We start from the raw sequence: 54,954 nt of genomic DNA, 5'->3' as shown, positions 1-54,954 counted from the left end.
CAGCGTTGCGCGCCGTTGAAGGCCGCCTCGTTGAAGGATTTGTCGAACTTGCCGCCCAGATCGAAGATCAGCGCCGGATCGGCCAGCGCGGCCCCTGCGGTCAGCGCAAGGGCCGCGGCAGTGCCGGCAAGGGTCTTGGTGAAGGTCATGGAGCTCTCCCGGTTGTCGTTTCGCGCGGCCGGCTCTTTGCCTGTCCGGTCGCGGCAGGTCCGGCTCAATCTAGGGCCGAAGGGTGCAACAGGGTCAACAGGATTCTGCAAGGCGGTGAGGGGGCTTCCGCAGCGGGCTGCCCATGCCGCAGCGTCAGACCAGCGGGCGGCTCATGACGATGGCGTCGAGCGGTCGGCCCGCGGGCGTGCGGTAGTAGCCGCGCCGGCGCCCGGCCTCGCCAAAGCCCGCCGCCGCGTAAAGCCCAAGGGCAGGGGCATTGTCGGCGGCCACTTCGAGAAAGGCCCTCTCGGCTCCGCGCGCGCGGGCAGACCCAAGGAACGCTTCCACCAGCTGCCGGCCAAGGCCGCAGCGCCGCGCGCCGGGATCCACGGCCAGCGTCAGGATCTCGGCCTCGCCCGCGATGGCGCGCCCGAGCAGGAAGGCCCGAGGCTCCAGCCCCTGCACCGCCTCGGCGGTCGAGCCGGGCTGCGGCAGGGCCAGCAGAAAGACGGAAGGCTCCCCCAGCAGCGCCCGGAAATCGCCGGCCGACCAGGGCCGTGGCGTCACGAACACCCGGCCGTGAAGCGCCGCAAGCGCCGTGGGCCCGGCCGGCCCCGTCACGGCCGGCTCGCTCACAGGATCACCGGCGGCGGATCGGCCGCGGGGGCCGCATCCGCCCCGCGCAGATAGAACGGAGCCGGGCGCGGTTGCGGCTCCCCCAGCCGTGCGAGCGCCACGTGGCCGATGGCCTCGGCCAGCGGGTAGAGCGGGGCCACCACATCCGCAAAGGCCGCACTGCCCACCTGCCGGCGCGCCGCCACCTGCAGCCCGCCGCGCGAGACCAGCCGGGCCGGCGCCTCCCCATCCTTCAGATAGACCTCGTCCCGCCGGGCATCCTCGATCACCGCCACCGGCCCGGGCAGCCCCAGCGCCAGCGCCTCGAAGCGCGAAACCCCAAGCGCGGGCCGCCCGAGCGCCAAGGCAAGCCCCCGCGCCGCGGCGACCGCGATCCGCACGCCGGTGAAGTTGCCCGGCCCCGTGCCCACCGCCAGCGCGTCCAGATCCGCCCAGCCGATCCCGCCCTCGGCCAGCAACTCCGCAAGCAGCGGCATCAGCCGCTCGGCCTGGCCCTTCTCCATCGGCTCGACCCGCCCCGCCACCAGACGATCCCCCGAAAGCAACGCGGCCGCGCAATGCGCGGCCGACGTGTCGAAGGCCAGGATCCTTGGCTCAGGCCGCAACCGGGCGCACCTCGAGCACTTCGGGGATGTAGTGCCGCAGCAGGTTCTCGATCCCCATCTTCAGCGTCAGCGTCGAAGAGGGGCAGCCCGCGCAGGCGCCCTGCATGTGCAGATAGACAATGCCGCGGTCAAAGCCGTGGAAGGTGATGTCTCCGCCGTCCTGCGCCACGGCCGGGCGCACGCGCGTGTCCAGTAACTCCTTGATCTGGCGCACGATCTCCTCGTCCGGCCCGTCATGGCTCGCATGACCCGAGGCCGCCTGCTCGCCCTCGAGCACCGGCGCCCCCGACTGGTAGTGCTCCATGATGGCGCCAAGGATCGACGGCTTCACATGGTCCCAGACGACCGCGTCCTCCTTGGTCACGGCGATGAAATCCGTGCCGAAGAAGACCGACGCCACACCGCCGGCGCCAAAGATCCGACGCGCGAGCGGTGACGCCGCCGCCGCCTCGGCGCTTGCAAAATCCGCGGTGCCCGCCTCCAGCACCATCTGGCCGGGCAGGAACTTCAGCGTCGCCGGGTTCGGCGTGGATTCAGTCTGGATGAACATGGGGCAGCCTCCGCGATCAGGCCCCGATATGCGCTTCCCGACCTCCCGAGTCAAGAATGGCGCCCGCGAAGCGCACGGATCACCCCCCGATCCCGAACCCGCGCCCCCTTCATTCTCGCCCAAATATCCCGGGGGTCCGGGGGCAGAGCCCCCGGCCTTCGGCCCCGGCACGACCGCCAAGGGCTCAGGTGATCGCCTCCAGCCGCTCCTTCGACATCTCTCCGGGCACAATGGTGATCGGGATCGGCAGGTTGCCCGAGTTCCGGCTCATCTGCGTGACCAGCGGGCCGGGCCCCGCCTTCTCGGTCGAGGCGCCCAGCACGAGCACTCCGATCGCCGGATCCTCCTTCACCTGCGCGAGGATCTCCTGCACCGGATCGCCTTCGCGGATCACAAGCTCGGGATCGATCCCCTGCCGGTCGCGCATCCATTTGGCGAAGACCTCGAAATGCGCCTCGATCCGCTCGCGGGCCTCGGTGCGCATCAGGTCGGCGACACCCATCCAGTGCTGGTATTCCTCGGGCGGGATGATCGACAGGATCTGCACCCCCGCACCCGTGTGGGCGGCGCGCAGCGCGGCGAACCGCATCGCGTTCAGGCATTCGCGGCTGTCGTCCAGAACGACCAGAAACTTGCGCATCATACCCTCCCTGACCGCCGGATCATGGCGAAGCCCGCCCGAGGAGGCAAGCCTCAGCCGGCCGAACGGGCCCAGTCCCAGTAGAGCTGCCGGGCCAGCCGCGTCACCGGGCCCACCTGATAGGCGGTCCCGTCGAACTCCGTCACCGGCGTCACCTTGGCGAAGTTGCCCGACAGGAACACCTCGTCCGCCCCGTGGAAATTCTCGAAGGTCAGCACCGTCTCGACCACATCCAACCCATCCCCGCGGAGGTTCGCGATGTGACGCGCGCGGGTGATGCCGGACAGGAAGGTGCCGTTGGCCACCGGGGTGAAGACCACGCCATCCTTCACCATGAAGACGTTCGCCGTCGCCGTCTCGGCCACGTTGCCCATCGCATCGGCCACCAGCGCGTTGCCGTAGCCCTTCGACCGCGCCTCGACCAGCATCCGCGCATTGTTGGGGTAAAGGCAACCCGCCTTGGCGTTGCAGACATTGTCCTCGAGCACCGGCCGGCGAAAGCGCGTGCGGGTGAGGGTGGTCGTGGCCTCGGGTGCGGGCATCGGCACTTCCTCGAGGCAGAGGGCGAAGCCGGTCGAGCCCGGCTTCGGCGCCACGCCCAGGTCGGACCCGTCGAGCGCCCAGTACATCGGCCGGATATAGACAGCCTGATCCCGCCCGTAGGCCCTGAGCCCGTCGCGCGCGATCGCCACCATCTCGTCGGTGGCCACGGTCGGCGTGATCATCAACGCCTCGGCCGAGCGATTCACGCGGGCGCAATGGGCCTCGAGGTCCGGCGCCACCCCATCGAAGAACCGCGCCCCGTCGAACACCGAAGAGCCCTGCCAGATCCCGTGATCAGCCGCACGCATGACCGGCACGTCGCCCTCGTGCCAGCGGCCTTCAAAGAAGGTGCGGATGTTCTTGCCGAATGCCATTCTGGTCTCCTGCCTCTTGCGGCCGCCACTTAATCACCGGGCGCGGGCCGGGTCCAGACGGCTCCCGGCCCGCCCGCTCGCGCCCCGGTCGGCGGATTTCCCCAGCGGAAACGAAACGTGAGTTGCCCGGAGAAACGGCTGGCACCACCTTGACGGCAAGGCGCGGCCAGAAGCGGCGGCCTGCAACAAAAACACAACGAGCAGGACCATTTCCATGCAGAAGCTCAACCTTCGAAGGCGGGGGATCCTGTCGGCCGCGGCGGCGGCCGTCGCCGGGATCGCGCTGGCCGGCGGAGCCCGCGAGGCGCAGGCCGTGCCACAGGAGCCGGTCCGCTGGCGCGATCATTTCCCATCCCTCGCGCGCGGGGCGATTCTGGCCGATCTGCGGCAGCGCGCCGTCCTCTTCTGGTCCGAGGATGGAACTGTTCACCGACGTTTTTCTGCAGCCGTGCCGGCGGCGCGCGATCTGTCGCGCGTGGGGCTGACACGGATCATCCGCAAGGTCGAGGGCCCGACCTGGCGCCCGACGCCCGCCATGCGCGAGCGCGATCCGGCCCTGCCGGCGAGCCTGCCGCCGGGGCCGGGCAATCCGTTCGGGACCCACGCGCTCTGTCTCGAATGGGACCATTTCCGCATCCACGGCGTCTCCGATCCCGCTTTGGTTGGCCGCAAGGTCGCGCATGGCTGCATCGGGCTGCACGATGCCGACATCGCCGAGCTTTTCGGTCTGGCGCGGGTGGGCACGCAGGTCCGGCTGATCTGAGATCCCCGGCGCGCGCGGCCGGTCGGGCGGATCACTGGGCCGGCACGCGCCAGCGCCGGTGGATCCAGAACCACTGGTCGAGGTGATCGCGCACCACCGCCTCAAGCGAGTCGTTCAGCGCCTGTGTCATCTCGGCCGGCGTGCCCCGCGCGATCGGTTCGCCCACGCGGATGTCGAAGTCGAGGCCGTTCTCGGCGCGGATCGCATAGACCGGCACCAGCGGCGCGTCATACTTCAGGGCCAGCTCGGCCGCCGAAAGGGCCGTCTTGGCCGGATGGCCGAAGAAGCGCAGCACCTCGCCGTCGCGCATGTGCACATCGATCAGCAGCCCGAGCATCCCCCCGCCCTTCAGGTGGCGCAGCATGCCCGCGAACCCCGCCTTGCCGCGCGGGAAGACCGGGCCACCGATTGCGGCCATGGCCTGAACGTAATGCTCGTTGAAATAGCGGTTGTTCATCGGCCTGTAGAGGCCCCCGATGCGGAACCCGCGGGCCCGGAGGGCCGCCCGGCTTGCGTCGTAATTGCCGAAATGCCCGGTCACGATGACAACCGGCCGCCCTTCGGCATGGGCGGCCTCGAGCGTGGCCAGCCCCGGACCCGTGACAGGATTGCGCGCCGCGCGCGCGACGAAGGCCGGGCCCGAGTAGGATTCGATCACCGCCCGCCCGACATTGTCCGGCACCTTCCGCATGAGGCGCCGCACCTCGGCCGGCGGCAGGTCGGGCAGAACGCGGGCGAGATTGTCCCTCACCCGCCGGTCCCAGCCCGCAACGGGGGCGATCAGGCGCGACATGACCCATCCGCAGAGCGGAACCCGCCACTCGTAAGGCAGCAGGAGCAGCGCACCGATCAGGGTGCGCAACAGGCGATCTTGCGCCCAGGCGGCGGGTCCGGTTCGTCTGGAAGCCATCATCTCCGCGGCCAGCGCCGCACTTGTGGGACAGGGCAGACATAGAGACGCCCGCCCGGAACCTCAAGCCGAGGGGCCGGAGCCCCTGCACGAGGCCCGGCTCGTGCGGAGGCGGCTCGCCGCGCCGCTTGCGCGGAGGAGCTGCCTTTTCCCCTGCGTCGGCTCCGGGGACAGCTGCGCCGCGGACGGCGGATGGCGAGGCGGCAAGGGGCCTTCCTAGTCGGCCTCACCCTCCACCACGAGCACCAGCTCGCCTGCGGCTTCGAGCTGCCGGATGCCCGCGACGACCGAGTTCAGAGCCTCTTCCGCCTCCTTGTCCTTGACCCTGCCGCGCGCCGTGGCATCTTCGCGCAGCGCCTGCGCGAGACGCTGCGACATGTTGGTCAGGAGAAATTCCACCCCCTCCGACAGTTCGGGCCGTGTCGAGGCGGCGGCCACCACGGTCACCAGCCGCCCCTGATCCACGACGCGCGCCACCTTGGGCACGTCGCGCGCAAGAAGCCGCCGCGGCACATGTTCAAAGGTGAAGATCGCCTTGCGCACCTGCTCGGCGAAGGCCGCGTCGGTCTCGTCGAGCCCTTTCAGCACGTCGTCGCGGGTCATCGCGGCCGAGACGTTGAGGATCGCGCCCACCCGTTCGACGGGCGTCGCCGCAAAGGCGCGCGCAGGTTCGCCGTCGAGCTGCGTCAGAAGCGAGATCCCGATCCGGCGGACGGTCTCGGGCTCGACCGAGCCCGTCATCGAGACGGCATAGGCCACGCGCCGCGCCTTGTCGCCCGGCAGCTTGCCGAGAAGGTCCGCGGCCTTCGGCACCGGCAGCTTGGACAGCATCACCGCGGCCACTTCGACGCTTTCCTCTTCCAGCACCTTGAGCAGCGATTCGGCGGGCATCGTGACCAGACGTTCCCACGGATCGCCCTTCGCGCCCGCCTGGCGCCGCAGGCGGGTGGCCGCCGTCGGGCTGATATGGCCGTCCATCACGGCCAGCGCCCCCTCAAGCCCGCCGGGGAACGAAAGGCCCACGGCCTCAAGCTCGCCCACGAATTCCTCGACCACGGCGGTCATGGTCGCGCGGTCGATCGTGCGCATCCGGGCCATCTGCTCGGCGAGGCCTTCCTGCATGTCCTCGGGCAGGGCGGTCAGCGGCAGGGGCGCGCCCTCCGCCAGCAGAAGCCGCACGATGATGGCCGCCTTTTCGCGGCGGGAGAGGGGGCGTGGTTCCCCCTCGTCCCTCTCGATGGGAACCGCCCGCTGAACCGGGCGTATCCGTGCCAAAGCCTGTGACATGCTGCCCCGAATCGCTGTCTCTACCGGGGCAGCTTGGCCGGCGGGCGGTTAATGCCGCCTTAGCCGGTGACGGTCGTGCAGGCCTTGGCCACCGGATCATAGACCTGCCCGTCGCCACAGACGGAAACGGTGGTCTGGTGCTTCATCGGGCAGTCCGCCAGAGCGAGCGCGGGTGCGGCGATGAGGGCGAGGGTTGCGAGGGTCAGCTTCGTCATTCAGTCCTCCTGTCAGGGGTGGGATGGCAAAGGCCGCGTCAATCGCACCCGCGGAGGCTAACATGATTCGCCCCGCGGCCAGAGACCGCGGGGCGTCACGCACGCGTGAAGGGCAGAGGTCCGCGCTCAGGCGCCGAAGACGCGGGCGAAGATCGTGTCGACGTGCTTGAGATGGTAGCCGAGGTCGAACTTCTCCTCGATCTCGGCCGGGCTCAGCGCGGCGGTCACCTCGGGATCGGCCAGCAGCTCCTCCTTGAAATCCTTGCCTTCTTCCCAGACCTTCATCGCGTTGCGCTGGACGAGGCGATAGCTGTCCTCACGCGAGACACCCGCCTGCGTCAGCGCCAGCAGCACGCGCTGGCTCATCACGAGGCCGCGGAACTTGTTCATGTTCTTCAGCATGTTGTCGGGATAAACCACGAGCTTTTCCACCACGCCCGCCAGCCGGTGAAGCGCGAAATCGAGCGTGATCGTGGCGTCGGGGCCGATGGCACGCTCCACCGAGGAATGCGAGATGTCGCGTTCGTGCCAGAGCGCCACATTCTCCATCGCCGGGATGACGGCCATCCGCACCAGCCGCGCAAGGCCGGTCAGGTTCTCGGTCAGCACCGGGTTGCGCTTGTGCGGCATCGCCGACGAGCCCTTCTGGCCGGGGGAGAAGAACTCTTCCGCTTCCAGCACCTCGGTGCGCTGCATGTGCCGGATCTCGATCGCGACGTTTTCGATCGACGAGGCGATGACCCCCAGCGTGGCGAAGAACATGGCGTGCCGGTCGCGCGGGATCACCTGGGTCGAGATCGGCTCGGGGAGGAGGCCCAGCTTCTCGCAGACATGCTCCTCGACGCGGGGGTCGATGTTGGCGAAGGTGCCGACGGCGCCCGAGATCGCGCCGGTGGCGACCTCGGCGCGGGCATTGACGAGGCGCGTGCGGTTCCTCGCCATCTCGGCGTAGAAGCGCGCGAAGGTCAGGCCCATCGTCGTCGGCTCGGCATGAATGCCGTGGCTGCGCCCGATGCGGACCGTGTCCTTATGCTCGTAGGCACGGGTCTTCAGCGCCGCCAGCACCCGGTCGAGGCCGGCCAGCAGCAGGTCGGCCGCGCGCACCAGCTGGATGTTCAGCGTGGTGTCGAGCACGTCCGACGAGGTCATGCCCTGATGGACGAAGCGCGCCTCGTCGGCGCCCACGATCTCGGCGAGGTGGGTCAGGAAGGCGATGACGTCATGCTTGGTTACCGCCTCGATCTCGTCGATGCGGGCGACGTCGAAGGTCGCCTCAGCGGCCTTCCAGACGGCTTCGGCATTGGCCTTCGGGATGACGCCGAGGGCGGCCTGCGCGTCGCAGGCGTGGGCCTCGATCTCGAACCAGATGCGGAACTTCGTCTCGGGCGACCAGATGGCCACCATGTCGGGGCGGGAATAGCGCGGGATCATCGGGGCCTCTCCTTCTACCGGCGCGGTCGCCTTAGCGCCGGGCGCCGGTGCTGGCAAGGCTTGCGCAGGCGCGGCTGCGGTCGCAGGCCGGCCGTGCGGGGCCGGTCGGCGGTGTCAGAGCGGCTCGGCGTCGCGGTAGAGTTCCCACTCCTCGAGCGTGCGGCCGTCGGGCAGGTGGCAATAGCCCGTGCTGCCCGCACCCTCGGCGCGGATCTCGAGCCGGCCCCCCTGGCGGGCGCAATAGACCGAGGCGGGATTGGCCATGCCGGGCCGGTGGAGATCGGCTGTCGCGGCGACGGGGGCAGGGTCGGGGCTTCCTCCGCAGGCGGGCAGGGCGAGAAGCAGCAGGATCGGAGCGCGGGAACGAAGCATGGGGCTGGCCTTCGGCGGAACGGATCAAGCGGGCGCGCAGCTGGGCGGGCGAGAGGCGATCTTCGCCTGCCAGCGCCGCCACCGCAAGGCCGCACGAGGGCGCCGGGGAACGAGGAGGCGGGGCGCCGCCTCCTCGGGGGTCACTCGGCGGGCACCGGCTCGGCCGGTTTCGCCGCCGGCTGGGTCGCCTCGTGCAACTCGCGCAGCAGTCGGCTCTGCTCTTCGGCCTTGGGTTTGGACAGATCCGCAAGCAGAAGATAGGCCACCGGCGTGAGATAGAGCGTGGCGATGGTGGCAAGGCCCAGCCCGCCCACGATGATCCAGCCCAGAACCTCGCGCGCCTCGGCCCCTGCGCCGAAGGCCAGCACCAGCGGCAGGCCGCCCAGCACGGTGGCGATCATGGTCATCATTACGGGGCGCAGCCGGATCGCGCAGGCATCCTCGATCGCCTGTCGTACGGAATATCCCTCGTCGCGCAGCTGGTTTGCGAACTCGACGATCAGGATGCCGTTCTTGGCCATGATCCCCACCAGCAGCACCAGACCGATCTGGCTGTAGACGTTGAGGCTGCCCCCCGTGGCCACCAGCGCAAAGACCGCGCAGGCGAGGCCCAGGGGCACGGTGGCCATGACGATGAAGGCCGAGACGAAGCTCTCGAACTGGGCCGCCAGCACCAGAAGGACGATGACGATGGCGAAGCCGAAGGTCGCCGTCAGCCCTGAAGAGGTCTCGCCCAGCGTGGCGGCCTCGGCCAGAGGCTCGATCCGGCTGTCGCCCGGCAGGATGTCGGCCGCCAGACGCTCGACCTCGTCCAGCGCCTCGCCCAGCGCCATGGCGGGCGTCAGGCTTGCCGTCACGGGCACCGCGCGCAGCTGCCCCTCGCGCGAAAGCTCGGGCGCCACCGCGCGTTCGGTCAGCGTCACGAAGCTCGAGATCGGAACCATCTGCCCGTCGCCGGCCTGCACGAAGATCCGCTCGAGATCGCCCGGATCGTTCACCGGCTCGGCCGTCGAGAGCATCTGGATGTCGTAGCTCGAATCGTCGAGAAACACCGTCCCCACCGTCCGGCCATCGAGCACGGCCTGCAGCGCGTCGCCAAGGCCGGTGATCTCGATGCCGAGATCGGAGGCGCGGGTGCGGTCCACCTCGATGTAGAGCTGCGGCTGGGTCGTCTCGTAGCCGAGGCGGACCTGACCGAAGGCGGGATTCTCCTCCATCCGCTCTACCAGTTGCTGCGCGCTCTCCGCCAGACGGGCGTAGCTGTCGCCCACCACCGCGAAGCTGAGGCCCTGGCCCGCGCCGCGAACCCCCAGCGAGTTCGGCTGGATTGCAAAGGCGCGGATGCCCACGATGTCGCGCAGCCCCCGGTTCAGCTCTTCCGCGATCTCCTGCTGGCTGCGCTCGCGGGCATCCCACGGCGCAAGCGAGATCACCATGAATCCGCGGTTGTCGCGGCTGCCCGCACCCGCGATGGCAAAGACATTGACGACCTCGCCGCGGTCACGCAGCGGCCCGATCAGATCCTCGATCTCGCGCATCTTGCGGTCGGTGTAGTCCAGCGCCACGCCCTGCGGGGCCTGAACCGACATGAGGATCACCGAACGGTCCTCGGGCGGGGTCAGCTCCTGCTTGAGCGTGCCGAAGAGGAAGGTCGCGGTCAGCGCAAAACCCGCCGCGATCGCCAGGACGACGAAGGGCGCGTCGAGTGCCCAGTGCAGCGTCCGCCGGTAGAAGGCGGCCAGCGTCCGGCCGAGCCAGACGACCGGGCCGCGAGCCTCGCTCCCGTCGCCCGCGCGCAGGAAGCGGCTGGCCAGGACCGGGCAGAGGCTGAGGGCGGTGATCGACGACAGCAGGACCGAAATGGCCAGTGTGAAGCCGAACTCGCGGAAGAGCCCGCCGGTCTGGCCCGGCAGGAAGGAGAGCGGAATGAAGACGGCGGCCAGCGTCGTCGTCGTGGCGATGACGGCGAAGAACACCTGCTGCGTGCCGAGCACGGCCGCCGCCCGCGCGCCGATCCCCTGCGAGCGCCAGCGCACGATGTTCTCGAGCACCACGATCGCATCGTCCACCACCATGCCCGTGGCCAGCACCAGCGCAAGGAGCGTGAGGATGTTGATGGAAAAGCCCGCCAGCCAGATGGCCGCCAGCGTGCCCACCAGCGCCACCGGAATGGCCAGCGTCGGGATCAGCGTGGCGCGCATGTCGCGCAGGAAGAGATAGATGATCGCCACCACGATCAGCACCGAGATGCCGAGCGCGATCTCGACCTCGTGGATCGCGCCGTTGATGAAGGTGGCGTCGTCCGAGGTCACGAAGATGCGGACGTCGTCGGGCAGGTCGTCCTGCAGGCCGGCCACGATCTCGCGCACCGCCTTCGAGATCTCGAGCGTGTTGCTCTGGGCCTGCCGGATGATGCCGAGGCCCACCCCGTTTTGCCCGTTGGCGCGCAGGTAGGAGACCCCGGGCTCGGGGCCGATCTCGACCGAGGCCACATCGCCGAGCCGCACGTTCGGCGCGATCTCGAGCGCCTCGAAGGCCGCGGGCGTCGAGACGGTCGCGGTCGTGCGCACCACGAGGCTCTGCCGGTCCGAGGTGAGCGAGCCGGCCGGCGCGTCATAGGCCACATTGGCGAGCGCCGTCCGCAGGCTGGCCAGCGTCAGCCCGCGCGAGGCCAGCTGCATCAGGTCGATGTCCACGCGGAAGATTGGCGCGCGGTCGCCGTAGATCTGCAGGTCGGCCACGCCCGGCGCGGCCAGAAGGCGGCTTTCGATCTGATCCTCGACCAGCTGGGACAGCTCCTGCGCCGAGCGGCGCGGCGAGGTCACGGCCACGCGCATCACGGCCTCGGAATTGGCGTCGGCCTTCACGATGCGCGGTTCGTCGGCGTCGTCGGGCAGGTTGTTGCGGATGCGCGAGATCGAGTCGCGCATGTCGCTGGCCGCCACGTCGAGGTTGGTGTCGTCGTTGAACTCGACCGTCACCTGACTGCGCCCGAAGCGCGAGCTGGACGAGATCGACTTGACGCCCGCCACACGCGAGGCCGCGCCCTCGATCTCGTCGGTCACCTCCTGGTCGATCGTCTCGGAGGATGCGCCGTCGAAGGTGGTGGTGACCGTGATCACCGGGCTGTCCACGTCGGGCAGCTCGCGCACGTCGGCGCCGTAGAGGGCCGCAAGGCCCGCAATCAGGATCAGCGCGTTCAGCACGAACGCGAGGATCGGCCGGCGGATGAAGAGCGCCGTGTTGGAATGGGCCAGTTCGCGCTCGTCGGGTTCGGGAAGCGTGGACATGGCGTCAGCTCTTCGATCCGGCCGAGGCGGCGGCGAGGGCGCCCGACCGCTCGACCAGCTCGACCGGCCCGCCGGGGCGCAGGGTCTGGACGCCCTCGATCACCACGAGGTCGTCGGGACGCAGCGCCGCCTGGATCAGCACCGCATCGGCATCGCGCTGCAGGATGCGCACCGGAACCCTCTGGGAAACGCCCTCGCGGACCACCCAGACGAAGGCCCCGTCCGAGCCCCACTGGATCGCCAGAGGATCGACCGCCGGCCGCGGCTCGCCCGGCAACTCGAGCCGGATCGAAAAGGACATGCCGGCCCGCAGCCGGTCGTCGGCGTTGGGGATGGTGGCGCGGATGCGCAGGGTCCGGCTGGCTTCGTCCACCCGGTTGTCGAGCGCGCTGATCCGCCCCTCGAGCGGGTCGCGCGCGCCCGAGAGCGGCGTCGCCGTCACGAGGTCACCGATCGCCACCTTGCCCACCACCCGCTCGGGCAGGCGGAAGTCCACCAGCAGGCTCGAGCGGTCGTCGAGCCGGGTCAGCACCTCTCCGCGGCTGATCTGGTCGCCGACCTCGTGCTCGAGAATGCCGACCCAGCCCTCGAACGGGGCCAGGATCCGGTGTTGCGAGAGCGTGAAACGGGCCTGCTGCAGTTCAAGCTCGGCCGTGCGCACGGCAAGCAGCGCCTCCTGCCGGGCCAGATCGCTGGTGACGCCCGAGCCGGCGAGGCGCTGTGCGCGCGCGAGATCCTCTTGCGCGTCCGCGAGGATCAGCTCGGCCCGGTTGACCGCGATGCGCGCCGCCTCGCTGTCAAGCGAGGCGATGAGCGCGCCGGCGGCGACGCGGCCCCCGGGTTCGGCGCCGAGCGCATCGATCCGGCCCTCGATCTCGGGGGCGAGGGTGACGGCGCGCACCGCCCGCGCGCTGCCCACCGCGGTCACGACAGCGTTGAGCGGGCGCTCCTCGACGGGGCGGGCGATGACGCGGGTGAGGGGGGCCCCGCCCCCGCCCGCGGCGCGCGGGCCGGGCGCGGCCGCGGCCTCGGCCTCCTCGGACACGATCCCGAGGCGCGCCATCGGCTCGAGGAGGCCCACGCGGGCCAGCATGGGCCGCGCCGCCGGCACATAGAGCACCCAGATGATCAGCACCGCCGCCGCGACGGCCAGAACGAGCAGGCTCTGCTTGACCAGTGACATCGTCTCTCCTTGGTTGTCGCAGGCCTGATACGCCCGCCCCCGCCGGTTCCGTCGTTCCTTGTAGCGCGGCCGCCCCCCAGGTCGCGTGCCAACTCCCCCGGTGGCGGGACGTATCCTGCCACAATTGCGTGATCTGCACCCGGCAGAGGCGCGTGCGATCACGAGACCGTGCAAGAGCGGCGGGAACTTGAACGCCGCCACGCACTCCTACCATTCATGCAGAGCCAGTGTGAGGCCCCATGTTCATCGTCAGCCCATCCACCGTCTGGAACCGGAGCGCGCTCGAGACCCGGCAGGTGCCCCGCCGGATCTTCGGCCGGGTGATGCTGCTGCCGCGGCGGGGCTTTCCGCTGCGCCTGATCTGGCGGATCGTGTTCGAGACGCAGATGCTGCGGTTCCTGGCCGTGCTGGCACCCTTCGTCGTGGCCATGCTGATCTGGCGGCAGAGCGCGCTGGCCATCGCGCAGGCGCCGCTGCTGATGATCGTGGCGATCCTGTTCGTCGAGACGAACGTGCTGCGCATCCCCAAGGAGCGGCGCGAGAAGATCATCGACCGGGCCGAGGCCGATCGGGGGCTTGACCTCCTGCAGGTGCGGGGGAGGGCGATCCTGACCCGCATCGCGGCGCGCCGGAAGCTCGAGGCGGGGGTGCTGCATCTGGTGATCGAACAGTCGGACATGGCGCATATCACGCCGCTGACCTTCGTCTCGGTGCAATCCGAAGACGGGCCCGAGGTCGTGCGCCTGAGCCGGGACGAGGAGGCGGTGATCCGCAAGACGCTGTTCGAGGCGCCCCTCAGCGAGCGAAAGCTGCTGCGGATCAACCTCCTGGAGAATGTGTTCCTGCGCGACGTGGCGTTCGACATGCGCGGGGTCTCGGCTCACGCGCGGCTGGCGGCGCTGGCTGGGTGAGGGCGCGAAGGCCGGGGGCTCTGCCCCCGGACCCCCGGGATATTTGGGCAGAGTGAAAGCCGGAAGGGGGGCGCTGGCTGCGGGCTAGGAGCGGACTGTGTGGCGGGGGCGTGTCGGGCTGTCTAGTCGGGGGCGGCCAGCACCATCACGCTTTGCCAGCCGACCGCCAGGGTGCCTTCGGCGGGCTCGTCGCAGGCGATCGTCTCGCGCGCGGTGTCGATCTTCAGCCGCCACTCGCCCTCGGGCAGCGCGAACTCGCCGTCATCGCCCGCATTGAGCAGGATCAGAAGGTCGCGCCCCTTGGGCAGGTCGAGCCGCAGGCCGAAGAGCCGCAGATCGCCGTCGTTCCAGTCGCCCTCCTCCATGTCGCGGCCGGCCGGGTGCAGCCAGCTTGCCACCGGCGTGTCGTGCTGCACCGCGTCCGGCCCCACCGCGAAGCGGGCGCGCGCCAGCCCGCCCTCGGCACGGCGGAAGGCTGCGAGGTCGGACACGGCCTGGATCAGATCCTCGCGCGCGGCCTGCCAGTCGAGCCAGGCGATCTCGTTGTCCTGGCAATAGGCGTTGTTGTTGCCCTGCTGGCTCTGGCCGAACTCGTCGCCCGCGAGGATCATCGGCACACCTTGCGAGACGAAGAGCGTGGCCAGCATCGCCTTCACCCGCCGCAGACGCGCCTCGAGGATGCCGGGATCGTCCGTCGGCCCCTCGACGCCCAGATTGTGCGAGAGATTGTGCGAGTGCCCGTCGCGGTTGTCCTCGCCGTTGGCCTCGTTGTGCTTCTCGTCGTAGGAGACGAGATCCCAGGCGGTGAAGCCGTCATGCGCGGCGATGAAGTTGATCGACGAGGTCGCCGGCCGGTGCGAGTGCGAGAACTGCACCGGCGAGCCCAGCAGCCGCTGGGAGACGTCTCCCGTCAGGCCCGGATCGCGGCGCCAGAAGGCGCGCAGGTCGTCGCGCGCCTTGTCGTTCCATTCGCGGAAGGGCCAGGGGAAGCCGCCGACCTGGTAGCCGCCCTCGCCGATGTCCCAGGGCTCGGCGATCAGCTTGACCATCGACAGGACCGGATCCTGCCGGATTGCCGCGAAGAACGAGCCGCCGCGTTCAAAGCCCTGCGGCTCGCGCCCCAGCGTCGAGGCGAGGTCGAAGCGGAAGCCGTCCACATGCATGACCTCGACCCAGTAGCGCAAGCTGTCCATCACCATGCGCAGCACCATCGGATGGGCCACGTTCAGCGTGTTGCCGGTGCCGGTGGTGTCGAAGGAATGGCGCTTCGCCTCGGGCGAGAGCAGGTAGTAGGAGGCGTTGTCGATGCCGCGGAACGAAAGCGTCGGGCCCTTCTCGTTGCCCTCGCAGGTGTGGTTGTAGACCACATCGAGGATCACCTCGATGCCCGCGTCATGGAACCGCTTGATCGCCTGCTTCACCTCGCGCATCGAGCCGGACCTTGTGTAGGGCCGGTAGGGGGCGAAGAACGAGAGCGTGTTGTAGCCCCAGTAGTTCGACAGGTCCTTCTCGATCAGGTGGCGGTCGTTGAGGAAGCCATGCACCGGCAGAAGCTCGATCGCGGTCACGCCGATGGCCTTGAGATGGTCGATGACGGCGGGCGAGGCGAGGCCGCGGAAGGTGCCGCGGTCCTCGTCGGGCACGCCCGGATGGCGCATGGTCAGGCCCTTCACATGGGCCTCGTAGATCACCGTCTCTTCCCAGCGGTGACGCAGCGCCTTGTCCGCCTCCCAGTCGAAGGCCGGATCGACCACCACCGCCTTCGGCATGAAGGGGGCGCTGTCGCGTGGATCGAGCTCCAGATCGTCGCCGCCCACCGGATAGCCGAAGAGCGCGTCGTCCCACACGAGGTCGCCGCGCAGCTCGCGCGCGTAGGGGTCGATCAGCAGCTTGTTTGGGTTGAAACGGTGGCCGTCTTCGGGCGCGTGGGGGCCGTGCACTCGGTAGCCGTAGGCCTGCCCCTCGCGGATGCCCGGCAGGTAGCCATACCAGATGCCGCCCTCGTAGGCGGGCAGGTCCATGCAATGCGTCTGGTTTCGGCCTGTCTCGTCGAAGAGGCACAGCTCCACCCGCGTGGCGTTTTCCGAGAAGAGCGCGAAGTTGGTGCCCTCGCCGTCGAAATCGGCGCCCAGCCGGTTCGGATGACCGGACGAGATGTCGAACTTGAGGGGGGGCGCGGGGCGGGCCGGGCGCTTCATGCCGAGCGTCCCATGCGGGACTGGGCAAAGGGCGCCACCGGACGGCCACGGTCGGCGGCGCGGCGGGCGAGCATCTGGGTCGTCACGAGCACGGTGCCCTCCTCGGTGCGGCGGAACCAGCGGGCGTCCTCGTCAGGATCCTCGCCGATCACGAGGCCCGCGGGCACCGAGGTGCCGGGGGCGACGATGGTGCGGGTGAGCCGGACGCCGGGCGCGACACGGGCGCCGGGCAACAGGACGCTTTCATCGAGCATGGTCCAGCGGCCGGGCGTGTCGGCGCCCAGTCGCGGCGCATGAAGCGACATGCCGCCGGTCTGCATCCGAAAGGCGAACTGGATCAGCTCGCCGCTGGCGGCCCTCATCTCATGCTCGTTCGCGGCGATGCGGGGCGGCAGGGCGCAGGGCGGCTCGCCGCGCTGAAACTCGAGCTGGGCCAGCCGATAGGCGTCGAGCGTGCCCACGTCGCGCCAGTAGAACCCCTCGTCGGGCACGCGATAGGCATGGGCCTCGCCGAGCGCCACGGCCAGCGGCAGGATGTCATGACCGAAATCCTGCGTGGTGCCGGGGATGATCCGCAGGACCGAGGCGAGCCAGTCGAGGTCGAAGACATAGATCCCCATGCTCACCTGCGCGCGTCCCGGCAGGGCGGGATCGGCCGGCACCGGATCGGGCTTTTCAAGGAAACTCTCGATCCGGCCGCCCTCGCTGGTGCGGACCACGCCGAAGGCCGAGGCCCGGTCACGCGGGACCGTATCGACGGCCACCGTCGCAGAGGCGCCCGAGGCCCGGTGCGCGGCCACCATCTCGGCGTAGTCCATCGCATAGACATGATCGGCGGCCAGAACCACCAGCTCGCGCACGCCTTCGGACTGCAGCTCGTCAAGGTTGGCGGCCACCGCGGCGGCCGTGCCACCGTAGCCTTGCGGGGTGCCGGTGACGGCCGTGCCCTCGCGCAGCCGCAGCGCGCCCGGCGCGAACTGCCCGGCCCAGCGGGTCTTGAGGTGCCGCGCCAGCGTCTCGGGCCGGTATTGCGTGGCCACGATCATCCGCCCGAGGCCCGACCGGACAGCGTTGGCGAGGGTGAAATCCACGATGCGCCGGGGACCGGCGAAGGGCAGGGCGGGCTTGCATTCGCGCGAGGTCAGCTCGTGCAGGCGAGAGCCGCGACCCCCCGCCAGAAGCACCGTGGCGGTGGCGGTGAGGTCCGGGCGGCGGGCGTCGCGCATGGGGTTCGCATCCAGTTGTCGTGAAGTTGCGCGCTTCAACCGGCCGCGACAGGCCGCGGTTCCGCGCGCCCGAGGGAAAATCTGGATCTTCCGTAGTGGCGGGGTCCGGCTTGCGGGCGCTCGGCGGAACCGGCCGTGCGGCGCGACGTTCGTCAGGCTCACCGCAAGAGGCTAACGGCTTGGAGATCGTCCGCAAAAATCCCGACAGCACGCGCCTTGGCGCGAAACGCGCCCACCGCCGCTCAGCCTCGCCGCTCCCAGGCGCGCACCAGGGCCGCCGCCGCCTCGGCAAGCTGCCGGCGGCTGTCCATCTCGAGCCGGGCCGCCACCGCCCCGATCCGCGCCAGCTCACCGCTGAGTGCCCCGGCATGGCCGGCCGCGGCGGCCTCTTCGGAATTGCCCGACCGGCCAAGCTCGAACTGCGAGCCGAGGAAGTAGTCCGGCGTGTCCGGCCGCCCGCCCACGGGATGCAGGAAGAGCAGGTTGTCGAACGGCTCGTCATTGGCGCGGTAGTTGCGCAGCACCACCTGAAGCTCGCGCCCCAGCTTCAGCGCGTCGCGGATGTCGGCGCGGGCCTGCGTGTTCTCGTCTCCCCTCTGCAGGAAGCGGCAGTTGAAGCCGAGGATCTGCCCCTCGGTGTAGCCTGTCATGCGCAGGAAGGGCGGATTGGCCAGAACAAGCGGCTGCTCGGGCAGGGACATGTCCACGAGCGTCAGCGCAACACCCGAGCGATCGAAGACTGCGCGGATCTTCTCGAACTGTTTTTGATCCATACCCTCTCGCCTCTTGTGTTGCCGGAGCGTATGCGTCGGCTTGTCGCAGTTCCAGACGAAAGTTGACGACATGACGGAAAAGCCTTCCGAAGCCGAATCCGGGGCCGACCAGGAGCTGATCCTCCTCGGGGTCGGGGCTTCGGCTGGCGGGCTCGAGGCGTTCCAGAGCCTGCTGGGGGCGCTGCGTCCTACGGACCGCTTTGCCCTGATCCTTGTCCAGCATCTCGATCCCGAGCACGAGAGCCTGCTGCCCGAGCTGCTCTCCAAGCGCACGCGGCTGCCGGTGCGGTCGATCTCGGACGGGATGGAGGTCGAGGCCGGCAACATCTACCTGATCCCGCCGGCCTACGGTCTCGATATCCGGGGCCGGGTGCTGAAGCTGGAGGAGTTCGAATCCCCGCGCGGCCTTCGCCGTCCGATCGACGATTTCCTTCAGGCGCTGGCCCGCGAGCACGGGGCGAATGCGGCGGGGGTGATCCTGTCGGGCACCGGATCGGACGGGGCCAACGGCGTGCGGGCGATCAAGGAGGCGGGGGGCCTTGTCTTTGCGCAGGACCCCAGGGACGCGCGCTACGACGGGATGCCGCGCGCGGCGATCGGCACGGGTGCGGTCGATCTGGTGCTGCCGGCGGGCGAGATGATAAGCATCCTGCGCGACTTTCACGACCGCGCCTCGGGGATCGCCCCCACCATCGAGAGCGACGCCGAGTTCATCGAGAAGGTGGTCCGCAACGTCCGCTACCGGACCGGGCATGATTTCGCGGGCTACAAGAGCGGCACGCTTCTGCGGCGGATCACGCTGCGCATGTCGGTCCTGGGGCTGGAGGAACCGGGCGACTACCTGCGCGAGCTGGTCCAGAACCGCAGCGAGGCCGACCGCCTCTTCCGCGACCTGCTGATCAACGTCACGAGCTTCTTCCGCGATCCGGCGGCCTTCGAGTCGCTGGCGCGGATCGCCGTTCCGGCCATCCTCGAAAGCAAGAACCGCGGCGACGAGGTGCGGATCTGGGTGCCCGGCTGCTCGACGGGGCAGGAGGCCTACACCGTCGCGATGATCGTGGCGGATGCGATGGCGCGGCTCGACGTGCGGGCGCGGCTGTGCGTCTTCGGCACGGACATCGACGAGGAGGCGCTGGCCGTCGCGCGCCGGGCGCATTACCCCAACTCCATCGCCGCCGAGGTGCCGCCCGAGTTCCTCGAACGCTACTTCACGCCGACGCGGAACGGCTTCGAGGTGCGGGGCGAGTTGCGCGACGCGGTGCGCTTCTCCTCGCAGAGCCTGGTGAAGGACCCGCCGTTCTCGCGGCTCGACCTCGTCACCTGCCGCAACCTGCTGATCTACTTCAATCAGGAACTTCAGGAACTGGCGCAGCGCGTCTTTCACTATGCGCTGCGGCCGGGCGGCTTCCTGATGCTCGGCCCGTCGGAGACGGCGAGGGCCGAGGGCGAGCCCTTCCTCGACGTGGTGCCCGAACACCGCATCTACCGCCGCAACGAGAGCGCTGCACGCTCGCTCGATCTGCCGCGACGGTTCCGTGGCATCTCGACCGGGACCGAGCCCTCGCACGAGGCCTTGCCCGAGCAGGTGTTCGGCATTCCCTATTCGGCCGCCGAGGCGCTGCTGGCGCGCCATGTGCCCGCCTTCCTGCTGATCGGCCCGCAGGATGAGGTGACGCGCGTGGGCCCCGGCGCCGAGTCCTTCGTGCGGCTCAATCCGGGGAACACCTCGCTGGGCATCCGGTCGCTGATCCTGCCCGAGCTGGAGCAGCCGGTGAAACGGCTGCTGACGGCGGGGGCGATCGCGAGGGGCGGCTACCGGCAGACGCGGGTCGCGTTTGCCCACCCCTCGGGCGGGCGGGATGTGCTGATCGGGGTCGAGACGCTGCCCGACGGCGCGCGTCTCGTCACCTTCGGCGCCACGGCCGCCGTGCCCGAGCCCGAGAACCGGATCGTGCTCGACGAAGCCTATGTGAGCCAGCTCGAGGACGAGCTGGAAGAGGCGCGCCGGATGGTGCGCACGACGGTGGAGGAACTCGAGACCTCGAACGAGGAGTTGAAAAGCTCGAACGAGGAAATGATGTCGATGAACGAGGAGCTCCAGTCGGCGAACGAGGAGCTTTCGACCACCAACGAGGAGTTGCAGACCAAGCTGATGGAGCTGGCCGAGGCCAACGCGGACCTTGCCAACTTCATGTCCTCGACCCAGATCGCCACGGTCTTCCTGGACCGCGACCTCAGGCTGCGCAGCTTCACCCCCGAGGCGGCCAGCTGGTTCCGCTTCGTGGATCAGGACCGCGGACGCGAGATCACCGACATCCGTGCGCGCCTCGACATGGGCGTGGTGGCCGAGGTGAGCCGGCGCATCGCCGACGGCGGCGCGCCCGAAGAGGTGCGGATGGCCTCGTCGGACGGGGAGGCCGAGGTGATCGTGCGGTTCGCGCCCTACCGCAACGCGTCGGGCGACCGGGGCGGGGTGGTCTTCTCGGTGTTCGACGTGACCGCCGTCGCCCGCTACGCGCGGGCGGCCGAGCAGGCCTCGGCCGAGGCCCGCGCCAGCGCCGAGGAGATCGAGGAACTCTACCTCGGCAGTCCCGGCGCGATGGGCCTTGTGGACCGCGACTTCCGCTACCTGCGGGCGAACCCGAAGATGGCCGAGTTCAGCGGCCTGCCGGCGGACGCGATCGTCGGCCGGTCGATCTCGGAGGTGCATCCCGAGATCGCGGGGCGGATGGTGGCGTCCGTGCGCAAGGTGTTCGACACGGGCGAGCCGGTGCTGCGGCAGATGGTGCGCGGCACGACGCCCGCCGAACCGGGCGTTCCGCGGGTGTGGGAGGTGGACTGGTATCCCGTCCATCGATCCGACGGGGTCCGTGCCGTGGGGTTCAACGTGACCGACGTCACCCGCCTTCTCGAGTTGCAGGCGGACCTGCGCCGCATCATGCGCGAGTTGCAGCACCGGGTGAAGAACATGCTGTCGAACGTGATCGCGCTGGTGAACCGTGCGCGGCGCGAGCAGGGCGACCCGCAGGAGATCCTCGAGACGCTGGCGCAGCGCATCCGCGCCCTGGCCAACACGCACAACCTGCTGACGGCCGAGAACTGGGCCTCGACCGCGCTGCGCGACATCCTCGCGCTCGAGCTTCTGAACGTCTATGGCGAAGAGCGGGTGACGCTGCGGGGCCCCGACATGCGGCTGAACGCGCGCGCCACGCTGAGCCTCGGGATGGTGATCCACGAGCTGGCGACCAACGCCTCGAAATACGGGGCCTTCGCCCGGCCCGAGGGCAAGGTGTCCGTCCGCTGGTCGCGCGTGGACGAGGGCGAGGGCGAGGAGTTCCGGCTGGTGTGGCAGGAGAGCGGCGGTCCGGCGGTCAATGCGCCGTCGCGCGAGGGTTTTGGCACCCAGCTCATGCGCTCCATGGTAGAGGGCTCCTTCTACGGCAGCATCGAGAGCCATTGGGAACCGGCCGGACTGCGCCTCGTTGTCGCCCTGCCCTGGAATGCAGCAACCGAAGTGGACTACGACAGTGACCTGGACCCCCTCCGCCATGCGGATCCTCTACCTTGAAGACGAAGCCATCATCGCGATGGAAACGGTGGAGACCCTGCGGGAGATGGGATTCGAGCAGATCGACATGGCCTATTCGCTGCCCGCGGCCGAACGGTTCGTGGCCGACGCCCGTCCGGACATCGCTCTGCTCGACGTGAACCTGAGCCACGGTCGGACCTCGTTCGACCTGGGCAGCCGGCTTCTGGGCGAGGGGGTGCCGGTGGTCTTTGCCACGGGCTATGCCAGCTCCAGCCTGCCCGCGGATCCGCGCGCCACGGTGATCGAGAAGCCCGTCACTCCCAGCGCGCTGGAGCGGGCGCTCTGCCAGGCTGCCGGCGGCGCCGAGGGCTGAGGGGAACTGGCGGGGACGGCGGGACGTTGGGGCTCAAAGGCGGGCCGCCCGCCGCATCGGAGGATGAAGCCCATGTCCAGCGAGACCCTCGCCCTTACCCTTGCATTCGCCGCGGTTGCGAGCCTGATCCTCGCGGCGCTGGCCGTTGCCGGCCGGCCCGAGCGCGCCCCCGTGCCCGTGGCGGTCCGCAACCGGAGCCGCTGATGGACCGACTGAGCATCATCCTGACCCTGATGACCGGCGCGGTCATCACCGGCGGTCTCGTGATCCTGTTCTTCACCTTCGGCTGGTACGGCTGGCTGCCGATTGCCATCGGCGCGGTGGCCGGCATCGTGCTGTCCTGGCCGGCGGGCTACGTCATCTCGCGCCGGATCAAGCGCAAGGACCCGCAGTGGGACGAATCCCGCGTCGAGCGGGTCGAGAGCACGGTGCCGAAGCCCGACGCCCCCGAGGTCTGACCGAAGGGGCAAGGCGCAGGGGGCTGACCGGCCTCAGTCCAGCGTGTCAAGCAGGGCATGGGCCGTGGCCAGATCCGCACGGAAGCGGCGACGCTCCTCCGACCGGGCCTCGGGGTCGGGCAGGCGCAGGATGTAGGAGGGATGGACCGTCACGAAGACCGGCGTCCCGTCCTCGAGCCGTTCCACCGATCCGCGCCGCCGGAGAATCCCCGCGCCCGTCCCGGTCAGCGAGGCGAGCGCCGTGGCGCCCATCGCCACGATCAGCCGCGGCCGCACGAGGTCGCGCTCCAGATCGAGCCACCAGCGGCAGGCCGTGACCTCGCCCGCGTCGGGCTTCTGGTGGATGCGGCGCTTGCCCCGCGGCGTGAACTTGAAGTGCTTGACCGCGTTGGTGACGTAGAGCGTGGAGCGGTCGAGCCCTGCCGCGGCGGCCTCTTCGTCAAAGAGCTGCCCTGCCGGCCCCACGAACGGACGGCCGGCCAGATCCTCGCGGTCCCCCGGCTGCTCGCCCACCACCATCATCCGCGCCACCGTCGGCCCCTCGCCAAAGACGACCTGCGTGGCGTTGGCCCAGAGCCCGCAGCGCCGGCACGCCTCGGCCTCGGCCTTCGCCTGCGGAAGGGCCGCGGACTGTTCCGCGTCGGCCCCGCGGGCAGCGCCTTCGGCCGCGGCCTGCCTCTGTCGCGCCATGGCGGCGGTGCGGGCGGGCGGTTCGGTCGGTGCGGCCGCCTGCATCTCTGCGGCACGCCCGGCCGCGCCCCGGATCAGGTCGGGGATCAGGCCGGCCTCGGGCAGGTTCTTCCAGTAACGCTTCGGCATCTCGGACTGCATCGCCTTCACCATCAGCCGGGCGGGGTTGAAGATGTTGGCGTAGTAAGTGCGCCAGAGGTCTTCCGTTCCATCGGGCGGCGGCGGCGTGCGGTCCTCGGTCAGCGAATGTTCCAGCGTGCCATTCACGAAGCGCGACGTGACGTCGGGGGTGACGATGGCCCAGTCCATGTCTCCGAAGCGGCGGGTGAAGAAGGGGGCCGCGGCCTCCTCGATCGGGTGATCGGGCTCGAACCAGGCGGCGAAGGTGCGGCGGGGGCCGTCTTCGGGCAACTCGCGGAACCGGACGAAGGCGTGCATCTTGTGGATCTCGCGCCGGACGGTCTTTTCCTGCGCGAGCAGCCGGCGCAGGGCCGGGTCGCTGCGGTCTCCCCACCGGACCGTCCCGTCCGCCAGCCGCAGCAGAAGCGCGTAGCCGCGCGCAAACCGCTCGGGGTCCGAATGGCAGAGCGCGGTCTCGATCACCTCCACCGCCTCGCGCGGCAGGCGGATCTCGCGCGGCGACGACGAGGCGCGGGCGGGCTCGCTTGCAAAAAGGTCGGGCTCTGCGGCACCGATGCGCCAGACGACGGCCTCGGCCGGGACGCCCGCACGGGCCAGCCGCCGCGCCTCGGCCCGCCAGGCGGCCACTGTCCCCAGCCGCGGCAGGACCACCTCGGGCATCAGAACAGGCTCAGCTGTTCCGGCGGCGCGACGAAACGGGCGCGGAGGCTGGCATCGTCCAGCCCCTGCGGCCGCCATCCGGGCGCCACGATGAAGGGCCGCGCGTGCTTGAGCACCGCGCCCATGGCCGGAAGATGTTCGTAACGCACCGCCCCGTGCGCCCGGGCGGCGAGGATGCGGCCCACGGTCCTGGTGCCGAAGCCCGGCACCCGCAGCAGCATTTCGCGCGAGGCGCGGTTCACATCGACGGGAAAGGCGGCGCGATGCGCCAGCGCCCAGGCAAGCTTGGGATCGACCTCGAGATCGAGCATCCCTCCCTGCGCGATCTCGTCCACGCCAAAGCCGTAGAACCGCAGCAGCCAGTCCGCCTGATAGAGCCGGTGTTCGCGCAGAAGCGGCGGGCGCACCAGCGGCAGCGCCTTGGACGCATCCGGGATCGGGGAGAAGGCCGAGTAATAGACGCGGCTGAGCCCATAGTTCGCGTAAAGCGTCGAGGCATTTCCGAGGATGGCGGCATCGTCCGCCCCGTCCGCCCCCACGATCATCTGGGTGGATTGCCCGGCGGGCGCAAAGCGCGAGGGCCTGCGGCCGCGAAAGCTCGGCTCGCGCGAGGCTTCCCGCTTCAGCCGCACGTCGGCCATCGCCTTGCGGATGCCCAAAGCCGACTTTTCCGGCGCAAGGCGGCTGAGGCCGGCCTCGGTCGGCAGTTCGACATTGATCGAGAGCCGGTCGGCGTAAAGCCCCGCCTGCTCGATCAACTCGGGCGTGGCGTCGGGGATGGTCTTGAGGTGGATGTAGCCGCGGAAGTTCTCGCGCTCGCGCAGGGTGCGGGCGATGCGCACCATGTCGCCCATCGTCTCATCGGGCGAGCGGATGATGCCCGACGACAGGAACAGCCCCTCGATATAGTTGCGCCGGTAGAACTCGATCGTGAGCGTCACCACCTCCTCGACCGAAAAGCGCGCGCGCTCGACCCGCGAGGAGGCGCGGTTGACGCAATAGGCGCAGTCGAAGATGCAGAAGTTCGTCATCAGGATCTTGAGAAGGCTGATGCAGCGTCCGTCGGGCGCATAGGCGTGGCAGATGCCGGTGCCGCCCGCCGAGCCGAGGCCCTTGCCGTCCTTTGAATCGCGCCGCTCACCCCCGCTCGAGGCGCAGGAGGCGTCGTATTTGGCGGCGTCCGACAGGATCGCCAGCTTTCGGGCAAGGTCACGTTTCATATGTTCTTAATATGTTCCTGTGGGCGTGCGATCAAGCGTGCTGCTCCGTGGCTGACTGGAACGTGACTCAGGCGCTGCGCAGCTCCGGCACGGCCACCTCGCCGATCAGCCGCATGAGATCGCCGAAATATCCTCCGCTGCGGGCGGGCTGGGTGGCGTCCGAGGTGACGACCATCGTCGCCTCGAGATCCGGCAGCAGGCACACGAGCTGGCCTCCGTAGCCGCGGGCAAGCGCGATCCGCTCGTTGCCCGCGCGGCCGATGAACCAGCCATAGCCGTAGCCCAGGCCCGAGAAGGGCGACCGCGTCCTCTCCTGCAGCGAGCGCCGCACCCAGTCTTCCGATAGGACCTGCGCGCCGTCGTGCCGGCCGCCCCGCCGGACCATCTCGCCGAAGCGCAGAAGGGCGAGCGGCGAGAGCGCCATCTCGTTCCCGCCCAGATAGAACCCTTGCGGATCGCGCGTCCAGGCGGGGATGTCCACCCCGAGCGGGCGGCCCAGCCAGTCGCGCGTCATGGCGAGCAGGCTTTGGCCACTCGCCTCGGCCATGACGGCGCCCAGCACATGGAAGCTGCCGGTCGAATAGAGCATCCGCCCGCCGGGGTCCGCCACCATCGGCCGCGAGAGCGCGTAGGACACCCAGTTCCGGCTCGAGACCCAGGCGCCATAATTGCCGCCCGAGGTCCGCTCGAGCCCCGCCCGCATCGTCACCAGATCCTCGAGCGCAAGATCGCGGACGCGCGGATCGGCGCCGGACGGGATCAGCCGGGGCGCAACCTCTCCGATCGTGGCCCCGATCCCCGGCACCACCCCGCGGTCGAGCGCGGCGCCCAGCACCGCGGCCACGATGGTCTTCGAGACCGACTTCACATTCACCGCCCGGTCCGGGGCCGGGCCGCGCACGGCCTCGGCCAGCAGCGTCTCGCCGCCCTGCGCGATCACCAGCGCGCGCAGCTGGTCATGCCGGCTTGCGGCGGCCAGCGTGCGCGACAGCCGAGGCCGCCGCGGCGTCTGCGCGCGGATCGGGGTGGGCAGGGCAAGCGATGCCCCGGCGGCGAGGAACAGGCGGCGGGAGAGGGTCATGCGGACGGTCCTGAGGGCTCTTGCCCGACATGGGCCCCGCAAGGTCCGCATCAACCGGGCCCTCCCCTCACGATTTCGCGCGCGCAGCAGCGGCGGCTTGATTAGTAAGCAGGCTTATTATATCTGAGGCACATGAAAAAGGATACGGACAGATTGGGACTCCTGCTGCACGACGCGACCCGCGCCGTCCTCAAGCGATTTGAAAGCCGCACAAGCCACCTCGGCCTGTCGACGGCGCAATGGCGGCTTCTGGCGCAGCTTTCGCGCGAGCCTCGGGCGACGCAGGCCAGGCTTGCGGATCTGCTCGACATCGAGCCGATCAGCGTCTCGCGCCTGATCGACCGGATGGAGCAGGGCGGATGGGTGCGCCGTGAGCCCTACCCCTGCGACCGCCGCGCCCGTCTCGTGGCGCCGACGGACAAGACGCTGGCCGCCTATGCCGGCATCCAGACCATCGCCGACGAGGTCTATGACGAGGCTCTCGGAGGCATTCCGCCCGAGCGCCGCGGCGAACTGGTCGCGATGCTGCGGACCATCGTCACCAATCTCAGCGACGCGGAGGCGGAGGACCGCCATCCCTGCACCAAGGCCAGCCGATGAACGCCCAGACCTCTTCCGACACTCTTCGCGCAACCCCGGTGGTGGCCGAGCCGAAGCCCCGCCGGGCACGCCGCATCCTGCTGATGGCGGCCCTGCCGGCCGCGCTGCTTGGTGGCGCCGGCGCCTGGTGGATCACCGGCGGCCGCTACGAGACGACCGACAACGCCTATCTGCATCAGGCGGTGGTGGCGATCGCGTCCGAAGTCTCGGGCCGGGTGACGGAGGTTTCGGTCGCCGACAACCGGCCCGTGCAGAAGGGCGACATCCTGTTCGTGATCGACCCCGAGCCGCGCCGCCTCGCGCTGGCCAGGGCCGAGGCCGCCGTCGCCGCGGCCCGGCTGCAGGTCGAGCAGCTGAAGGTGGCCCATGCGCAGGCCGTGGCGCAGGAAAATCTCGCGGCCGACGATGCGGCCTATCTTGCCAACGAACTTGCGCGCCAGCAGGCGCTGTCGACAAAGGGCGTGGCCTCGACAACCGCGCTCGACGATGCCCGCCACGAGGCACAGCGCGCGGCCGAACTGCGCGTCGTGGCCCGGCAGGCCACGGCGAGTGCGCTGGCGGCCCTGGGTGGCGCGGCCGACGCCCCGGTGGACGATCACCCGGCGGTCCGCTCTGCGCTGGCGGCCCGCGACGAGGCCGCCTACCAGCTCTCGCTGACCGAAGTGCGCGCGCCCGCCGATGGGGTGATCTACCGCGCGGCCTCGTTCAAGCCGGGGCAGATGGTGACGGCGGGCCAGTCGCTCTTCTCGCTGGTCGAGACGCAGGATGTCTGGATCGACGCCAACTTCAAGGAGACGCAGCTGGCGGGCATCGCGCCGGGCCAGAAGGCCGAGGTGACCTTCGACCTGCACCCCGACCGGCCCTACGAGGCGACGGTCGAAGCCGTGGGCGCGGGCACCGGGTCGGAATTCTCGCTGCTGCCGGCGCAGAACGCGACCGGAAACTGGGTGAAGGTGACCCAGCGGGTTCCCGTGCGCCTGCGGTTCGAGGAGGGAGCCGACCTTGCGGGCCTCGCCTCGGGCCTTTCGGCCGAAGTGTCGGTCGATACCGGCCGCGTGCGCCACATTCCGGGGCTCGCGAGCTTCGCCGCCACCGCCGACTGAGGCTGCCATGACCGATTCCCTGAAACAGCCCGTGGAACACCGCGGGCTGATCACCCTCGTGATCATGCTCGCCACGATCATGCAGGTGCTCGACACGACGATCGCGAACGTGGCGCTGCCCTCGATGACGGGGGACCTCGACGCCTCGGCCGATACGATCAACTGGGTGCTCACCTCCTACATCGTGGCCGCGGCGATCATGACGCCCGTCACGGGCTGGCTGGCCGACCGGATCGGCAAGCGCGAGCTGTTCCTCGTCTCGATCGTGGGCTTCACGCTGGCCTCGATGGCCTGCGGCCTGGCCTGGAGCCTGCCCTCGATGGTGGGCTTCCGCCTGCTGCAGGGCGTCTTCGGCGCGGCCATCGTGCCCTTGTCGCAGACGTTCCTTCTCGACATCAACCCGCGCGAGAAGGCGGGACAGGCGATGGCGCTCTGGGGGGCGGGGATCATGGTGGGGCCCATCATCGGCCCCACGCTCGGCGGCTGGCTGACCGAGAGCTGGGACTGGCGCTGGGTCTTCTTCATCAACCTGCCCGTGGGGATCGTGGCCTTCCTCGGCTGCGCCGCCTGGCTGCCGAGGGCCGAGCGGGTCGTGCGCCGCTTCGACTTCTTCGGCTTTGCCATGCTTGCCATTGCGCTTGGCGCGCTGCAGCTGATGCTCGACCGCGGGGCCGAGGTGGAATGGTTCGCCGCCCTCGAGATCTGGATCTACCTGTTCCTGATGATCACCGGCTTCTGGATCTTCGTGATCCACATCCTTGGCGCCGAGAAACCCTTCCTCGAGCCCGCGATGTTCGCCGACCGCAACTTCGCCACCGGCCTCGTCTTCATCTTCGTGGTGGGGATCATCCTGCTGGCAAGCCTCGCACTCCTGCCGCCGATGCTGTCGCACATCTTCGGTTATCCGGTGATCACCACGGGGCTCGTGATGGCCCCGCGCGGAGTAGGCACGATGATCTCTATGCTGATCGCGGGGCGCGTGCTGCGCCATGTCGATGCGCGGCTGATGGTGACGGCGGGCCTCGCGCTCACGGCGCTGTCGCTGCACATGATGACGGGCTTCAGCCCGCAGATGGACAGCACGCCCATCATCCTGTCGGGCGTCGTGCAGGGGCTGGGGTTGGGCCTCGTCTTCGTGCCGCTCTCGACCGTGGCCTTCGCCACCATCGCGCCGCGCTTCCGGGCGGATGCCACAAGCCTCTTCAGCCTCGTGCGCAACATCGGCTCGTCGGTGGGCATCTCGATGGTGACGGTGATGCTGACCCACAACAGCCAGATCAACCACGCCGAGCTGGGCGCGCATGTCTCGCCCTACAACCCGCAGCTCTGGCAGATCTCACCCGAGGCGGCGCAGGGGGCGCTGCAGCCGCTGGCGGTGATGGACCAGCTCGTGACGCAGCAGGCGACGATGATCGGCTATGTCGACGACTTCCGCCTGATGATGCTGATCACGCTCGCCGCCCTTCCGCTCGCGCTTCTGTTGCGAAAGCCGCAGGCGGGCGGGGCGCCGGTGACGGTGCATGCGGATTGACTGGACGCGGAAGATAAGGGGCCGCGGGCGCAATGGGGAGGTCGCCCGCGGCCAAAGCCCTCGGTGCGGAAGGGACACGCGAAAGGGCCGTCGCAATCCGACATAAGCATCCGCGGGCCGGCCGCAAGGGCCGCGCCTTGCGGCGCTTTGACCCGGACGTGAGGTTAACGGCCAACTGCACCCGCCCGTGCCTCAGAAGGCGCGAAGCGCGCCCGAAAGCAGGCCTGTCACGGCGCCCGCCGCTAGAGAGATCAGGAAGGCGTGCGCGCCGATCGCCAACCGCGAGCGGTAGTCGGAGGGCGGCTCGGCCGGGCTGTGGAGCCTGTGCTGCGGATGCGCGTGCACGGGCCCCTTGCAGTCGGGTGCGTCTGGCAACAGGTGTCTCCACCGATTTCACTGGCACCATGTTTTGCCCGTCCGCGGGGTCATTCAACGCGGCGAAATGGCCCTCTGCCCGCGGATCATGCGGCAAAAGGCCCGGTCCCGGCCGTGCTCGGTCCATCCGCCCGAAAGCGACCGGAAGCGTTCAATATCAGGAAGATGGTGGGCGACCCTGGAATCGAACCAGGCATGAGTCGCCTCGGCGGAGTTACAGTCCGCTGCCGCACCTTGCAGCACGTCGCCCACTGGCCGCGTGATTATCCGAGGGTCAGCAGAGGGTCAAGAGCCCATCGACGCATTTCTTTCGGCTTGCGCCGCGTGGTCGCAAGGACCATTCTGCCCCCCGTTTTTCAGGAGTTCCCGATGCCGAAACCCGTCAAGCCCACCTGGGTGATCGAGAAGGAGCGCGCGCGGCGCACGACCGCGCAGGAAACCGTGTGGCTCTTCGGGATCCATGCGGTGCGCGACGCCCTCATCAATCCCAACCGGCAGAAGCTGCGTCTGGTGCTGACGAAGAACGCGGCCGACCGGCTGGGCGAGGCCGTTGCGGCCGGCGGGATCGAGCCCGAGATCATGGACCCCCGCAAGTTCTCGGCGCCGATCGACGAGGGCTCGGTCCACCAAGGCGCGGCGCTTGAAGTCAGGCCGCTCGACTGGGGCAGCCTCGAGGATTTCGCCGCCGCGGGCGAGGGCGAGCCGCTCGTCGTGCTGCTCGACCGCGTGACCGACCCGCACAACGTCGGCGCCGTGCTGCGCTCGGCCGAGGTCTTCGGCGCCCGGGCGGTCGTTGCGCCGCACCGCCATTCCGCCCCGGAAACCGGCGCGCTGGCCAAGACGGCCAGCGGCGCGCTCGAACGGCAGCCCTACCTCAGGGTCGGCAACCTGGCCGAGGCGATGGAGAGGCTGAAGGCGATGGGTTACATGCTGCTCGGCCTCGATTCCGAGGCGCCCGTGACACTGGCCGAGGGGCTTGCGACCGCCGGCAAGAGGCCGGTGGGGCTCGTGCTGGGGGCCGAGGGGCCGGGCCTGCGCGACAAGACCCGCGACACCTGCGACATCCTGGTGCGCATCCCCGCCGCCGGAGGCTTCGGCTCGCTCAACGTCTCGAACGCGGCCGCGGTGGCCCTCTATGCGGCCGCAAGCCGATAAATCATCACGGATGCGCGACCGCCACTTTTCTTTGGGCTTGTGGCCCCCATGTTACAGGAGGAACGGGGCCGGAACCCCCGTTCTACCTTCACTGTCCCTCGTTCCGCACTGGCGCCCGGCCGAATGGCCAGGGCGCTTTTTTTTGCCAGAGCGCTTTACCGACGGAGGGTTCTCATGACCAATGACGCGCTGCGCCAGATCCTGACCTCGACCCGGACCATCGCCCTCGTGGGCTGGTCGCCGAACCCCGAGCGGCCGAGCCATCGGGTGGCGGCCTTCCTCAGGAAGCAGGGCTATCGGGTCATCCCCGTCAATCCGGGCCACGCCGGGCGCGAGGCGCTGGGAGAGACAGTCCGGGCCGGGCTGGCCGACCTCGCCGGGGACCAGGTGGACATGGTGGATATCTTCCGCCGCTCGGAGCATGTGCCCGAGGTGGTCGCGGCCGCCCTTGCAAGCCTACCCGACCTGCGCACGGTCTGGATGCAGCTTGGCGTCTCGAACGCCGACGCCGCAACCCAGGCCCGCGCGCGTGGCGTGGCCGTGGTGGAGAACCGCTGCCCCGCCATCGAGATCCCGCGCCTCGGCCTCTGAGCCCGCGGCCCGTGCCCCCGAGACGTCGCGCGCGGCTTTCATTCTCGCCCAAATATCCCCGCCGGAGGCTCCGACCGATCCCCGGGGCGCTCCGGCCAGCAAGTCGCAGGCGGCCCGTTCGTCAGCCCCGCCCGGCCTTCTCGGCGATGCCCGAGGTGCCCTCGCGCCTCTCCAGCTCGGCCATCACCTCGGCCAGCGTCACGTCGCGGGCGGCGAGCATCACGAGAAGGTGGTAGAGCACATCCGCCGCCTCGGAGGCGAGCCTGGCGCGATCGCCGCGCACCGCCTCGATGATCGCCTCGACCGCCTCTTCGCCGAATTTCTCGGCGCATTTCTCGGGCCCCCGGGCCAGGAGCTTGGCGGTCCAGGAACCGTCGGGATCGGTGCCCTTGCGGGCCTCGACGGTGGCGGCGAGCCGCTCGAGCACGCTCATGCGAGCCTCACGGGAATGCCGGCCGCGGCCATGTGCGCCTTGGCCTCGCCGATGGTGAATTCGCCGAAGTGGAAGATCGAGGCGGCAAGGACCGCCGAGGCGCCGCCTTCGGTGACGCCCTCGACCAGATGGTCGAGCGTGCCGACGCCGCCGCTCGCGATCACCGGGATCCGCACCGCGTCCGAGATGGCGCGGGTGAGCGGCAGGTTGAAGCCCGAGCGGGTGCCGTCGCGGTCCATCGAGGTCAGCAGGATCTCGCCCGCGCCCTTCGCCGCCACTTCCTGTGCGAACTCGACCGCGTCGATGCCGGTGGCGCGCCGGCCGCCGTGGGTGAAGATCTCCCACCGGCCCGGCGCCACGGTCTTGGCGTCGATCGCCACCACGATGCACTGGCTGCCGAAGCGATCGGCGGCCTCGGCCACCACGTTCGGATCGGCGACGGCGGCCGAGTTGAAGCTGGCCTTGTCGGCCCCCGCCAGCAGCAGCGCGCGCACGTCCTGCTGGGTGCGCACCCCGCCGCCCACCGTCAGCGGCATGAAGCACTGCTCGGCGGTGCGGGTGACGAGATCGTACATCGTGCCCCGGTTTTCGTGGGTGGCGTGGATGTCGAGGAAGCAAAGCTCGTCGGCGCCGGCGGCATCATAGGCGCGCGCGGCCTCGACCGGGTCGCCGGCGTCGCGCAGATCGACGAAGTTCACGCCCTTGACCACGCGGCCGTCGGCCACGTCGAGGCAGGGGATGATGCGGGTCTTGAGCATGGCGGATCTCCTGAAGCCCTGGTCGGCCGCGTCCACGGGCTTCCTAGCGCCTGGGGAGGGCCGGGGGAAGGGGGCTCTGCCCCCTCGCCGCCTTGCGGCTCAACCCCGGGATATTTGGACGAGACTGAAAGGCGCGAGGGATCAGGCGCGGAGCGTCCGCAGCGCCTCGGCGAGGTCGAGGGCGCCGTCGTAGAGGGCGCGGCCCGAGATCGCGCCCGCGATGCTGCCGGTGTCGCGCAGCGCCACGAGATCGGCGAGCGAGGAGACGCCGCCCGAGGCGATGACCGGGATCGAGACCGCACGGGCCAGCGCGTCGGTCGCCTCGATGTTGGGTCCGGCCATGGCGCCGTCGCGGTCGATGTCGGTGTAGATGATGGCCGCCACGCCCGCATCCTCGAAGGAGCGTGCGAGGTCGGTGGCCATCACGTCGGTCTCGGTGGCCCAGCCCTTGGTGGCGACGCGGCCCTTGCGGGCGTCGATGCCGACGGCGACGCGGCCGGGGAAGGCGCGGGCGGCCTCGCGCACGAGGGCCGGGTTCTCGACCGCGACGGTGCCGAGGATGACCCGCGTGAGGCCCTTCTCGAGCCAGAGGGCGATGGTCTTCATGTCACGGATGCCGCCGCCGAGCTGGGCGGGCACCGTCAGTCGGGCGAGGATCGCCTCGACGGCGGCGCCATTCACCGGATGGCCCGCGAAGGCGCCGTTCAGATCGACGAGATGCAGCCATTCGCAGCCCGCGGCCTCGAAGGCCGCCGCCTGCGCGGCCGGATCGTCGCCGAAGACCGTCGCCGCCTCCATCTCGCCGCGCAAGAGGCGCACGCACTGGCCGTCCTTGAGGTCGATGGCGGGATAGAGGATCATGGCGCTCTCCGGTCTGTCTCTGTGAGGCGGCTTCTGGCATGGCGGACCCGCGATGCCAAGGACCCCGCGTCAGGCCGCCCGCGCGGGGTCGCGGCCGCGAACCCCCGGCCGCATGGCTGCCGCGTTGCGGGTGACGTGAGCGCGGGGCCCGTCGCGCGCTCAGGGTTTCCAACTCAGGAAGTTGGCGATGAGCCGCAGGCCGGTCTTCTGGCTCTTTTCGGGGTGGAACTGTGTGCCCACCATCGTCTCGCGGCCCACGATGGCAGTGATGGCCTCGCCGTAATCCGCATGTGCCAGCCGGTCGTGGTCGTGCGCCACGCGGAAATGGTAGGAGTGGACGAAATAGGCGTGATCGCCCGTCTCGATCCCGGCCAGCACCGGGTGGGTATGGTCCACCGTCAGGTCGTTCCAGCCCATGTGCGGCACCTTGAGATGCGGATCGGAGGGCGCGATCCGCACCACCTCGCCCTCGATCCAGCCGAAGCCGGGCGTTTCCTCATATTCGAGGCCGCGGCTGGCCATCATCTGCATGCCGATGCAGATGCCGAGGAAGGGGCGGGCCTTGTGCGTCACCGCCTCCTCGATCGCATCGGACAGGCCGCCATAGCTGCCCAATGCGCGGCGGCAGGCCGGAAAGGCGCCGTCGCCCGGCAGCACGATCCGGTCGGCCCGGGCCACATCCTCGGGCCGGTCCGAGACGATGACCTGCCCGGCCCCCACCTCGGCGGCCATGCGCTGGAAGGCCTTTTCCGCCGAGTGCAGGTTGCCGCTGTCGTAATCGACCAGAACCGTCAGCATCACAGCATCCCCTTGGTCGAGGGAATGGCGGAGGCCGCGCGCGGATCGGGCTCGACCGCCTCGCGCAAGCTGCGCGCCACCGCCTTGAAGGCGGCCTCGGCGATGTGGTGGCTGTTCAGCCCGTGGATCATGTCCACGTGCAGCGTGATGCCGCCGTGGGTGGACAGCGCCTGAAAGAACTCGCGCACCAGCTCGGTGTCGAAGCTGCCGATCTTGGCGGTGGGGAAGGGCAGGTTGCAGACCAGATAGGGTCGGCCCGACAGGTCCAGCGCGCAGCGCACGAGCGCGTCGTCCATCGCGAGATGGAAGCTGCCGTAGCGCCGGATCCCCCGCTTGTCGCCGAGCGCCTGCGTCAGCGCCTGCCCGAGCGCGATGCCGCAATCCTCGACCGTGTGGTGGTCGTCGATGTGCAGATCGCCCTCGCAGCGCAGCGTGATGTCGATCAGCGAGTGCCGGGCAAGCTGGTCCATCATGTGGTCGAAGAAGCCCACGCCCGTGCGGATGTCGTAGCGCCCGGTTCCGTCGAGATCGACCTTCACCGAAATGGCGGTCTCGGCGGTCTTGCGGGTGATTTCGGCCTGTCGCATGGGCGGCTCCTCTTCGGTCGGCCACCTTATAGGAAACTGCCGTGGCCGAGGAAAGGCCATGGCTTCGGGGGAATTCCATTGATTCAGGTCAAGGCAGCAGGGGCGGCGCGGGTGGAGCAATTGGCACAGGCAGGCCACGAAACACTGGCCAGACTTCCGGCAAAGACGCACACTGAGCCGGGGAGAGGCGCGCTTGCGGCTCTCCGCCTCCGGATTGTGCGATGGGAGAACGATCCATGAGCCATCAACCATCAGGCCCGCGCTGCGCCGCACTGGTCGGCAGCTACACCTGCGGCAAGACGACCCTCTTCGAGGATCTGCTCTTTGCCGCGGGCGCCATCGACCGGCGCGGCGCTGTCAAGGACGGAAACACGGTGGGCGACGCCGCCCCCGAGGCGCGGGCGCGCCAGATGAGCACCGAACTGTCGGTGGCCAATTTCGACTATCTCGGCGAGCCCTGGGCGCTGATCGACTGCCCCGGCTCGGTCGAGCTGACCCATGACGCGCAATGCGCCATGATGGTGGCCGACATCGTGGTGGTGGTGGCCGAGCCCATGCCCGAGCGCGCCGTGACGCTGTCGCCGATCCTGCGCTTTCTCGACGATCGCAACATCCCCCACCTTGTCTATGTGAACAAGATGGACCTGCCCGAGGCCACGGTGCGCGGTACGTTCGAGGCCCTGCAGGCGGTGTCGGCCCGCCCCCTCGTCCTGCGCGAGATCCCGATCCGCGACGTGGCGGGCAAGGTGGCGGGGATGGTGGATCTCGTCTCCGAGCGCGCGTGGCGGTGGAACCCGCACAAGCCCTCGGATCTGGTGGCGCTGCCCGATGCGATGGCGGATGCCAGCGGCGAGGCGCGGACGGGGATGCTCGAGGCGCTGGCCGATTTCGACGACGGGCTGATGGCCGAACTGCTCGAGGATGTGGTGCCCTCGACCGACGAGATCTATGCCAACCTCACGCGCGATCTGCAGAAGGACCTGATCGTGCCCGTCTTCTTCGGCTCGGCCGAGAACGAGAACGGCATCCGGCGGCTGCTCAAGGCGCTGCGGCACGAGGCGCCGGGCGTGGAGGCCACGGCCGAGCGGCTGGGCATCGCCCCCGCGGGCACGATGGCGCAGGTCTTCAAGACGATCCATGCGGGCCAGTCGGGCAAACTGTCCTTGGTGCGGATCTGGTCCGGCGAGGTGAGGGACGGGATCACGCTCGGGCAGGACCGGGTGGGTTCGGTCATGGCGCTGACGGGACGGCGCACCTCGGCGCGCGGCGCGGCCGGGCCGGGTGAGGTGGTGGCTCTGGGGCGGATGGCCACGGCCGCGACGGGCGACCTGCTGACGGAAACGGGCGTGGCCGAGGCGGACTGGCCGGCGCCGCCCGCGCCGCTTCATGCGCTTGCGATCCGGGCCGAGAAGCAGGCCGACGAGGTGAAGCTTGCGGCGGCGCTCGCCCGGCTGGCCGAGGAGGATCCCTCGCTGTCGGCGGCCCATCAGGCCGAGACGGGCGAGCTGGTGCTGAGCGGGCAGGGCGAGATGCAGCTTCAGATCGCCCTGTCGCGGATGAAGAACGAATATGGCCTGAGCGTCACCGCGTCGCGGCCCGCGGTGCCCTACCGCGAGACGATCACCAGGGCCACCTCGATCCACGCCCGGCACAAGAAGCAGTCGGGCGGGCATGGGGAGTTTGCCGACATACATCTCGAGATCCGGCCGCAGCCGCGCGGCGAGGGCTTTGCCTTCGACGACCGGATTACCGGCGGCGTCGTGCCGAAGAACTACATCCCGGCGGTGGAAAAGGGGGTGCAGTCCTATCTCGGCAAGGGCCCTCTCGGGCATCAGGTGGTCGATGTGGCCGTGACCCTGACCGACGGCAGCTACCATACGGTCGACAGTTCGGACATGGCCTTCCAGAAGGCCGCGCTGAAGGGGATGACCGAGGCGATGCCCTCGTGCGGGCCGGTGCTTCTGGAGCCGATCCTCGCCGTGGCGATCTCGGTCCCGTCGGAGTTCACGCCCCGCGTGCAGCGGATCGTGACCGGGCGGCGGGGGCAGCTGCTGGGATTTGACGCCAAGTCCGGTTGGCCGGGCTGGGACGAGGTGCAGGCGCTGATCCCGCAGGGCGAGATGGACGGGCTGATCGTCGAGATCCGCTCGCAGAGCCTGGGCGTCGGCACCTATGCCTGCCGGTTCGACCATCTGCAGGAGCTGCACGGCCGCGAGGCGGAACGGGCGCTGGCTGCGCAGGGCGCCTGAGGACGGGGGGCTTTGCGCCCCCCGGTCTCCGCAGGCGGAGACCTCCCCCCGCAGGATATTTGCGCAGAGTGAAACTTAGGCGCGGCGGGCGAGATGAAGGACGAGCGCCCCGACCATCAGGAGCGCGGCCAGAAGGAACGGCGCGCCGGGCAGATGCAGCGGCGCGCCGTCCTGCGTGAAGGCGCGGAACGTGGCCGTCATCACGAGCGGTGAGGTGATCATCGCGACGGCATTGAGAGAGGCGAGCAGGCCCTGCAGCTCTCCCTGTGCATCGGCCGGGGTGCCGCGGGACAGGATGGATTGCAGCGCGGGCACCACCACGCCCCCCAATGCGGTCAGGGGGATGACGAGAAGCGCGCCGGTTCCCGAGGCCAGAAAGCCGAAGGCGGTCAAGGTGAGGATGTCGACCCAGATCCCGAAGAGCGCCGTGCGATGCTCGCCGAGGCGGCGGATCGCGGGCCCGACCAGCGCCACCTGTCCCACGGCGAAGCTGATGCCGTAAAGGGCGAGCGAGGCGCCGACCATGGCCGCGCCCCAGCCGAAGGCGGCCTGGCCGTAGAAGGCCCAGACGGCCGGGTAGACGTTCATCGCGATCCCGAGGATCAGGAAGACCGCGAGCGGGCGGCGCAGCTCGGGCAGGCGCGCCACGGCGCGCAGCGCGCCCAGCGGGTTGGCGCGGGCCAGGGAGAAGGGGCGGCGGGTGGCGTCGGTCACCGTCTCGGGCAGGATGAGGCTGCCGAGGATGAGGTTCAGCACTGCCATCAGCGCCGCGGCATGGAAGGGCGCGCGCAGGTCGATCCCCGCCAGCAGGCCGCCCATGGCGGGGCCCAGCACGAAGCCGATCCCGAAGCCCGCGCCGATCAGGGCGAATCGCTTGCCGCGATCCTCGGGCGGGGTCACGTCGGCGATGAAGGCCGAGGCGGTGGCGTAGGTAGCCGAGACGATGCCCGCCACGATCCGCGCGGCCAGCAGGATCGCCATCGTGGGGGCGAGCGCCATGGCGAGATAGGTGGCCGCCATGATGACGAGCGAGCCGAGCAGGATCGGCCGGCGCCCGAACCGGTCCGAGAGGCTGCCGATGGTCGGGCCGAACAGGAACTGCATGACCGCGAAGGAGGCCGACAGGAGCCCTCCCCAGACCGCCGCTTCCGACAGGGGCTGGCCGGTGATCTCGAGGATCAGGTCCGGCATGACCGGAAAGATCAGCCCGATCCCGATCGCATCGAGGGTGACGGTGATCAGGATGAAGGCAAGGGCAAGCCGAGGCTTTTGCATGTCGCGTCCGCGGGGAAGGGCGGGCGGACCCTAGCCGGGGGTGGGGCGGCAGGAAAGCGGATTTGCCGCAACCGAGATGAGACGTTTTGCCAGAGCCTCGGGGCAGGAGAGGAAGGGTGAATGGGCCGCGGGCAGGGTCGAGACCGTCCCCTCGGGCCAGCCTTCGGTCATGGCCGCCTGATGCTCGGGCGGGATGGCGCGATCCGCGAGGCAGCGGATGTAGTGCCGGGGCGTGGCGTGGTAGCGAGCGGTCAGCCGGATCGGCTCTTCCTGCGGCGCCGTGGGCTCGGGGACGAGGCGCGCGAGGGCGGCGCGCCGCACCTCGGGCGGGCAGTCGTGGAAGAGGCGGTCGCCGGCAAGCGCGGGATCGAAGGAATAGGTGCGCCGATCCGGCGCCACCCGGATGGCAGGCCGCAGGGGCTGGCGCGTCTGCTCCCTGCGCAGGGAGGCCACCGAGGCGCCATCGCGCGGCGCGTAGGCGCAAAGGAAGATCAGCCGCTCGATCCGGCCGGGCGGGGCGCGCCCGGCTGCGGCGGCAATGGGAAAGCCGCCGGCGGAGTGGCCGACAAGGGTCACGGGTCCGTGGATTTCCGCTAGGATCGCATCGGCATAGCGGCCAAGGCTCGGGTCCTGCGTGAGGGTGTGACGGGGCAGGTCGAGGGCGCGGGCCGTATGGCCGCGCGCCCCTAGCGCGCGGATCGTCTCGTCCCAGCACCAGGCGCCATAGCCCGAGCCGTGGACGAGCAGGAAGTCAGACATGCCCGATCGAGCGCAGGAAATCGGTCAGAAGCCGGGCCATCTCGGCCGGCTTGTCGATCGAGGGCACATGGCCCGCGCCGCGGATGATCTCGAACCGGCTGCCCTTGATGAGGCCGGCCGTCTCGCGCACCAGGTCGGGCGGGGTCGATCCGTCCTCGGAACCGACAAGTGCGAGGGTGGGCAGCGTGAGGCTCGCGGTCGTCGTGTAGAAGTCGGTTCCCGCAATGGCCGCGGCGCCGCCGGCGTAGCCGTCGGGATCGCCCGCGATGTAACGCTCGCGCCAGAGCTGGCCCTCGGGGGTCGCGCGGAAGGCGGGCGCGAACCAGCGTTTCATCGTCGGGTCGGCGAGGGACTCCAGCCCGTAGCTGCGCACCTGGTCGATCCGGTCCTGCCAGATCTCGGGCGTGCCGATCTTGGCCGCCGTGTCGCAGAGCACGAGCGCGCGGATCAGGTCGAGCCGCTTGACCGCGATCCCCTGCGCGATCATCCCGCCGATCGAGCAGCCGACGAAGACCGCATCCCGGATCGAGAGAGCCTCCATCAGCCGCTCGGCGTCGCGGATGAGCGCGCCCATCGCATAGGGCGGCTCGGGCGTCGAGGAGCCGCCGTGGCCGCGCAGGTCGTAGCGCACGAGCCGCAGGGACGGGGGCAGGAGGGGAAGGAGATTGTCCCAGCTCCGCAGGTCGGAGCCGAGCGCGTGGGCGAAGACGACGGGCGCCCCGTTCGGGTCGCCCTCCTCGCGGTAGTTCAGGTGAAGGTCGCCGAGTTCGAGGTCAGGCATCGGTGCGGTCCATCTGGCCGGCGGGGCGGAAGCGTCCCGAGGGCGCGGGGGAACGTTCCCCCGTCCGCTCCGCGGCGTCAAGGCGCGACCGCCAGGCATTTGGCGAAGCGCGAAATGCAGCCTCAATCAGGGAACCGGGCGAGGGCGCGCGCGAAGACGGGCGGATCGACATTGCCGCCCGATGCGACGCAGATCACCGCATCCCCGGCGATCGCCTCGGGGCGGAAGAGTGCTGCGGCCAGCGCCACGGCGCCCCCCGGCTCGAGCACGATCTTGAGGCGCAGGAAGGCGAGCGCCATGGCCTCGAGCGCCTCCTCGTCCGACACGGCGAGCCCCGGCCCGCACAGCCGCGCGAGGATGGGAAAGGTGATCTGCCCCGGTTCCGGCGTCACGATGGCGTCGCAGATCGAGCCGGTGAGGGCGGCGTTGCGCCGGATCGCCCCCGCCGCGAGGCTGCGGGCGGTGTCGTCGAACCCCTCCGGCTCGGCGGGGCGGGCGCGCAGGCCGGGCGCATGCGCCTCGAGCGCCAGCGCGATGCCCGCGGTCAGGCCGCCGCCGCCGCAACAGGTGAGGACATCGGCCTGCGTCACCCCCTCATCGGCGGCCTGCGCGGCGATCTCGAGGCCGGTGGTGCCTTGCCCCGCGATCACCAGCGGCTCGTCGAAGGGCCGGATGAGGGTCAGGCCGCGCTCTTCCGACAGCCTGAGGCCGATCGCGTCGCGGTCCTCGGTGGCGCGATCGTAGAGCACCACCTCGGCCCCCAGTGCGCGGGTGTTCTCGATCTTGAGCCGGGGCGCGTCCGCCGGCATGACGATCACCGCGGGCGCCCCGTGGCGCGCCGCCGCGAGCGCCACCCCCTGCGCATGGTTGCCCGAGGAATAGGCGATCACCCCGCGCGCCCGCCGTGCAGGGTCGAGGGCCGAGACCGCCGACCAGGCGCCGCGGAACTTGAACGAGCCCGTGTGCTGCAGGCATTCGGCCTTCACCAGAACCCGCCGGCCCGCGATCTCATCGAGGAACGGAGACGAGAGCAGCGGGGTGCGCCGGGCATGGCCTGCAAGGCGCGCGGCGGCCGCTTCGATCATCGCGATGTCGGTCATGCCACGGCCCTCAGGAAGGCGCGGATCGCCGACAGGCTTTCCGGTTCGTCAAGGAAGGGGATGTGCGCCCGCCCCGGCACCTCTGCGAAGATCATGTCGGGCCGCCGCCGCCGCATCTCGGCCACCGAGGCGGGCGACAGGAGATCCGAGTTCGCGCCGCGGATCAGCGCGAGCGGCAGGCCGGCGCAGGCGTCGAACAGAGGCCAGAGATCGGCCGGCTCGCCCTCGAAGGCGGCGAGGAAGGCCTCGCGCAGCGTGGGGTCGTAGGTGATGCGCAGCCCGTCGGGCCCTTGCCTGTAGTGCAGGCGCGCCTCGGCCAGCCAGCGGTCCGGGGGCACCTGCTCGAAGCCCGTCATCAGCCGGGGGAGGGCCTCGGCCAGTTCCTCGTGGGTGGCGAAGGCGGGGTTGCGGCCGACATAGGCAAAGATCTTCTCGAGGCCCGCCCGCTCGATCTCGGGGCCCACGTCGTTGAGGCAGAGGCCGGTCAGACGCTCCTTCGCGATGGCGGCGAGGAACATGCCGATCAGCCCGCCGCGCGAGGTGCCGAGGATGGCGACCTGCGCAAGGCCCAGATGGTCGAGCAGCTCCAGCGCGTCGCGCGCCTCCTGCGGGACCGTGTAGGTGGCGGCGCCCGTCCAGTCCGACGCGCCGCGGCCGCGATAGTCCGGCCGGATCAGCCGGACCCCCGGCAGGTGGGGCGCGACATGGTCGAAGTCCGCCCCCGTCCGTGTCAGCCCCGAGAGGCAGAGCAGCGGCAGCCCCTCGCCCTCGTCGGTGAAGGCAAGGCGGGCACCGTCGCTTGCGGTGAAGTGCTGGGGCATGCAGAGGCTCTCCTGACAATCGGCGGGAGCGTTGCACAGGTTCGGGCGAGGGAAAAGCCCGGGCGTGCCCTCGCGCGGGCGAGGCCCCGTGCCGTGGGGTCAGCCGGTGGCCCTGCCGAAGGGTGAGCTTGCCGCGAGGGCCATTGCGCCCTAAACCACGGCCCGACAAGAGGAGGACGGGACGCATGGCACGAAGACCCACCACCCAGCTCGAGGACCGTCCGACGTCACGGAGTATGGGCGCGCTGCGGGGCCTCGTTCCGTTCCTCGCGCCCTATCGCAAGCTGACCTTCGGGGCCATCGGGGCGCTGATCCTGACGGCGATCATCAGCCTGATCCTTCCGGTCACGGTCCGGCGCGTGGTCGATGGCTTCATGGAGAACAACGCGGCGCTGCTGGATCAGTATTTCGGCGCGGCGCTGCTGATCGCGGCCGCGCTCGCGGCGGGCACGGGGCTGCGCTACTACCTCGTGACGCGGCTTGGCGAGCGGGTCGTGGCCGACATGCGCCGCGCGCTCTTCGACCGGATGATGGGCATGAGCCCGGCCTTCTTCGAGCGGATCATGACGGGCGAGGTGCTCTCGCGGCTGACGACGGACACGACGCTGATCCTGTCGGTGATCGGCTCGTCGATCTCGGTCGCGCTGCGCAACCTGCTCATCCTGATCGGCGGCATGATCCTGCTGCTCTTCACCTCGACGAAACTGAGCGGGCTGGTGCTGCTGCTGGTGCCGCTCGTGGTGGTGCCGATCGTGATCCTCGGCCGCAAGCTCCGCCGCCTCTCGCGCGAGAACCAGGACTGGATCGCGCAAAGCTCGGGCAACGCCTCCGAGGCGCTGCTGTCGGTCCAGACCGTGCAGGCCTTCACGCACGAGCGCCAGTCGCGCGCCTTCTTCGGCGACGTGACCGAGAAATCCTTCCTCTCGGCCAAGGAGCGGATCGGAACGCGGGCGATCATGACGGTGATCGTGATCTTCCTCGTCTTCACGGGCATCGTGGGCGTGCTCTGGGTGGGTGCGCGCGACGTGCGCGCGGGCGAGATGACGCCGGGCGAGATGGTGCAGTTCCTGATCTACGCGGTGATGGTCGCAGGCTCGGTCGGCGCCCTGTCCGAGATCTGGAGCGAGCTGCAGCGCGCGGCGGGCGCGACCGAGCGGCTGAACGAGCTGCTGACCGCCGAGGATCCGGTGCAGGACCCGGCCGAGCCGGTGACGCTGCCGCGGCCCGTGCGCGGCGAGATCCGCTTCGAGGCGGTGCGGTTCCGCTATCCGGCGCGCCCAGAGGTCTCTGCCCTCGACGGGGTCGATCTCGAGGTGCGGCCGGGCGAGACGGTGGCGCTGGTGGGCCCGTCGGGTGCGGGCAAGACCACGATCCTCCAGCTTCTGCTGCGCTTCTACGATCCGCAGCAGGGCTCGGTGCGGATCGACGGGATCGACTTGCGCGACATGGCCCGCGACGATTTTCGCCGCGCCATCGCCCTCGTGCCGCAGGACCCGGTGATCTTCGCCACCTCGGCGCGCGAGAACATCCGCTTCGGCCGGCCCGACGCCACGGACGCCGAGGTCGAGGCGGCCGCCCGCGCCGCGGCCGCGCACGATTTCCTGAGCCTCCTGCCGCAGGGCTACGACACCTATGTGGGCGAGCGCGGCGTGATGCTCTCGGGCGGGCAGAAGCAGCGCGTGGCGCTGGCCCGCGCGATCCTGCGCGACGCGAGGATCCTGCTGCTGGACGAGGCGACCTCGGCCCTCGATGCCGAGAGCGAGCGGGCCGTGCAGACGGCCGTGGAGGCGATGGCCCACAACCGCACGACGCTGGTCGTGGCCCACCGGCTCGCCACGGTGAAGCGCGCGGACCGGATCGTGGTCTTCGATCACGGCCGGATCGTGGCCACCGGAACGCACGATGCGCTGGTGGCCGAAGGCGGGCTCTATGCCCGGCTCGCGCGCCTCCAGTTCACGGACGGCGCCGTCTGACGTTGCGTTTGTCGCGGACAGTTGCCTTGCCGTCCGCGGCAAAACACCCCATCGTTTCTCTCAAAGACGGGGTTTCCGAAGAACGGGAACCGGGAGGAGGAAAAGATGGGGAGTTTCGCCTGCGCCGCCGATCTGAAGGCGATCGAGGCTGAAGGGGCATGGGCGGATCTCGACAATCCGCGCACGATGCACCGCTTTCTGGGCCGCGCGGCGGCCGAGCATGGCGACCGCCCGGCGGTCAGCTTCCAGCTTCTCTCGGCCCCCAGGAGCCGGGCCGAGACGCTGACATGGAGCCAGCTTCACCGGCAGGTCACGCAGGCCGCCAACCTGTTCCGCAGCCTCGGCGTGGGGCCGGGCGACGTGGTGGCCTTCGTGCTGCCCAACTGCACCGAGACGGTGGTGACGCTGCTCGGGGGGGCCGTGGCGGGGATCGTGAACCCGATCAACCCGCTGCTCGAGCCCGACCAGATCGCCTCGATCCTGCGCGAGACGAAGGCGCGGGTGGTCGTGACGCTCCGGGCCTTTCCCAAGACGGATGTGGCGCAGAAGGTGGCCGAGGCGGTGCGCCACGCGCCCGAGGTGCGGACCGTCCTCGAGGTGGATCTGCTGCGCTACCTCGGCCCGCCCAAGAGCCTCATCGTGCCGCTGATCCGGCCGAAGCTGAAGCCCGGCCACCATGCCCGCGTCCTGTCCTTCGCCGCCGAGCTGGCCCGGCAGCCCGCGACGCTCGGCTTTCCCGACCCCGAGGACGACCGCGTGGCGGCCTATTTCCACACCGGCGGCACCACGGGGATGCCGAAGGTCGCCCAGCACAAGGTGTCGGGCATGATCTACAACGGCTGGTGCGGCAAGCGGCTGCTGTTCCGGCCATCCGACACGGTGATGTGCCCGCTGCCGCTGTTCCACGTCTTTGCGGCCTACCCGATCCTCATGTCGATGATCGCAAGCGGCGCGCAGGTGGTCTTTCCCACGCCCGCGGGCTACCGCGGCGAAGGGGTCTTCGACAACCTGTGGAAGTTGATCGAGCGGTGGCGCTGCACCTATCTCGTGACCGTGCCCACCGCGCTTGCCGCCCTGATGCAGCGCCCCATCGACGCCGATGTGAGCACGCTGCGCGGCGCCTTCTCGGGCTCGGCGCCGCTGCCGGTCGAGCTGTTCAACCGGTTCGAGAAGGCCACCGGCGTGCAGATCGTCGAGGGCTACGGGCTGACCGAATGCACCTGCCTTGTCTCGGTGAACCCGCCCGAGGGGGCCAAGAAGATCGGCTCGGTCGGGCTGCCCTTCCCGCACACCCATGTCCGCATCCTCCATTCCAACGGCAACGGCCATGTGCTCAGGGAATGCGGCGTGGATGAAGTGGGCGAGATCTGCGTCGCCAACCCCGGCGTCTTCGAAGGCTCGACCTACACCGAAGAAGACAAGAACCACGGCCTCTTCGCCGAGGACCGCTTCCTGCGCACGGGCGATCTGGGGCGCATCGACTCGGAGGGGTATCTCTACATCACGGGGCGGGCGAAGGATCTGATCATCCGCGGCGGCCACAACATCGACCCGGCAGGGATCGAGGCCGCGCTGATGTCGCATCCGGCCGTCAGTTTCGTGGGCGCGATCGGCCAGCCCGACGCCTTCGCGGGCGAGTTGCCCTGCGCCTATGTCGAACTGGTCAAGGACGCCGATGTGGAGGCGTCCGAGCTTCTGGAACATGCCCGTGCCCACATCCATGAGCGGGCTGCGGTGCCCAAGCATATCGAGATCCTGTCCGAGCTGCCGAAGACCGCGGTGGGCAAGGTCTTCAAGCCCGACCTCCGCAGGCTCGCCATCGCGCGGGTCTACAACGCGGCGCTCGAGGCTGCGGACCTGCCCGCGCGGGTGGCCGATGTGGTCGAGGATCGCAAGCGCGGGCTCGTGGCCCGGCTCGAACGGACGGGCGAGGTCGATGAAGAGCGTCTGTCGCGGGTGCTGGGGGAGTTCACCCGCCCCTGGGACTGGGCCTGAGTGCGCATCGGGCCCGAGCGCGGATCGGGTCCGAGCGCGGATCGCGCCTGAGCGCGCGGCGCCTCATCCCGAACGCGTGGCGGGCCGGAAGCGGATGCGGACGGCCCGCCGGCACGTCCGTCCGCGGCCCGTGCCGCGGATCAAGTCTCGCGCTGGGCCGTGTCCATCCAGATCGTGACCGGGCCGTCGTTCAGCAGGCTTACCTTCATGTCGGCGCCGAAGAGCCCCTTGGCGGTGGGCACGCCCTCGGCCTGCATCCGCGCCGCGAAATGATCGTAAAGCCGCTCGCCCTCGGCGGGCGGGGCGGCGGTCGAGAAGCCGGGGCGGTTCCCGCGGCTGGTGTCGGCCGCCAGCGTGAACTGGCTGACCACAAGCGCCGAGCCCCCGATGTCGCGGACCGAGCGGTTCATCTTGCCCGCCTCGTCCTTGAAGATCCGCAGCTTCGCGATTCGGGCCGCCAGCGCGTCGGCCTGCGCCTCGCCGTCGCCCTGCATGGCGCAGACGAGGATCAGGAGGCCGGGGCCGATCGCGCCGACCGTCTCGCCCTCGACCACGACCGAGGCGTCGCGCACGCGCTGGATCAGCGCCCGCATCAGAGTTCGTCCGCCCAGGGCGGGTTGGCGCCCGGACGCGACACGGTGACGGCGGCCGCCTGCGTGCCGAGCGACAGGGCCGCGTCGAGAGCCTCGTCGGGCAGGGACGCGACCGCCGCCTTCGACAGCGCGCCCGCCTCGTGCAGGGCGGCAAGGATGCCGGCGTTGAACGTGTCGCCCGCCCCAACCGTATCGGCCACGGCCACCGGCGTCGCCGGACAGAACCGTTCCTGCGTGGCCGTGACCGCACGCGCCCCGCGGGCGCCCTCGGTGATCAGGACGAGCCTCGGCCCGCGCGCCAGCAGCCCCCGTGCAAGGGCCGGGATCTCGCCCGCCCCCTCGAGCCAGTGCAGATCCTCGTCGGACAGCTTCACGATGTCGGCCAGCGCGATCATCCGCCCGATCCGCGCACGGTAGGCCGAAGGATCGGTGATGAAGCCCGGACGGATGTTCGGATCGAGCATCGTCACCCGCGCCCCCGCCTCGCGCGCCATCAGCGCCTCGTAGGTGGCGGCCGCGGGCTCGTTCACGAGCGAGATGCCTCCGAAGAAGAGGGTGCTCACGCGGTCGGGCAGGGCGGGCAGGTCGGCCGAGGCCAGCAGTCGCCCAGCGGTGTTCTCGTCGTAGAAGGCGTAGCTCGCCTGCCCGTTCACCAGCCGCACGAAGGCCAGCGTGGTGGGCCTGTCCGAACGGGCGCAGAGCGCGCTGTCCACCTGGCTTGCGGCCAGCGTGTCGGCCAGCTGCGTCCCGAAGAGATCGGTCGAGAGGCCCGAGAAGAAGCCCGCAGGGGCCCCGAGCCGCCCCAGCGCGATCGCCGTGTTGAAGACCGCCCCGCCGGCGTAGGGCGCGAAGGCATGTTCCCCCGCCGCCGTCTCGCGCGGCAGCATGTCGATCAGGGCCTCGCCGCAGCAGAGGATCATGGGCGTCTCCCGTCAGCGGGTGAAGAAGGGGGCCAGATTGGCGCGGATGCGGTCGAGCGGCGTGGCGCCCGACAGGTCCGGCTCGAACGGCCGGCCGGTGATGGTCTCGAACGCCTCGACATAGACCTCGGAGGTGCGCCGGATCATCTCGTCGGGGATCTCGGGGATCGCATCGCGGTAGGGATCGCAGCGCGCCGCGACCCAGGCGCGGATCACGTCCTTGTCGAACGAGGGCGGGCGGCTGCCGCTGCGGAAGGCCTCGTCATAGCCCGAGGCGATCCAGTAGCGGCTGGAGTCCGGCGTGTGGATCTCGTCGGCGATCAGGATGCGGCCTTCCTCATCGACGCCGAACTCGTATTTGGTGTCCACGAGGATCAGCCCGCGCTCGGCCGCCATGGTCTGGCCGCGCGCAAAGAGGGCGAGCGCGTGGGCCGAGACCTCGTCCCATTGCGCGGCGCTCAGCAGCCCTTGCGCGACGATCTCGGAGGCGGTCAGCGGCTCGTCATGGCCGCCGTCGAAGGCCTTCGAGGTGGGGGTGATGATGGGCTGAGGCAGGGCCTCGTTGTCGCGCAGGCCGTCGGGCAGGCGGTGGCCATACATCTCGCGCGCGCCCTTTTTGTAGAGCGTCAGGACCGAGGTGCCGGTGGTGCCCGCGAGATAGCCGCGCACCACGATCTCGACCGGCAGGATCGTCACCCGCCGGGCCAGCACCACGTTCGGATCGGGATAGGAGATCACATGGTTGGGGCAGATGTCGGCGGTCGCGTCGAACCAGAAGCGCGCGGTCTGGGTCAGGACCTGGCCCTTGAAGGGGATCGCGGCGAGGATGCGGTCGAAGGCCGAGATCCGGTCGGACGAGATCAGAAGCCGGCGCCCGTCGGGCAGGTCGTAGCAGTCGCGGACCTTGCCGTAATAGGGGTTCGGAAGCTCGGGGATATGCGCCTCGGGGAGGACGCGGGAGAGGTCGGGCATGGGGCCTCCGTGACTGGTTCCGGCTCTATCGGCCCGGCGGTTGCGGCTGTCAACCTTGGAGGGGCGATCCCCGCCCTCAGGCGTGGCCCTTCCGGCGGTCAACCCGCCACCGCGGCGAAGCCCGCGGCCAGCAGGGCGTAGCGGGCGGCCTTGCCGATCCCCACGAGGATCAGGAAGGGCCAGAAGCCCACCCTGAGCGCGCCGGCCGCCACGGTCAGCGGATCGCCCACCACCGGCACCCAGGCGAACAGGAGCGACCAGAGCCCCCAGCGCCGATAGCACCGCTGCGCCCGTTCGAGCGTCGCCTCGGACACGGGAAACCAGCGGCGGTCGCGGAACCGGATCAGGAAACGGCCAAGCCCCCAGTTCACCAGCGAGCCGGCGAGGTTGCCCGCGGTCGCAACGGCCACGAGGGGCCCGGCGGCATGACCAGCGGCCAGGAGGGTGAGCAGCAGCGCCTCGGACGAACCGGGCAGCAGCGTCGCCGAGGCAAAGGCGCTGAGCGCGAGGAGGGCTGCGGCGGAGAGAGCGTCCAAGGGTCAGCGCATCTGCGAGATGAGGGCGGCGATCCCGGCCGCGATCAGCGCGAGAAGCACGGCAAAGGCGATCTTCCACGCCGACCAGGGCCGCTCGCCCTGCACACGGCCGGTCTGGCCATTGACCACGAAGCGGTAGCTCTTGCCGTTGTAGCGGTAGGCGGCCATCCAGACCGGCAGAAGCACATGCTTGAAGGTCTCGTGGTCGTAGCTTGTCTCGACCCGGCTGATGCGCTGCTCGTCGCCGCCGATGGCGCGGGCCACGTCTCCGTGGATGGTGCGCGCCATGATCTCCTGCGCGCGCTGCCAGCCTTCGGGCAGGTCCACCGTATAGCCCTCGGCGGTGAAGCCCGCGAGCCAGTCGGGCCGGTAGGGGGTGAGCGCCGACAGATCCCACGGCTCGAGCGCCTCGGTGTAGCGGTGCGGCAGGCTTTGCGAGGCCAGCACCAGCACATCGTCGAAGTCGCGCGCCACGCGGCCCGAGACGGGCGTCCAGCGGATCTGGCGCACCTGCTCGGTCCGGCGTTGCGGGCGGCCGTTGACCTGGACGGTCACGGTGCGGGTGGTGTAGTAGGCGTCGCCCCGCTGGCCGGTGTAGCGGCTGCGGGTGGCGGCGTCGAAGGTCCAGTAGGGGACGTAGAGGCCCGACAGCGCGCGCCCCTTGCGGGCGTATTGCACAAGGCCGTTCGGCGCGAACCAGAGCCGGCCCAGCCAGTCCACCATCGCCTGCCGCGCCTCGCGTTCGGTCAGGCGGAAGGGGATCACCGCCTGCGGCTTGATCAGCCGCGTCTCGCCGGTGCCCACCACGACCGGCGTGGCGCAGAAGGGGCATTCGGTGGCATGGGTCGCGCCCTGAAACTCGACCAGCGCACCGCAGGAAGGGCAGGGCGTGGTGCGCACCCGCTCGCAGGCCGAGGCGGGCAGCCGGTCGGCCAGCGCGGTCCGCAGGTCAAGCTCGCCCATGCCGCGACGGTCGGCGGGGCCGGTCTCGGGGATCTCCTGCACATGGCCGCAATGGTCGCAGACCAGCCGCGTCTGCCCCGGCGCAAAGCGGAGATCGGCCCCGCAGCTTTCGCAGGGCCAGTGCCGCACGTCCTGCACCTCAGGCCCCCGGCGGCAGGGGCGGCGGCATGTGGGCGAACAGCCCGGCGAGTGCGGGAACCTCGCCCGCGGGTTGCCAGCCTTCCTGTCCCGGCGTCCAGACGAGCGTCGCACGCGTCAGGGTGCCCGCCGAGACGCGGGCCGCCAGATCGGCGCGGCCGAGGGGGCCTTCGGACTGGCCGTTGGCCGCCACATGCCAGACCGGCTCGGCCGGCGGTGGGGGCGGGGGTGGCGCGGCCTGCGGGGCCGCCTCGGGGGCGGCGCCCCAGGGGCCCATGCGCTGCGCCATCCCGAGGCCCATCGCGGCGCCCATCCCGCTCGCCACCGCGGCGCCCGCGGCCGAGTTCGGCGCCGACAGGGCCTCGGCCGCGCTGTATTGCGTGAACCGGCCGAGATCGCCCACGATGCCCATGGAGGTGCGCTTGTCGAGCGCCTTCTCGACCTCCTGCGGCAGCGAGATGTTCTCGATGTAGAGTTCGGGGATCGAGAGGCCGTAGGCCGCGACGGTGGGCGCGATTGCCTGCGCCACCAGCTTGCCCAGATCGGCCGTGTTGGCCGCCATGTCGAGGACGGGGATGGTCGAGGCGGCCAGCGCGCGGCCCATCTCCTGCACGATCACGTTGCGGATCTGGAAGCTGATCTCGTCGGCGGTGAACTCGCCGTCGGTTCCCACGATCTCGGTCATGAAGCGGCCGGGATCGGTCACACGCATCGAATAGGTGCCGAAGGCGCGCAGGCGCACCGGGCCGAACTCGGGGTCGCGGCAGATGATCGGGTTCTTCGTGCCCCACTTCTGGTTGTTGAAGCGGGTGGTGTTGACGAAATAGACCTCGGACTTGAAGGGCGAGCGGAAGCCGTGGTCCCAGTGCTGCAGCGTGGTCAGGATCGGCAGGTTGTTGGTCTCGAGCATGTAGAGACCGGGGCCGAACACGTCGGCCAGCTGCCCCTCGTGGATGAAGACGGCGGCCTGCCCCTCGCGCACGGTCAGCTTGGCGCCATACTTGATCGCATGGCCCTGCCGCTCGAAGCGCCAGACCATCGTGTCGCGCGTGTCATCGACCCAGTGGATGACGTCGATGAACTCTCCGCCGAGGAAATCGAAGATCGGCATGGCTCCTCCTTTTGCGTGCGTCAGCTTTCGCCGCCGAGCAGCTCGTAGGCGATGGTCTGGACGATCGGGCGTGCCTCGGCCAGGGTCTTGCCGGGGCGCAGGCGCGGGTCGTAGAGGATCTTCAGCATCAGCTCGTCCTGCGTGGTCAGCAGGGCGAACTCCTCGTCGTCGTTGAAGATCGAGGGCCGGGCGTTCGGGCTGTCGTTGGCCAGCCCCAGACCCTGCGCGATCTCCTCGTGCAGGCAGGCGAGGCGGAGAAGGTCGGGATGCTCGGCCCGGATCACCGCGAAGGCGCGGTTGTAGATGCTGGTCGCATCGTCCGAGAGGGCATAGACCAGACAGTAGGTCGTGGCGTTCATCTGCGTGATGCCCGCGATCTCGGACGCCGAAAGCGTGGGCAGCGCCTCGGCCACCTGCGGGCCCAGCGCCCGCCGCTCGTCCTCGGCGACGACATGGAGCCAGAAGTTCACGCCGCTGTCCGACAGGCCGATCGGATGGCCGGTGATCTTCGACAGCCGCGCGAGATACGAGGAGATGCGGGCGCGATCCGTGGCCCGTCGTTCTTCGGGCACCGAGGGTCCGAACCGCAGCCCCACGCGCACCGGCACCTCCCAGCGGCGCAGGCGGCTCTCGACCTCGCGCTGGGCGAAGCCGCCGCCCTGACGCTCGTATTCGTCATAGAGCGCGATGCGGAGGAAATTCTCGGCCAGCATCCGGTCGTTGTAGGGCGTGTCGCGCCCGCCGCCATCGGTGCGCAGCAGGCCCTGCGCCAGAAGGTCGGTCTGGACCTTGGCGAAATAGGCCCGCATCGCCTGCGACTCGGGGCTCTCCTTCACCGGGCCCTGCAGGTTCGCCGGACGGGCGCGCGGCGCGATCCCCTGCGGCTGTTCGGGCGGCGGCGGCGGCGTGCAGGCCGTCAGAAGGGCGCAGGCGGCCAGCGGCAGACCGCCGCGCAGAAGGGTCGAGAGGCGGGCGCCCCGGTGCATGATGGTCTATCCTCAGGGTCGGACGGCGGTCCCGGCCGTATCGCCGGGCCCGGTGCGGCGCGCGCGGGCCGAGGCGAGCGTCTCGCGCAGCTCGGCCTCCATCCGCTGGAGATCGGCCTCGGCCGCGGCACGACGGGCGCGGCCCTCGTCGGCGATGGCGAGGCTTTCGTTGATCGTGGCGATCAGGGTGGCGTTGGCCTTCTTCACCGCCTCGATGTCGAAGACCCCGCGTTCCATCTCCTTGCGGACGATCCTGTTGGCCTGCTGGAGGTTCTCGGCATTGGCCGTCAGCAGGTCGTTGGTCAGGTCCGAGGCCCCGCGCACCGCCTCGGCCGCCTCGCGCGAGCGCTGGATCGTCACCGCCTGCGCCAGCTGCGTCTCCCACAGCGGCACCGTGTTGACGAGGGTCGAGTTGATGCGCGTGACCAGCGCCTTGTCGTTCTCCTGCACCAGCCGGATCGAGGGCAGCGACTGCATCGTGACCTGCCGGGTGAGCTTGAGGTCGTGCACCCGCCGCTCGAGATCGTCGCGGGCGGCGCGCAGGTCGCGCAGCTCCTGCGCCTTGATCATCCGGTCGTCTTCGGGCGTGGCGGCGACCTCGGCCTCCTTGGCGGGGATCACGCGGGCGTCGAGATCGGTCAGCACCTCATCGCCCGCCGCGATGTAGAGCGCCAGCTCGTCGTAGAAGTCGAGCGTGCGGGCATAGAGGATGTCGAGCCCCTTGATGTCCTTGAGCAGCCGGTGTTCGTGCATGAGCAGCGACTGGGTGATGCGGTCGATCTGCGACTGGACTTCCTCGTAGCGGGCGACGAACCTGGCGAAGGGCGCGGTGCGGCCGAGCAGCCGCTCCCACCAGCTGGCGTTGCGCCGCACGTCCAGCTCCGAGATCGAGAAGCCGCGGATGGTCGATACCACCTCGCGCAGGGAATCGCCCGCCGGCCCCACATCCTTGTTCTTCACGTCGGCCAGCATCTGCTGGCTGATCGTCTGCAGCTCGGACTGGGACCTGGAGCCGAAGCCGATGATCGACTGCGAATCGCCGATGTCGAGCTCGGCCATGCGGCGGCGGATCTCCTGCGCCTTCTCGGGCGGCGCCGAGGCCAGCGGGGTCACGGCCGGAGCAGGCTCGGGCAGGGCGGGCGCGGTGACCTCTTCGATCTGCAAGAGATCCTTGGCGGCCTCACGGCGGATGCTGTCGGTCATGGGTAGAACCTCGCTCTCTGGGATGATCGCTACAGGCCGCGCCGGGTTTGGCGTCGATCTCCTGTATAGCAGGCCCCCGGACCTACTCAATCGGCGCGGAGGCGGGTGGGCGAAGCTGCGCGCGGGCGATGCAAGCCTGCCGCAGGCGGCGGCGCATCGCCTAGGATTCGCGCCCCAGACGCTCGCGCAGCACCTCGATCTCGAGGTCGAGGCCCGCCCGGTCGTTCGACAGGAGCAGCTTCGTGCGGTCGGCGAAACTGGAGCCGAGATCATCGAGCAGCCGCTCGTAATCCGCCCTCACCTGCGGGTCGCGGCCGCGTTCGTAGAGGTCGGCGAACTTGAGCGTCGCGTCGCGGGCGCCCATCAGATAGACGCCGAGATAGCGGCGGGCCGCGGTCAGGTCGCGCGGGTCGGCCTCGACGCTGCGGAACAGCTCGCGCGCCGTGCCGGCGAACCCCTCGACCCGGCGCTCGAGCGCGGGCTCGCGCAGGCGGGCCACCGCCGCGCGCATGGCGGTCAGGTAGCTCTCGGCCTCGGCCACGGCCCGGCTCACGCGATCGCTCTGGAAGCCGTCCACGCCCTCGGGGATCTTGTCCCTGAGCGGGTCGGGGCCGAAGGCGGCCAGATGGAGGAGGGCGCCGAGCCCGCCCCAGGCCGCCGCCGTGACGAGGCCCGCGTCCCCCAGAAGCCCGCCGGCGAGAAGGCCGGCGCCGGTCAGCACCGAGGCGAAGATCTTGCGCGGGATCGCCGGACGCCGGGCCACCGGGCGCGCGTCATAGGCTTCTTCGGCGAGGATCCCCTGCCGCGTCAGCCAAGCCGCGAGGAAGAGCGAGCCGAAGGCGGCGAAGGCGGGGATCAGCCCCTCGGCCGGGCCGAGGAAGCCGTTGGCGAGAAAGAGGAACGGCAGGATGAACAGGATGTTCGACCGCCCGCCCGCCCGGCTGCGGCGCTTGCGGTCCCAGCCGTTGCGGTCCGCCGCGGGGGGCGTGTCGCGGCGGGCGTTGGGCGGGCTGAAGCGGCCGCCGTAGCGTTGGGCCATCTCAGGCGCCCCCCTGTGCCGCGACGTAGAGGGTCAGCCCCACCAGCAGCAGGAAGGCAAGCGTGCGCAGGCTCTTGGAGGTCATGGGCGGCCCTTTCCGGTCATCATCCAGAGCAATATAGGAAGCCCGGGCGCAGCCTGCCAATGCAAGGAGGGTCAGCCCTTGCCCGGCCGCCCCTTCGGTCCGCGGGGCGGAGGGCCGCCGCTGCCGCCCGGTCCGCGCGACGGGGCGCGCGGGCGCCCCTCGGACGGCGGCTTGCGGGGGGCGGAGGTTGCAGGCTTGCCGGTGCGGGCGCTGCCTGCGCCCGCCGGTCCGCCGCGCCCTTCGTCCGCCACGGTCCGGCGCGGCGCCTTTGCCGGAGCCCCCTTCGGGCCCGGCCGAGGCCCTCCCGATGCGGGGCCCGTGCCGGGGCTCGTTCCGCGGGGCGCCGCGCCCGAGAGCTTGCGGCCGCGCGCCTCCGCCGGTCCTGTGCCCGCCGGGGTGCCGGCCGCGCGGGCGGACGCTGGCCGCGTCCCGCCGAAGGCGCGCCCGGACGGTG

At 70.3% G+C, this 54,954-nt stretch carries 54 protein-coding genes and 1 tRNA gene (2 of these 55 cut by a window edge); 14 read left to right on the top strand and 41 right to left on the bottom strand.

Translation table 11 applies throughout. The annotated features are described in order from the left end of the window. From FG154_RS02135 to FG154_RS02110, 6 genes are all read right to left on the bottom strand, one after another. Nucleotides 1–149, bottom strand: partial view of a BMP family lipoprotein gene (locus FG154_RS02135; RefSeq protein ID WP_145103923.1) — the 5' portion only. The gene continues 847 nt to the left of window position 1, outside the view; 149 of the gene's 996 nt are visible here — the first part of the coding sequence; its start codon is at nt 147–149; the stop codon falls past the left edge of the window. A 154-nt stretch (nt 150–303) separates the two neighbouring features. After that, nucleotides 304–786, bottom strand: coding sequence for a GNAT family N-acetyltransferase (locus FG154_RS02130; protein ID WP_145103921.1), 483 nt, complete (start codon nt 784–786; stop codon nt 304–306). Further along, nucleotides 783–1,391, bottom strand: a complete 609-nt coding sequence (gene tsaB, locus FG154_RS02125) for a tRNA (adenosine(37)-N6)-threonylcarbamoyltransferase complex dimerization subunit type 1 TsaB (RefSeq protein ID WP_145103918.1) — start codon at nt 1,389–1,391, stop codon at nt 783–785. Before tsaB ends, FG154_RS02130 begins: the two co-directional genes overlap by 4 nt. Further along, nucleotides 1,381–1,941: a NifU family protein gene (locus FG154_RS02120; RefSeq protein WP_145103916.1), complete on the bottom strand. Its 561-nt coding sequence runs from the start codon at nt 1,939–1,941 to the stop codon at nt 1,381–1,383. Before FG154_RS02120 ends, tsaB begins: the two co-directional genes overlap by 11 nt. Nucleotides 1,942–2,125: 184 nt before the next feature. Beyond that, the gene (locus tag FG154_RS02115; protein ID WP_145103915.1) at nt 2,126–2,581 is read right to left on the bottom strand and encodes a universal stress protein; all 456 of its coding nucleotides are present in this window, start codon (nt 2,579–2,581) and stop codon (nt 2,126–2,128) included. Between the two features lie 53 nt (nt 2,582–2,634). Then, nucleotides 2,635–3,498, bottom strand: a complete 864-nt coding sequence (locus FG154_RS02110) for a branched-chain amino acid aminotransferase (protein ID WP_145103913.1) — start codon at nt 3,496–3,498, stop codon at nt 2,635–2,637. Between the two features lie 214 nt (nt 3,499–3,712). Between FG154_RS02110 and FG154_RS02105 the strand changes: the two genes are divergently transcribed. Next, entirely contained in the window at nt 3,713–4,261 is a 549-nt protein-coding gene (locus tag FG154_RS02105) for a L,D-transpeptidase (protein WP_145103911.1), read from the top strand. 31 nt (nt 4,262–4,292) lie between these two features. Here the strand turns inward: FG154_RS02105 and FG154_RS02100 are convergent, their stop codons facing one another. The 7 genes from FG154_RS02100 to FG154_RS02070 all read right to left on the bottom strand — a co-directional run bounded on the left by FG154_RS02100 (nt 4,293) and on the right by FG154_RS02070 (nt 12,949). Continuing rightward, nucleotides 4,293–5,171 carry a lysophospholipid acyltransferase family protein gene (locus FG154_RS02100; protein WP_145103909.1) on the bottom strand — a complete coding sequence of 293 codons (879 nt, stop codon included), beginning with the start codon at nt 5,169–5,171 and terminating at the stop codon, nt 4,293–4,295. Nucleotides 5,172–5,387: 216 nt separating this feature from the next. Then, a complete protein-coding gene (locus FG154_RS02095; RefSeq protein ID WP_145103907.1) occupies nt 5,388–6,458 on the bottom strand; it encodes a flagellar motor switch protein FliG in 1,071 nt (356 codons plus the stop codon). A 59-nt stretch (nt 6,459–6,517) separates the two neighbouring features. Then, nucleotides 6,518–6,673, bottom strand: coding sequence for a hypothetical protein (locus tag FG154_RS02090; RefSeq protein WP_145103905.1), 156 nt, complete (start codon nt 6,671–6,673; stop codon nt 6,518–6,520). 126 nt (nt 6,674–6,799) lie between these two features. After that, the gene (gene purB / locus FG154_RS02085) at nt 6,800–8,104 is read right to left on the bottom strand and encodes an adenylosuccinate lyase (protein ID WP_145103903.1); all 1,305 of its coding nucleotides are present in this window, start codon (nt 8,102–8,104) and stop codon (nt 6,800–6,802) included. A gap of 114 nt (nt 8,105–8,218) precedes the next feature. After that, nucleotides 8,219–8,476, bottom strand: coding sequence for a putative hemolysin (locus FG154_RS02080; RefSeq protein WP_011909232.1), 258 nt, complete (start codon nt 8,474–8,476; stop codon nt 8,219–8,221). A gap of 140 nt (nt 8,477–8,616) precedes the next feature. Next, complete coding sequence (locus FG154_RS02075; RefSeq protein WP_145103900.1) at nt 8,617–11,766, bottom strand: efflux RND transporter permease subunit; 3,150 nt, start codon at nt 11,764–11,766, stop codon at nt 8,617–8,619. Nucleotides 11,767–11,770: 4 nt separating this feature from the next. Continuing rightward, on the bottom strand, nt 11,771–12,949 hold the full coding sequence (locus FG154_RS02070) for an efflux RND transporter periplasmic adaptor subunit (RefSeq protein ID WP_145103898.1): 1,179 nt from the start codon (nt 12,947–12,949) through the stop codon (nt 11,771–11,773). Between the two features lie 239 nt (nt 12,950–13,188). On the opposite strand from FG154_RS02070, the gene FG154_RS02065 reads away from it, so the two are divergent. After that, nucleotides 13,189–13,860 (top strand): hypothetical protein, encoded by a 672-nt coding sequence (locus FG154_RS02065; protein WP_145103896.1) that lies wholly within the window; start codon nt 13,189–13,191, stop codon nt 13,858–13,860. Between the two features lie 122 nt (nt 13,861–13,982). Here FG154_RS02065 and glgX read toward each other — a convergent pair whose 3' ends face one another. The 3 genes from glgX to FG154_RS02050 all read right to left on the bottom strand — a co-directional run bounded on the left by glgX (nt 13,983) and on the right by FG154_RS02050 (nt 18,057). Next, a complete protein-coding gene (gene glgX / locus FG154_RS02060; RefSeq protein WP_145103894.1) occupies nt 13,983–16,058 on the bottom strand; it encodes a glycogen debranching protein GlgX in 2,076 nt (691 codons plus the stop codon). Next, nucleotides 16,055–17,284 carry a sugar phosphate nucleotidyltransferase gene (locus FG154_RS02055; protein WP_145103892.1) on the bottom strand — a complete coding sequence of 410 codons (1,230 nt, stop codon included), beginning with the start codon at nt 17,282–17,284 and terminating at the stop codon, nt 16,055–16,057. The genes glgX and FG154_RS02055 overlap by 4 nt, the downstream gene beginning before the upstream one ends. A 242-nt stretch (nt 17,285–17,526) precedes the next feature. Further along, complete coding sequence (locus tag FG154_RS02050; protein WP_145103890.1) at nt 17,527–18,057, bottom strand: PAS domain-containing protein; 531 nt, start codon at nt 18,055–18,057, stop codon at nt 17,527–17,529. A 70-nt stretch (nt 18,058–18,127) separates the two neighbouring features. On the opposite strand from FG154_RS02050, the gene FG154_RS02045 reads away from it, so the two are divergent. From FG154_RS02045 to FG154_RS02035, 4 genes are all read left to right on the top strand, one after another. Beyond that, nucleotides 18,128–21,625: a chemotaxis protein CheB gene (locus FG154_RS02045; RefSeq protein ID WP_145103888.1), complete on the top strand. Its 3,498-nt coding sequence runs from the start codon at nt 18,128–18,130 to the stop codon at nt 21,623–21,625. Next, nucleotides 21,606–21,959, top strand: coding sequence for a response regulator (locus FG154_RS02040; protein ID WP_145103885.1), 354 nt, complete (start codon nt 21,606–21,608; stop codon nt 21,957–21,959). Before FG154_RS02045 ends, FG154_RS02040 begins: the two co-directional genes overlap by 20 nt. A 72-nt stretch (nt 21,960–22,031) precedes the next feature. Further along, complete coding sequence (locus FG154_RS21690; protein WP_281282026.1) at nt 22,032–22,163, top strand: hypothetical protein; 132 nt, start codon at nt 22,032–22,034, stop codon at nt 22,161–22,163. Then, nucleotides 22,163–22,417 (top strand): hypothetical protein, encoded by a 255-nt coding sequence (locus tag FG154_RS02035; RefSeq protein WP_145103883.1) that lies wholly within the window; start codon nt 22,163–22,165, stop codon nt 22,415–22,417. The genes FG154_RS21690 and FG154_RS02035 overlap by 1 nt, the downstream gene beginning before the upstream one ends. Before the next feature lie 33 nt (nt 22,418–22,450). On the opposite strand, the gene FG154_RS02030 is transcribed toward FG154_RS02035, so the two are convergent. The 3 genes from FG154_RS02030 to FG154_RS02020 form a co-directional block, all read right to left on the bottom strand. Beyond that, a complete protein-coding gene (locus FG154_RS02030) occupies nt 22,451–23,908 on the bottom strand; it encodes a UdgX family uracil-DNA binding protein (protein WP_145103881.1) in 1,458 nt (485 codons plus the stop codon). Then, nucleotides 23,908–25,128, bottom strand: a complete 1,221-nt coding sequence (locus FG154_RS02025) for a putative DNA modification/repair radical SAM protein (protein ID WP_145103879.1) — start codon at nt 25,126–25,128, stop codon at nt 23,908–23,910. The genes FG154_RS02030 and FG154_RS02025 overlap by 1 nt, the downstream gene beginning before the upstream one ends. Before the next feature lie 67 nt (nt 25,129–25,195). Then, the gene (locus FG154_RS02020; protein WP_145103877.1) at nt 25,196–26,209 is read right to left on the bottom strand and encodes a serine hydrolase domain-containing protein; all 1,014 of its coding nucleotides are present in this window, start codon (nt 26,207–26,209) and stop codon (nt 25,196–25,198) included. 132 nt (nt 26,210–26,341) lie between these two features. Between FG154_RS02020 and FG154_RS02015 the strand changes: the two genes are divergently transcribed. Genes FG154_RS02015 through FG154_RS02005 form a run of 3 tightly spaced genes read left to right on the top strand, consistent with a single transcriptional unit; the run spans nt 26,342 to nt 29,443 of the window. Beyond that, complete coding sequence (locus FG154_RS02015; RefSeq protein ID WP_145103875.1) at nt 26,342–26,809, top strand: MarR family transcriptional regulator; 468 nt, start codon at nt 26,342–26,344, stop codon at nt 26,807–26,809. After that, nucleotides 26,806–27,912, top strand: a complete 1,107-nt coding sequence (locus FG154_RS02010; RefSeq protein WP_145103873.1) for an HlyD family secretion protein — start codon at nt 26,806–26,808, stop codon at nt 27,910–27,912. Before FG154_RS02015 ends, FG154_RS02010 begins: the two co-directional genes overlap by 4 nt. 7 nt (nt 27,913–27,919) lie before the next feature. Next, nucleotides 27,920–29,443, top strand: coding sequence for a DHA2 family efflux MFS transporter permease subunit (locus FG154_RS02005; RefSeq protein ID WP_145103871.1), 1,524 nt, complete (start codon nt 27,920–27,922; stop codon nt 29,441–29,443). 192 nt (nt 29,444–29,635) lie between these two features. Here FG154_RS02005 and FG154_RS02000 read toward each other — a convergent pair whose 3' ends face one another. After that, nucleotides 29,636–29,818 (bottom strand): hypothetical protein, encoded by a 183-nt coding sequence (locus tag FG154_RS02000; protein WP_145103869.1) that lies wholly within the window; start codon nt 29,816–29,818, stop codon nt 29,636–29,638. A gap of 166 nt (nt 29,819–29,984) precedes the next feature. Then, nucleotides 29,985–30,068, bottom strand: a tRNA-Tyr gene (locus FG154_RS01995). Between the two features lie 119 nt (nt 30,069–30,187). Here FG154_RS01995 and rlmB point away from each other — a divergent pair. Next, on the top strand, nt 30,188–30,973 hold the full coding sequence (gene rlmB / locus FG154_RS01990) for a 23S rRNA (guanosine(2251)-2'-O)-methyltransferase RlmB (protein ID WP_145103867.1): 786 nt from the start codon (nt 30,188–30,190) through the stop codon (nt 30,971–30,973). A 174-nt stretch (nt 30,974–31,147) separates the two neighbouring features. Further along, nucleotides 31,148–31,564 carry a CoA-binding protein gene (locus FG154_RS01985; RefSeq protein ID WP_145103865.1) on the top strand — a complete coding sequence of 139 codons (417 nt, stop codon included), beginning with the start codon at nt 31,148–31,150 and terminating at the stop codon, nt 31,562–31,564. Nucleotides 31,565–31,685: 121 nt separating this feature from the next. Here FG154_RS01985 and FG154_RS01980 read toward each other — a convergent pair whose 3' ends face one another. The 5 genes from FG154_RS01980 to hisB all read right to left on the bottom strand — a co-directional run bounded on the left by FG154_RS01980 (nt 31,686) and on the right by hisB (nt 35,001). Beyond that, complete coding sequence (locus FG154_RS01980) at nt 31,686–31,997, bottom strand: phosphoribosyl-ATP diphosphatase (protein ID WP_145103863.1); 312 nt, start codon at nt 31,995–31,997, stop codon at nt 31,686–31,688. Continuing rightward, nucleotides 31,994–32,755, bottom strand: coding sequence for an imidazole glycerol phosphate synthase subunit HisF (gene hisF / locus FG154_RS01975; protein WP_145103861.1), 762 nt, complete (start codon nt 32,753–32,755; stop codon nt 31,994–31,996). Before hisF ends, FG154_RS01980 begins: the two co-directional genes overlap by 4 nt. A gap of 141 nt (nt 32,756–32,896) precedes the next feature. Next, nucleotides 32,897–33,616 (bottom strand): 1-(5-phosphoribosyl)-5-[(5-phosphoribosylamino)methylideneamino]imidazole-4-carboxamide isomerase, encoded by a 720-nt coding sequence (hisA, locus tag FG154_RS01970; RefSeq protein ID WP_145103859.1) that lies wholly within the window; start codon nt 33,614–33,616, stop codon nt 32,897–32,899. 159 nt (nt 33,617–33,775) lie between these two features. After that, nucleotides 33,776–34,414 (bottom strand): imidazole glycerol phosphate synthase subunit HisH, encoded by a 639-nt coding sequence (hisH, locus tag FG154_RS01965; RefSeq protein WP_145103857.1) that lies wholly within the window; start codon nt 34,412–34,414, stop codon nt 33,776–33,778. Beyond that, nucleotides 34,414–35,001, bottom strand: a complete 588-nt coding sequence (hisB, locus tag FG154_RS01960; protein ID WP_145103855.1) for an imidazoleglycerol-phosphate dehydratase HisB — start codon at nt 34,999–35,001, stop codon at nt 34,414–34,416. Before hisB ends, hisH begins: the two co-directional genes overlap by 1 nt. Before the next feature lie 236 nt (nt 35,002–35,237). Between hisB and FG154_RS01955 the strand changes: the two genes are divergently transcribed. Next, entirely contained in the window at nt 35,238–37,250 is a 2,013-nt protein-coding gene (locus FG154_RS01955) for an elongation factor G (RefSeq protein WP_145103853.1), read from the top strand. A gap of 75 nt (nt 37,251–37,325) precedes the next feature. Here FG154_RS01955 and FG154_RS01950 read toward each other — a convergent pair whose 3' ends face one another. The 5 genes from FG154_RS01950 to FG154_RS01930 form a co-directional block, all read right to left on the bottom strand. Beyond that, nucleotides 37,326–38,525: a TCR/Tet family MFS transporter gene (locus FG154_RS01950; protein WP_145103851.1), complete on the bottom strand. Its 1,200-nt coding sequence runs from the start codon at nt 38,523–38,525 to the stop codon at nt 37,326–37,328. Between the two features lie 30 nt (nt 38,526–38,555). Beyond that, nucleotides 38,556–39,284 (bottom strand): alpha/beta fold hydrolase, encoded by a 729-nt coding sequence (locus FG154_RS01945; RefSeq protein ID WP_145103849.1) that lies wholly within the window; start codon nt 39,282–39,284, stop codon nt 38,556–38,558. Continuing rightward, nucleotides 39,277–40,065 (bottom strand): 3-oxoadipate enol-lactonase, encoded by a 789-nt coding sequence (gene pcaD, locus FG154_RS01940; RefSeq protein ID WP_145103847.1) that lies wholly within the window; start codon nt 40,063–40,065, stop codon nt 39,277–39,279. Before pcaD ends, FG154_RS01945 begins: the two co-directional genes overlap by 8 nt. A 122-nt stretch (nt 40,066–40,187) precedes the next feature. Beyond that, nucleotides 40,188–41,165 carry a threonine ammonia-lyase gene (locus FG154_RS01935; RefSeq protein WP_145103845.1) on the bottom strand — a complete coding sequence of 326 codons (978 nt, stop codon included), beginning with the start codon at nt 41,163–41,165 and terminating at the stop codon, nt 40,188–40,190. Continuing rightward, the gene (locus tag FG154_RS01930) at nt 41,162–41,986 is read right to left on the bottom strand and encodes an alpha/beta fold hydrolase (RefSeq protein WP_145103842.1); all 825 of its coding nucleotides are present in this window, start codon (nt 41,984–41,986) and stop codon (nt 41,162–41,164) included. Before FG154_RS01930 ends, FG154_RS01935 begins: the two co-directional genes overlap by 4 nt. Nucleotides 41,987–42,171: 185 nt before the next feature. Here FG154_RS01930 and FG154_RS01925 point away from each other — a divergent pair, with 185 nt between their 5' ends. Both FG154_RS01925 and FG154_RS01920 read left to right on the top strand, forming a co-directional pair. Beyond that, a complete protein-coding gene (locus tag FG154_RS01925; RefSeq protein ID WP_186312266.1) occupies nt 42,172–43,959 on the top strand; it encodes an ABC transporter transmembrane domain-containing protein in 1,788 nt (595 codons plus the stop codon). A gap of 105 nt (nt 43,960–44,064) precedes the next feature. Further along, nucleotides 44,065–45,954: an acyl-CoA synthetase gene (locus FG154_RS01920; RefSeq protein WP_145103840.1), complete on the top strand. Its 1,890-nt coding sequence runs from the start codon at nt 44,065–44,067 to the stop codon at nt 45,952–45,954. Nucleotides 45,955–46,094: 140 nt separating this feature from the next. On the opposite strand, the gene dtd is transcribed toward FG154_RS01920, so the two are convergent. From dtd to FG154_RS01865, 10 genes are all read right to left on the bottom strand, one after another. After that, complete coding sequence (gene dtd / locus FG154_RS01915) at nt 46,095–46,547, bottom strand: D-aminoacyl-tRNA deacylase (protein WP_145103839.1); 453 nt, start codon at nt 46,545–46,547, stop codon at nt 46,095–46,097. Continuing rightward, nucleotides 46,547–47,467 (bottom strand): carbohydrate kinase family protein, encoded by a 921-nt coding sequence (locus tag FG154_RS01910; protein ID WP_145103837.1) that lies wholly within the window; start codon nt 47,465–47,467, stop codon nt 46,547–46,549. The genes dtd and FG154_RS01910 overlap by 1 nt, the downstream gene beginning before the upstream one ends. A gap of 12 nt (nt 47,468–47,479) precedes the next feature. After that, entirely contained in the window at nt 47,480–48,439 is a 960-nt protein-coding gene (locus tag FG154_RS01905; protein ID WP_145103835.1) for a phosphoribosylaminoimidazolesuccinocarboxamide synthase, read from the bottom strand. A gap of 98 nt (nt 48,440–48,537) precedes the next feature. After that, on the bottom strand, nt 48,538–48,975 hold the full coding sequence (locus FG154_RS01900; RefSeq protein WP_145103833.1) for a YqaA family protein: 438 nt from the start codon (nt 48,973–48,975) through the stop codon (nt 48,538–48,540). Between the two features lie 3 nt (nt 48,976–48,978). Beyond that, on the bottom strand, nt 48,979–50,076 hold the full coding sequence (locus FG154_RS01895; RefSeq protein ID WP_145103831.1) for a TFIIB-type zinc ribbon-containing protein: 1,098 nt from the start codon (nt 50,074–50,076) through the stop codon (nt 48,979–48,981). A 1-nt stretch (nt 50,077) separates the two neighbouring features. After that, complete coding sequence (locus FG154_RS01890; RefSeq protein WP_145103829.1) at nt 50,078–51,187, bottom strand: SPFH domain-containing protein; 1,110 nt, start codon at nt 51,185–51,187, stop codon at nt 50,078–50,080. A gap of 20 nt (nt 51,188–51,207) precedes the next feature. After that, complete coding sequence (locus FG154_RS01885; RefSeq protein WP_145103827.1) at nt 51,208–52,173, bottom strand: DUF2927 domain-containing protein; 966 nt, start codon at nt 52,171–52,173, stop codon at nt 51,208–51,210. Nucleotides 52,174–52,185: 12 nt separating this feature from the next. After that, nucleotides 52,186–53,376 carry a toxic anion resistance protein gene (locus tag FG154_RS01880; RefSeq protein ID WP_145103825.1) on the bottom strand — a complete coding sequence of 397 codons (1,191 nt, stop codon included), beginning with the start codon at nt 53,374–53,376 and terminating at the stop codon, nt 52,186–52,188. A gap of 160 nt (nt 53,377–53,536) precedes the next feature. Beyond that, complete coding sequence (locus FG154_RS01875; protein WP_145103823.1) at nt 53,537–54,415, bottom strand: 5-bromo-4-chloroindolyl phosphate hydrolysis family protein; 879 nt, start codon at nt 54,413–54,415, stop codon at nt 53,537–53,539. Nucleotides 54,416–54,571: 156 nt separating this feature from the next. Continuing rightward, nucleotides 54,572–54,954 carry the 3' portion of a pseudouridine synthase gene (locus tag FG154_RS01865; RefSeq protein ID WP_186312265.1) on the bottom strand. It continues 982 nt past the right edge of the window, so only the last 383 of its 1,365 coding nucleotides appear in the window; the start codon falls outside the window, past its right edge; its stop codon occupies nt 54,572–54,574.

This window comes from Cereibacter sediminicola, assembly GCF_007668225.1.
GTDB classification, from domain to species: Bacteria; Pseudomonadota; Alphaproteobacteria; order Rhodobacterales; family Rhodobacteraceae; genus Cereibacter_A; species Cereibacter_A azotoformans.
Note: the sequence above shows the minus strand (reverse complement) of the source record. Positions and strands in the feature narration are given on the sequence as shown.

Coding starts and splice junctions, on each gene's coding strand:
- FG154_RS02120 (WP_145103916.1), bottom strand. CDS start 1,941: ATGTTCATCCAGACTGAATCCACGCCGAACCCGGCGACGCTGAAGTTC.
- FG154_RS02115 (WP_145103915.1), bottom strand. CDS start 2,581: ATGCGCAAGTTTCTGGTCGTTCTGGACGACAGCCGCGAATGCCTGAAC.
- FG154_RS02110 (WP_145103913.1), bottom strand. CDS start 3,498: ATGGCATTCGGCAAGAACATCCGCACCTTCTTTGAAGGCCGCTGGCAC.
- FG154_RS02105 (WP_145103911.1), top strand. CDS start 3,713: ATGCAGAAGCTCAACCTTCGAAGGCGGGGGATCCTGTCGGCCGCGGCG.
- FG154_RS02100 (WP_145103909.1), bottom strand. CDS start 5,171: ATGGCTTCCAGACGAACCGGACCCGCCGCCTGGGCGCAAGATCGCCTG.
- FG154_RS02095 (WP_145103907.1), bottom strand. CDS start 6,458: ATGTCACAGGCTTTGGCACGGATACGCCCGGTTCAGCGGGCGGTTCCC.
- FG154_RS02090 (WP_145103905.1), bottom strand. CDS start 6,673: ATGACGAAGCTGACCCTCGCAACCCTCGCCCTCATCGCCGCACCCGCG.
- purB (WP_145103903.1), bottom strand. CDS start 8,104: ATGATCCCGCGCTATTCCCGCCCCGACATGGTGGCCATCTGGTCGCCC.
- FG154_RS02080 (WP_011909232.1), bottom strand. CDS start 8,476: ATGCTTCGTTCCCGCGCTCCGATCCTGCTGCTTCTCGCCCTGCCCGCC.
- FG154_RS02075 (WP_145103900.1), bottom strand. CDS start 11,766: ATGTCCACGCTTCCCGAACCCGACGAGCGCGAACTGGCCCATTCCAAC.
- FG154_RS02070 (WP_145103898.1), bottom strand. CDS start 12,949: ATGTCACTGGTCAAGCAGAGCCTGCTCGTTCTGGCCGTCGCGGCGGCG.
- FG154_RS02065 (WP_145103896.1), top strand. CDS start 13,189: ATGTTCATCGTCAGCCCATCCACCGTCTGGAACCGGAGCGCGCTCGAG.
- glgX (WP_145103894.1), bottom strand. CDS start 16,058: ATGAAGCGCCCGGCCCGCCCCGCGCCCCCCCTCAAGTTCGACATCTCG.
- FG154_RS02055 (WP_145103892.1), bottom strand. CDS start 17,284: ATGCGCGACGCCCGCCGCCCGGACCTCACCGCCACCGCCACGGTGCTT.
- FG154_RS02050 (WP_145103890.1), bottom strand. CDS start 18,057: ATGGATCAAAAACAGTTCGAGAAGATCCGCGCAGTCTTCGATCGCTCG.
- FG154_RS02045 (WP_145103888.1), top strand. CDS start 18,128: ATGACGGAAAAGCCTTCCGAAGCCGAATCCGGGGCCGACCAGGAGCTG.
- FG154_RS02040 (WP_145103885.1), top strand. CDS start 21,606: ATGCGGATCCTCTACCTTGAAGACGAAGCCATCATCGCGATGGAAACG.
- FG154_RS21690 (WP_281282026.1), top strand. CDS start 22,032: ATGTCCAGCGAGACCCTCGCCCTTACCCTTGCATTCGCCGCGGTTGCG.
- FG154_RS02035 (WP_145103883.1), top strand. CDS start 22,163: ATGGACCGACTGAGCATCATCCTGACCCTGATGACCGGCGCGGTCATC.
- FG154_RS02030 (WP_145103881.1), bottom strand. CDS start 23,908: ATGCCCGAGGTGGTCCTGCCGCGGCTGGGGACAGTGGCCGCCTGGCGG.
- FG154_RS02025 (WP_145103879.1), bottom strand. CDS start 25,128: ATGAAACGTGACCTTGCCCGAAAGCTGGCGATCCTGTCGGACGCCGCC.
- FG154_RS02020 (WP_145103877.1), bottom strand. CDS start 26,209: ATGACCCTCTCCCGCCGCCTGTTCCTCGCCGCCGGGGCATCGCTTGCC.
- FG154_RS02015 (WP_145103875.1), top strand. CDS start 26,342: ATGAAAAAGGATACGGACAGATTGGGACTCCTGCTGCACGACGCGACC.
- FG154_RS02010 (WP_145103873.1), top strand. CDS start 26,806: ATGAACGCCCAGACCTCTTCCGACACTCTTCGCGCAACCCCGGTGGTG.
- FG154_RS02005 (WP_145103871.1), top strand. CDS start 27,920: ATGACCGATTCCCTGAAACAGCCCGTGGAACACCGCGGGCTGATCACC.
- rlmB (WP_145103867.1), top strand. CDS start 30,188: ATGCCGAAACCCGTCAAGCCCACCTGGGTGATCGAGAAGGAGCGCGCG.
- FG154_RS01985 (WP_145103865.1), top strand. CDS start 31,148: ATGACCAATGACGCGCTGCGCCAGATCCTGACCTCGACCCGGACCATC.
- FG154_RS01980 (WP_145103863.1), bottom strand. CDS start 31,997: ATGAGCGTGCTCGAGCGGCTCGCCGCCACCGTCGAGGCCCGCAAGGGC.
- hisF (WP_145103861.1), bottom strand. CDS start 32,755: ATGCTCAAGACCCGCATCATCCCCTGCCTCGACGTGGCCGACGGCCGC.
- hisA (WP_145103859.1), bottom strand. CDS start 33,616: ATGATCCTCTATCCCGCCATCGACCTCAAGGACGGCCAGTGCGTGCGC.
- hisH (WP_145103857.1), bottom strand. CDS start 34,414: ATGCTGACGGTTCTGGTCGATTACGACAGCGGCAACCTGCACTCGGCG.
- hisB (WP_145103855.1), bottom strand. CDS start 35,001: ATGCGACAGGCCGAAATCACCCGCAAGACCGCCGAGACCGCCATTTCG.
- FG154_RS01955 (WP_145103853.1), top strand. CDS start 35,238: ATGAGCCATCAACCATCAGGCCCGCGCTGCGCCGCACTGGTCGGCAGC.
- FG154_RS01950 (WP_145103851.1), bottom strand. CDS start 38,525: ATGCAAAAGCCTCGGCTTGCCCTTGCCTTCATCCTGATCACCGTCACC.
- FG154_RS01945 (WP_145103849.1), bottom strand. CDS start 39,284: ATGTCTGACTTCCTGCTCGTCCACGGCTCGGGCTATGGCGCCTGGTGC.
- pcaD (WP_145103847.1), bottom strand. CDS start 40,065: ATGCCTGACCTCGAACTCGGCGACCTTCACCTGAACTACCGCGAGGAG.
- FG154_RS01935 (WP_145103845.1), bottom strand. CDS start 41,165: ATGACCGACATCGCGATGATCGAAGCGGCCGCCGCGCGCCTTGCAGGC.
- FG154_RS01930 (WP_145103842.1), bottom strand. CDS start 41,986: ATGCCCCAGCACTTCACCGCAAGCGACGGTGCCCGCCTTGCCTTCACC.
- FG154_RS01925 (WP_186312266.1), top strand. CDS start 42,172: ATGGCACGAAGACCCACCACCCAGCTCGAGGACCGTCCGACGTCACGG.
- FG154_RS01920 (WP_145103840.1), top strand. CDS start 44,065: ATGGGGAGTTTCGCCTGCGCCGCCGATCTGAAGGCGATCGAGGCTGAA.
- dtd (WP_145103839.1), bottom strand. CDS start 46,547: ATGCGGGCGCTGATCCAGCGCGTGCGCGACGCCTCGGTCGTGGTCGAG.
- FG154_RS01910 (WP_145103837.1), bottom strand. CDS start 47,467: ATGATCCTCTGCTGCGGCGAGGCCCTGATCGACATGCTGCCGCGCGAG.
- FG154_RS01905 (WP_145103835.1), bottom strand. CDS start 48,439: ATGCCCGACCTCTCCCGCGTCCTCCCCGAGGCGCATATCCCCGAGCTT.
- FG154_RS01890 (WP_145103829.1), bottom strand. CDS start 51,187: ATGCCGATCTTCGATTTCCTCGGCGGAGAGTTCATCGACGTCATCCAC.
- FG154_RS01885 (WP_145103827.1), bottom strand. CDS start 52,173: ATGCACCGGGGCGCCCGCCTCTCGACCCTTCTGCGCGGCGGTCTGCCG.
- FG154_RS01880 (WP_145103825.1), bottom strand. CDS start 53,376: ATGACCGACAGCATCCGCCGTGAGGCCGCCAAGGATCTCTTGCAGATC.
- FG154_RS01875 (WP_145103823.1), bottom strand. CDS start 54,415: ATGGCCCAACGCTACGGCGGCCGCTTCAGCCCGCCCAACGCCCGCCGC.